The organism is Streptomyces sp. NPDC006733 (assembly GCF_040636125.1).
Taxonomy (GTDB): Bacteria; Actinomycetota; Actinomycetes; order Streptomycetales; family Streptomycetaceae; genus Actinacidiphila.
Map to the genome: position 1 here is coordinate 104543 of NZ_JBEYJD010000009.1, position 55933 is coordinate 160475.

52 protein-coding genes and 2 pseudogenes (2 of these 54 cut by a window edge) are annotated in these 55933 nt (G+C 71.1%); 24 read left to right on the forward strand and 30 right to left on the reverse strand.

Annotated features, from left to right (window positions below; all coding sequences use genetic code 11):
* The 3 genes from ABZ721_RS10765 to ABZ721_RS10775 form a co-directional block, all read left to right on the forward strand.
* Positions 1–2726: the 3' portion of an AAA family ATPase gene (locus tag ABZ721_RS10765; protein ID WP_358788272.1), read on the forward strand. It extends 1498 nt beyond the left edge of the window; the window shows 2726 of its 4224 coding nt (coding positions 1499–4224); its start codon lies beyond the left edge, outside the window; it ends in the stop codon at positions 2724–2726.
* 84 nt (positions 2727–2810) lie between these two features.
* Entirely contained in the window at positions 2811–6413 is a 3603-nt protein-coding gene (locus tag ABZ721_RS10770) for an NACHT domain-containing protein (RefSeq protein ID WP_358788273.1), read from the forward strand.
* Positions 6414–6463: 50 nt separating this feature from the next.
* The gene (locus ABZ721_RS10775) at positions 6464–7045 is read left to right on the forward strand and encodes a GNAT family N-acetyltransferase (protein ID WP_358788274.1); all 582 of its coding nucleotides are present in this window, start codon (positions 6464–6466) and stop codon (positions 7043–7045) included.
* On the opposite strand, the gene ABZ721_RS10780 is transcribed toward ABZ721_RS10775, so the two are convergent.
* A complete protein-coding gene (locus ABZ721_RS10780) occupies positions 7017–7358 on the reverse strand; it encodes a hypothetical protein (protein WP_358788275.1) in 342 nt (113 codons plus the stop codon). The genes ABZ721_RS10775 and ABZ721_RS10780 overlap by 29 nt on opposite strands.
* Positions 7359–7587: 229 nt before the next feature.
* Here ABZ721_RS10780 and ABZ721_RS10785 point away from each other — a divergent pair, with 229 nt between their 5' ends.
* Positions 7588–8148: a CchlQ gene (locus ABZ721_RS10785; RefSeq protein WP_358788276.1), complete on the forward strand. Its 561-nt coding sequence runs from the start codon at positions 7588–7590 to the stop codon at positions 8146–8148.
* 511 nt (positions 8149–8659) lie between these two features.
* Positions 8660–9178 carry a hypothetical protein gene (locus ABZ721_RS10790; RefSeq protein ID WP_358788277.1) on the forward strand — a complete coding sequence of 173 codons (519 nt, stop codon included), beginning with the start codon at positions 8660–8662 and terminating at the stop codon, positions 9176–9178.
* 430 nt (positions 9179–9608) lie between these two features.
* Here ABZ721_RS10790 and ABZ721_RS10795 read toward each other — a convergent pair whose 3' ends face one another.
* Entirely contained in the window at positions 9609–9845 is a 237-nt protein-coding gene (locus ABZ721_RS10795) for a hypothetical protein (protein WP_358788278.1), read from the reverse strand.
* 355 nt (positions 9846–10200) lie between these two features.
* Complete coding sequence (locus tag ABZ721_RS10800; RefSeq protein WP_358788341.1) at positions 10201–10758, reverse strand: ATP-binding protein; 558 nt, start codon at positions 10756–10758, stop codon at positions 10201–10203.
* A gap of 202 nt (positions 10759–10960) precedes the next feature.
* Between ABZ721_RS10800 and ABZ721_RS10805 the strand changes: the two genes are divergently transcribed.
* Positions 10961–12331, forward strand: a complete 1371-nt coding sequence (locus ABZ721_RS10805; RefSeq protein WP_358788279.1) for a sporulation protein — start codon at positions 10961–10963, stop codon at positions 12329–12331.
* Between the two features lie 7 nt (positions 12332–12338).
* Here the strand turns inward: ABZ721_RS10805 and ABZ721_RS10810 are convergent, their stop codons facing one another.
* Positions 12339–13259 (reverse strand): aminoglycoside phosphotransferase family protein, encoded by a 921-nt coding sequence (locus ABZ721_RS10810; RefSeq protein WP_358788280.1) that lies wholly within the window; start codon positions 13257–13259, stop codon positions 12339–12341.
* Between the two features lie 271 nt (positions 13260–13530).
* Between ABZ721_RS10810 and ABZ721_RS10815 the strand changes: the two genes are divergently transcribed.
* Positions 13531–14733 carry a methyltransferase domain-containing protein gene (locus ABZ721_RS10815; protein WP_358788281.1) on the forward strand — a complete coding sequence of 401 codons (1203 nt, stop codon included), beginning with the start codon at positions 13531–13533 and terminating at the stop codon, positions 14731–14733.
* Positions 14734–14757: 24 nt separating this feature from the next.
* On the opposite strand, the gene ABZ721_RS10820 is transcribed toward ABZ721_RS10815, so the two are convergent.
* Together ABZ721_RS10820 and ABZ721_RS10825 are read right to left on the reverse strand one after the other, a co-directional pair.
* Complete coding sequence (locus tag ABZ721_RS10820) at positions 14758–15240, reverse strand: hypothetical protein (protein WP_358788282.1); 483 nt, start codon at positions 15238–15240, stop codon at positions 14758–14760.
* A 144-nt stretch (positions 15241–15384) separates the two neighbouring features.
* Positions 15385–16317 (reverse strand): LysR family transcriptional regulator, encoded by a 933-nt coding sequence (locus ABZ721_RS10825; protein WP_358788283.1) that lies wholly within the window; start codon positions 16315–16317, stop codon positions 15385–15387.
* Between the two features lie 124 nt (positions 16318–16441).
* Between ABZ721_RS10825 and ABZ721_RS10830 the strand changes: the two genes are divergently transcribed.
* A complete protein-coding gene (locus ABZ721_RS10830; protein WP_358788284.1) occupies positions 16442–17704 on the forward strand; it encodes an MFS transporter in 1263 nt (420 codons plus the stop codon).
* 84 nt (positions 17705–17788) lie between these two features.
* Here the strand turns inward: ABZ721_RS10830 and ABZ721_RS10835 are convergent, their stop codons facing one another.
* Positions 17789–19435, reverse strand: a complete 1647-nt coding sequence (locus ABZ721_RS10835; protein WP_358788285.1) for an amidohydrolase — start codon at positions 19433–19435, stop codon at positions 17789–17791.
* 97 nt (positions 19436–19532) lie between these two features.
* On the reverse strand, positions 19533–20375 hold the full coding sequence (locus tag ABZ721_RS10840) for a mycofactocin-coupled SDR family oxidoreductase (protein WP_358788286.1): 843 nt from the start codon (positions 20373–20375) through the stop codon (positions 19533–19535).
* Between the two features lie 393 nt (positions 20376–20768).
* Here ABZ721_RS10840 and ABZ721_RS10845 point away from each other — a divergent pair, with 393 nt between their 5' ends.
* Positions 20769–21854 carry a hypothetical protein gene (locus tag ABZ721_RS10845; RefSeq protein ID WP_358788287.1) on the forward strand — a complete coding sequence of 362 codons (1086 nt, stop codon included), beginning with the start codon at positions 20769–20771 and terminating at the stop codon, positions 21852–21854.
* A 56-nt stretch (positions 21855–21910) separates the two neighbouring features.
* Here the strand turns inward: ABZ721_RS10845 and ABZ721_RS10850 are convergent, their stop codons facing one another.
* Together ABZ721_RS10850 and ABZ721_RS10855 are read right to left on the reverse strand one after the other, a co-directional pair.
* The gene (locus ABZ721_RS10850) at positions 21911–22129 is read right to left on the reverse strand and encodes a hypothetical protein (RefSeq protein WP_358788288.1); all 219 of its coding nucleotides are present in this window, start codon (positions 22127–22129) and stop codon (positions 21911–21913) included.
* Between the two features lie 472 nt (positions 22130–22601).
* A complete protein-coding gene (locus tag ABZ721_RS10855) occupies positions 22602–22841 on the reverse strand; it encodes a hypothetical protein (protein WP_358788289.1) in 240 nt (79 codons plus the stop codon).
* 452 nt (positions 22842–23293) lie between these two features.
* Here ABZ721_RS10855 and ABZ721_RS10860 point away from each other — a divergent pair, with 452 nt between their 5' ends.
* Positions 23294–23797 (forward strand): GNAT family N-acetyltransferase, encoded by a 504-nt coding sequence (locus tag ABZ721_RS10860; RefSeq protein WP_358788290.1) that lies wholly within the window; start codon positions 23294–23296, stop codon positions 23795–23797.
* A 536-nt stretch (positions 23798–24333) separates the two neighbouring features.
* Here the strand turns inward: ABZ721_RS10860 and ABZ721_RS10865 are convergent.
* The 3 genes from ABZ721_RS10865 to ABZ721_RS10875 form a co-directional block, all read right to left on the reverse strand.
* Entirely contained in the window at positions 24334–24915 is a 582-nt protein-coding gene (locus tag ABZ721_RS10865) for an NAD(P)H-binding protein (protein ID WP_358788342.1), read from the reverse strand.
* A gap of 108 nt (positions 24916–25023) precedes the next feature.
* Positions 25024–25617 carry an NAD(P)H-dependent oxidoreductase gene (locus tag ABZ721_RS10870; RefSeq protein WP_358788291.1) on the reverse strand — a complete coding sequence of 198 codons (594 nt, stop codon included), beginning with the start codon at positions 25615–25617 and terminating at the stop codon, positions 25024–25026.
* A 75-nt stretch (positions 25618–25692) separates the two neighbouring features.
* Positions 25693–26628, reverse strand: coding sequence for an RNA polymerase sigma-70 factor (locus ABZ721_RS10875; RefSeq protein ID WP_358788292.1), 936 nt, complete (start codon positions 26626–26628; stop codon positions 25693–25695).
* A gap of 504 nt (positions 26629–27132) precedes the next feature.
* On the opposite strand from ABZ721_RS10875, the gene ABZ721_RS10880 reads away from it, so the two are divergent.
* The 3 genes from ABZ721_RS10880 (at position 27133) to ABZ721_RS10890 (ending at position 30041) form a co-directional block, all read left to right on the forward strand.
* Positions 27133–27870: an alpha/beta hydrolase gene (locus ABZ721_RS10880; protein WP_358788293.1), complete on the forward strand. Its 738-nt coding sequence runs from the start codon at positions 27133–27135 to the stop codon at positions 27868–27870.
* A gap of 1117 nt (positions 27871–28987) precedes the next feature.
* Positions 28988–29305 carry a MerR family transcriptional regulator gene (locus ABZ721_RS10885; RefSeq protein WP_358788294.1) on the forward strand — a complete coding sequence of 106 codons (318 nt, stop codon included), beginning with the start codon at positions 28988–28990 and terminating at the stop codon, positions 29303–29305.
* A gap of 343 nt (positions 29306–29648) precedes the next feature.
* Positions 29649–30041, forward strand: a complete 393-nt coding sequence (locus ABZ721_RS10890) for a GNAT family N-acetyltransferase (RefSeq protein ID WP_358788343.1) — start codon at positions 29649–29651, stop codon at positions 30039–30041.
* A gap of 191 nt (positions 30042–30232) precedes the next feature.
* Here ABZ721_RS10890 and ABZ721_RS10895 read toward each other — a convergent pair whose 3' ends face one another.
* Positions 30233–30712, reverse strand: a complete 480-nt coding sequence (locus tag ABZ721_RS10895) for a CGNR zinc finger domain-containing protein (protein WP_358788295.1) — start codon at positions 30710–30712, stop codon at positions 30233–30235.
* 104 nt (positions 30713–30816) lie between these two features.
* Here ABZ721_RS10895 and ABZ721_RS10900 point away from each other — a divergent pair, with 104 nt between their 5' ends.
* Positions 30817–31683, forward strand: a complete 867-nt coding sequence (locus ABZ721_RS10900) for an alpha/beta hydrolase (RefSeq protein ID WP_358788296.1) — start codon at positions 30817–30819, stop codon at positions 31681–31683.
* Between the two features lie 319 nt (positions 31684–32002).
* Here the strand turns inward: ABZ721_RS10900 and ABZ721_RS10905 are convergent, their stop codons facing one another.
* Both ABZ721_RS10905 and ABZ721_RS10910 read right to left on the reverse strand, forming a co-directional pair.
* Positions 32003–32623 (reverse strand): dihydrofolate reductase family protein, encoded by a 621-nt coding sequence (locus ABZ721_RS10905; protein ID WP_358788297.1) that lies wholly within the window; start codon positions 32621–32623, stop codon positions 32003–32005.
* A 145-nt stretch (positions 32624–32768) separates the two neighbouring features.
* Positions 32769–33494, reverse strand: coding sequence for a dienelactone hydrolase family protein (locus ABZ721_RS10910; RefSeq protein WP_358788298.1), 726 nt, complete (start codon positions 33492–33494; stop codon positions 32769–32771).
* Positions 33495–34112: 618 nt separating this feature from the next.
* On the opposite strand from ABZ721_RS10910, the gene ABZ721_RS10915 reads away from it, so the two are divergent.
* Together ABZ721_RS10915 and ABZ721_RS10920 are read left to right on the forward strand one after the other, a co-directional pair.
* On the forward strand, positions 34113–34682 hold the full coding sequence (locus ABZ721_RS10915) for a DUF6328 family protein (RefSeq protein WP_358788299.1): 570 nt from the start codon (positions 34113–34115) through the stop codon (positions 34680–34682).
* 115 nt (positions 34683–34797) lie between these two features.
* The gene (locus ABZ721_RS10920) at positions 34798–36072 is read left to right on the forward strand and encodes a low temperature requirement protein A (RefSeq protein WP_358788300.1); all 1275 of its coding nucleotides are present in this window, start codon (positions 34798–34800) and stop codon (positions 36070–36072) included.
* A gap of 92 nt (positions 36073–36164) precedes the next feature.
* Here the strand turns inward: ABZ721_RS10920 and ABZ721_RS10925 are convergent, their stop codons facing one another.
* The 7 genes from ABZ721_RS10925 to ABZ721_RS10955 all read right to left on the reverse strand — a co-directional run bounded on the left by ABZ721_RS10925 (position 36165) and on the right by ABZ721_RS10955 (position 42197).
* Positions 36165–36713, reverse strand: coding sequence for an EF-hand domain-containing protein (locus tag ABZ721_RS10925; protein ID WP_358788301.1), 549 nt, complete (start codon positions 36711–36713; stop codon positions 36165–36167).
* 38 nt (positions 36714–36751) lie between these two features.
* Positions 36752–37450, reverse strand: a complete 699-nt coding sequence (locus ABZ721_RS10930) for a DUF4253 domain-containing protein (RefSeq protein ID WP_358788302.1) — start codon at positions 37448–37450, stop codon at positions 36752–36754.
* Positions 37451–38496: 1046 nt separating this feature from the next.
* On the reverse strand, positions 38497–39207 hold the full coding sequence (locus ABZ721_RS10935; RefSeq protein ID WP_358788303.1) for a GAF and ANTAR domain-containing protein: 711 nt from the start codon (positions 39205–39207) through the stop codon (positions 38497–38499).
* Positions 39208–39269: 62 nt separating this feature from the next.
* Positions 39270–39554 carry a DUF5133 domain-containing protein gene (locus tag ABZ721_RS10940; protein WP_358788304.1) on the reverse strand — a complete coding sequence of 95 codons (285 nt, stop codon included), beginning with the start codon at positions 39552–39554 and terminating at the stop codon, positions 39270–39272.
* A gap of 9 nt (positions 39555–39563) precedes the next feature.
* Complete coding sequence (locus tag ABZ721_RS10945; protein ID WP_358788305.1) at positions 39564–40394, reverse strand: sigma-70 family RNA polymerase sigma factor; 831 nt, start codon at positions 40392–40394, stop codon at positions 39564–39566.
* A gap of 202 nt (positions 40395–40596) precedes the next feature.
* Positions 40597–41772, reverse strand: coding sequence for a zinc-dependent alcohol dehydrogenase (locus tag ABZ721_RS10950; protein WP_358788306.1), 1176 nt, complete (start codon positions 41770–41772; stop codon positions 40597–40599).
* A complete protein-coding gene (locus tag ABZ721_RS10955) occupies positions 41769–42197 on the reverse strand; it encodes a hypothetical protein (RefSeq protein ID WP_358788307.1) in 429 nt (142 codons plus the stop codon). The genes ABZ721_RS10950 and ABZ721_RS10955 overlap by 4 nt, the downstream gene beginning before the upstream one ends.
* A gap of 302 nt (positions 42198–42499) precedes the next feature.
* Here ABZ721_RS10955 and ABZ721_RS10960 point away from each other — a divergent pair, with 302 nt between their 5' ends.
* The 3 genes from ABZ721_RS10960 to ABZ721_RS10970 are packed head-to-tail and all read left to right on the forward strand — an operon-like array spanning position 42500 to position 44229.
* Positions 42500–43204, forward strand: a complete 705-nt coding sequence (locus ABZ721_RS10960) for a hypothetical protein (RefSeq protein WP_358788308.1) — start codon at positions 42500–42502, stop codon at positions 43202–43204.
* Positions 43205–43207: 3 nt separating this feature from the next.
* A complete protein-coding gene (locus ABZ721_RS10965) occupies positions 43208–43642 on the forward strand; it encodes a phage holin family protein (protein ID WP_358788309.1) in 435 nt (144 codons plus the stop codon).
* Entirely contained in the window at positions 43618–44229 is a 612-nt protein-coding gene (locus tag ABZ721_RS10970; RefSeq protein WP_358788310.1) for a DUF3618 domain-containing protein, read from the forward strand. The genes ABZ721_RS10965 and ABZ721_RS10970 overlap by 25 nt, the downstream gene beginning before the upstream one ends.
* A gap of 103 nt (positions 44230–44332) precedes the next feature.
* Here ABZ721_RS10970 and ABZ721_RS10975 read toward each other — a convergent pair.
* The 3 genes and pseudogenes from ABZ721_RS10975 to ABZ721_RS10985 all read right to left on the reverse strand — a co-directional run bounded on the left by ABZ721_RS10975 (position 44333) and on the right by ABZ721_RS10985 (position 46887).
* Positions 44333–44847 (reverse strand): annotated as a pseudogene (locus ABZ721_RS10975) (metallophosphoesterase family protein).
* A gap of 159 nt (positions 44848–45006) precedes the next feature.
* A complete protein-coding gene (locus tag ABZ721_RS10980; protein WP_358788344.1) occupies positions 45007–45546 on the reverse strand; it encodes a hemerythrin domain-containing protein in 540 nt (179 codons plus the stop codon).
* 138 nt (positions 45547–45684) lie between these two features.
* Positions 45685–46887, reverse strand: a complete 1203-nt coding sequence (locus tag ABZ721_RS10985) for a hypothetical protein (protein WP_358788311.1) — start codon at positions 46885–46887, stop codon at positions 45685–45687.
* Between the two features lie 396 nt (positions 46888–47283).
* Between ABZ721_RS10985 and ABZ721_RS10990 the strand changes: the two genes are divergently transcribed.
* Positions 47284–47700 carry a CBS domain-containing protein gene (locus ABZ721_RS10990; protein WP_358788312.1) on the forward strand — a complete coding sequence of 139 codons (417 nt, stop codon included), beginning with the start codon at positions 47284–47286 and terminating at the stop codon, positions 47698–47700.
* A 172-nt stretch (positions 47701–47872) separates the two neighbouring features.
* A pseudogene (locus ABZ721_RS10995) lies at positions 47873–48257 on the forward strand (DUF2267 domain-containing protein); the annotation flags it as partial.
* A gap of 82 nt (positions 48258–48339) precedes the next feature.
* On the opposite strand, the gene ABZ721_RS11000 reads toward ABZ721_RS10995, so the two are convergent.
* Together ABZ721_RS11000 and ABZ721_RS11005 are read right to left on the reverse strand one after the other, a co-directional pair.
* On the reverse strand, positions 48340–48972 hold the full coding sequence (locus ABZ721_RS11000) for a GNAT family N-acetyltransferase (protein ID WP_358788313.1): 633 nt from the start codon (positions 48970–48972) through the stop codon (positions 48340–48342).
* Between the two features lie 205 nt (positions 48973–49177).
* Positions 49178–49507: an alpha-amylase gene (locus tag ABZ721_RS11005; RefSeq protein ID WP_358788314.1), complete on the reverse strand. Its 330-nt coding sequence runs from the start codon at positions 49505–49507 to the stop codon at positions 49178–49180.
* 447 nt (positions 49508–49954) lie between these two features.
* On the opposite strand from ABZ721_RS11005, the gene ABZ721_RS11010 reads away from it, so the two are divergent.
* Both ABZ721_RS11010 and ABZ721_RS11015 read left to right on the forward strand, forming a co-directional pair.
* Positions 49955–50380: a carbohydrate-binding module family 20 domain-containing protein gene (locus ABZ721_RS11010; RefSeq protein WP_358788315.1), complete on the forward strand. Its 426-nt coding sequence runs from the start codon at positions 49955–49957 to the stop codon at positions 50378–50380.
* A 1041-nt stretch (positions 50381–51421) separates the two neighbouring features.
* The gene (locus tag ABZ721_RS11015) at positions 51422–52606 is read left to right on the forward strand and encodes a type III polyketide synthase (RefSeq protein ID WP_358788316.1); all 1185 of its coding nucleotides are present in this window, start codon (positions 51422–51424) and stop codon (positions 52604–52606) included.
* Between the two features lie 36 nt (positions 52607–52642).
* Here ABZ721_RS11015 and ABZ721_RS11020 read toward each other — a convergent pair whose 3' ends face one another.
* Complete coding sequence (locus tag ABZ721_RS11020) at positions 52643–54823, reverse strand: SpoIIE family protein phosphatase (protein ID WP_358788317.1); 2181 nt, start codon at positions 54821–54823, stop codon at positions 52643–52645.
* A 309-nt stretch (positions 54824–55132) separates the two neighbouring features.
* Positions 55133–55489 (reverse strand): MerR family transcriptional regulator, encoded by a 357-nt coding sequence (locus ABZ721_RS11025; RefSeq protein WP_358788318.1) that lies wholly within the window; start codon positions 55487–55489, stop codon positions 55133–55135.
* Positions 55490–55725: 236 nt separating this feature from the next.
* Here ABZ721_RS11025 and ABZ721_RS11030 point away from each other — a divergent pair, with 236 nt between their 5' ends.
* Positions 55726–55933: the beginning of an NADP-dependent oxidoreductase gene (locus tag ABZ721_RS11030; RefSeq protein WP_358788319.1), read on the forward strand. 698 nt of this gene lie beyond the right edge of the window; only the first 208 of its 906 coding nucleotides appear in the window; its start codon is at positions 55726–55728; the stop codon falls past the right edge of the window.

Sequence of the window (55933 nt, forward strand, 5' to 3'; positions counted from 1 at the left end):
TGACGGCCCGCCTGGCCGTGCACGAGTACCTGGCGGACGCGCCACCGGACCGGCAGCGGCCCGACCAGGACCTGCCCACCTGGCTCAGTGGCACCCCCGCCGCCCTGCTCGAGCACGCCATTCGCCGGATCGGCGCCACGTCCCCCACCGCGCTCCCGCTGCTGCGGGCGCTGGCCCTGGCTCAAGGGCGGGGGCTGCCGCGCGCCGACCGGATCTGGGCCCGGGTCGCCGCCGCCCTCGACGGCAGCCCCCCGGTGATCCGGGAGCAGGACATCGACCGGCTGCTGCACGTCGCCGCCCCGTACGTGATGGTCGACTCCGAGGACGGGCGCGGGGTGTTCCGCCTGGCGCACCGCAGCGTCATGGAGTGCTTCGCGCCCCACCGGGTCGAGGATCACGCTGCGGCGGTGCGGGAGCTGGTGGAGATCACCCGCGCGACGCTGCCGGACGACCCGGACCCCTACCTCGTGCGGCATCTGTCCGCCCACGCCGCCCAGGCCCCGGAGACTTGGGCTGTGCTCGCCGAACAGCCGCAGGTGCTCGACCGGTTGGACCCGGCAGCGGTCGCCGCGGACCTGCTCCGCAGCACCTTCGGTCGGCGCTCGCTCCCGGCGGAACTGTGCGGCATGACGGCGATGCACCCGGTCCTGCAGGACCTGTCCCCGCGCGGGCGGGCGCTGCACCGGGAGATCGCGATGACGCGCCACGCTGAGCCCGCGGCGCTCGCCCAGGCTCTGCGCCGGCCGCAGCGGATCCCGTTCGTCAGTTGGAGCGCGGTCGCGCCCGCGCCGCCGCACGTCCTGCTGCAGGACGCTGTGTCGACCGGGCCGATCTGGGCGCTGGCCGTGCTGCGGCCGACCCACGGGCCGGCGCTGCTCGCCTCCGGCGGCGACGATGGCCGGGTACGCCTGTGGGATCCGCTGACCGCGCGCCCGATCGGCCGGCCGCTGGGCGCCCACGATGGGCCCGTCGCGGCGCTGGCGAGCGTGCCCCTGGCGGACGGGCGGGTCCTGCTCGCCGCCGGCGGCGCGGACGGGGTGCTGCGCGTGTGGGACCCCGTCACCCGGCAGCGGGTGTTGGACCTTCCCTCCGGCCACGACGGCGGAATACGCGCCCTGGCGGCGCTGCGCACCGGCCAGGGGCGGGACGTGCTGGCCTCCGCGGGGCGGGATCGGACGGTGCGGCTGTGGGAGCTGCCGTCAGGGCGTCCGCTCGGCGCGCCGCTGCGCGGGCACACCGGCACGGTCACCGCGCTGGCCGTAATGGGCGCGGCCAGCGGTCGCCCGCTGTTGGCGTCGGCGGGCGACGACGGCACCGTCCGGATGTGGGACCCGGTCACCGCCCGCCCGCTCGGCGACGCCCTGCGCGGCCACACCGGGGTAGTGCTGGCGCTCGCGTGCCTGCCGGCGGACAGCGGCGAGGTGCTGGCCTCCGCCGGCGCTGAGGGCTGTGTGCGCCTGACCCGGCCCGGCACCGACCGGCGACTGGGCCGCCCCCACCGCCTGCGCCACGGCGCGGTGAACGCGCTGACCGCCTTCCCCAGCCCGCCCGGCGCCCCCGACGGGCCATGGCAGCTGGCCAGTGGCGGCTTCGACGGGGCCCTGCGGACGCTGGCCCTCCCGCGCTCGCGCACCGGCATCCTGCACGGCAGCGGGAGCGGGAGCGGGCCGGTGTACGCGCTGCACCTGCTGCGGGTCGACGAGCGCACCCTGGTGGCGTCCGGGCATGCGGACGGCGCGATCAGGATCTGGGATCCGCACACGGCCCGGCCCGACCGGACCGTACCGCTGCCGCGGTGCACCGCGCCCCTGCCGGCGTCGGCGACCCGCCCGGCCGCGGTGGCCCTGGGCCACGCCGACGGGACCGTCCGCATCGTGGCGGCCGCGACCGGGCACCCGACGGCCAAGCCGTGGCGCGGTCCGGGCGGCCCGGTCCGAGCCCTGACCCGGCTGAGCACCGTCGACGGCACCGTGCTGCTCGCCACCGGCCACGACCGCGGGGCCGTCCAGGTATGGGACCCCGCCACCGGGCACCGCGTCGGACCGCCCCTGGTGGACCCGCGCGCCGGGCAGGAGCCCGCGGAGCGCGTCCAGGCGATGACCGAACTGCGCGGCACGGACGGGCGCCGGCTGCTGGCGGTCGCCCACCGCAACGGGCTGCTGCGCTGGTGGGATCCCGCGACGGGGAAACTGCTGGGCGATCCGGTGCGCGCGCACGACGGTCCGGTCCGGGCGCTCGCGGCGGCGGACGGCCTGGTGGTGTCGGGAGGGGAGGACGGGATGGTGCTGCTGCACGACCCGGACGCAGATGGGGTGGTGGGCGCGCCGCTGCGGACGGGCCGGCCGGTCACGGGCCTCGTCGTCCTGCGGGCAGCGCGCGGGCCGACCCGGCTTGCGGTCACCGACGGGTACGGCCTCGAGATCCTCGACCCGATCGCCCGCCGAACGGTCAGTCGGCAGCAGGTGGCCCTCGAGCGCGACGACGTGGACCGGCTGACCGCGCTGGCGGCGGTGCCCTCCGCCGAGGGAACGCTCTACGCCGCCTCCGGCAGCGAGGAGGGCGCACTGTGCCTGTGGGACGCGGGGAGCCCGGACACCGTGCGGCCGCTGCTGCGGGCGCAGCTGGGCGCGGCGATCCGGTCGATGGAGGTGGTCGAGGGCCACTTGGTCGTCGTGCACGCTGCCGGGACGATCGCCTTCGCCACGGCGGAGCTGCTCGCCCGGTGAACCACTTCCCGACCGCGCCCGCGCTTCCCGCGCCGCCGCCGGGGCAGGACCATGAACGAGCACCAGAGCCAGGGGGCGACGCGGGTGTCAGCTGACGGATCCGACCAACTTGCCGCCGCGATCATCAAAGCGGCGTTCACCGTAGCCCGACAGGACCCCGACGGCGGCACCACGGCCACCGGGCCCGACTTCCCCGACATCGCCGCGGCCGTGCTCGGGAAGACCGCCGGCCCGCGGGTCCAACGGGCCGCGGTGCGCGTCCTGGAGGACGCCGCCGACCAGCTCGCCGAACGGCTCGACACCGTGCACGCCCACCGCTACGGGACGCTGACCGACGACGACAAGAGCGTGGTGATGGACAGCATCGCGCACGCGGTCGGGTCCCTGCCGCTGAGCGTCGAGCAGCTCACCCGGCTCGAACTGCGCGGGGAGACCGTCGCCCGTCAGCTGCGCCGGGCCGCGGTGCGGCGATGGGCCGACGCGGACCTGGAGCGCGACGCCCAGGAGTACGGGGCGCTGCTGGTGTTCGAAGCGGCCCAGTTCGTCGTGTCCCTCGCCTCGCAGCCCGCCCTCGCCCAGCGCACCGCGAGCACCGAACGGGCGGCCACGACGGTGGAGGAGATCAGCACGGCGCTGCAGGACGGCATCAGCAGCGTCCGCCCGACCGACTACCGCCCCGACGTGTCGGTGGAGGTCAGCCAGTTCGAGGCGAAGTACGCGACCGACATCCTGCGCGAGCACGGCCACATGGAGCTGTTCGGGATCGACGTGCCCGAAAGCTTTCGCCGGCAACCGGTCGACATCGCCTACATCACGCTGCAGTCCTCGGCGCAGGACCGGTGGCTGCCGGGACGCGAGCAGGTCAGTTCTGTCGACCAGGCCATCGTGGACGCCGGCAAGCCCCTCAAGCGCGACCCCCGCGTGCTGCCCTCGGCGGTGCTCCACCCGACGCCCACCACCGCAGGACCGTTCCGGGTCCTGGTCACCGGGGTCGCCGGCTCCGGCAAGACCACGGTGAGCAAGTGGCTGGCGGTCTGCGCCGCGCGCCACAGCTTCCCCGCGACCCTGCAGGACTGGCAGGGCGTCACCCCCTTCGTCGTCCAGCTGCGGCACCTGTTCACCGGCGCCGACCGCAGCCGCCTGCAACTGGCGGACCTGGCCCGCGTCGCCGCCCACCGCACGCGCGGCATTCCCGAGGGCTGGGTCGATGCGCAACTGCGCGGCGGCAACGCGCTGGTGGTCTTCGACGGCATGGACGAGCTGCCGCCCAGCCCCAAGCCGCACCGCAGCGAGGCGTACAAGTGGATCGACGCCCTGATGGAGGAGTACCCGACCGTACGGTTCATCGTCACCTCCCGCCCCGAAGGACTGGACACCGCCTGGTTCGAGCAGCGCGGCTTTCGGCACCTGAAACTGCAGCCCATGCGGGACCAGGACATCCGGATGTGCGTGCGCCAGTGGTTCAGCTGCCTGCTGCGGTCCTGCCCCGCCGACCTCAAGAGCATCTACCGCCAGCGCCGCGACCGGCTGCTGGGCCACATCGCGGGCAACCCCTCCGTGCGCGATCTGGCCGAGACCCCGCTGCTGTGCGCCATGCTCTGCTCGTTCTACGCCTCGAACCTGTCCGTCGAGGTGCCCAAGAGCCGCTCCCACCTGTACGACCAGGTCATCAACGCGCTCATCAGCGCCCGCGACGAGCAGCGGCGGGTGCTCATCGGGCACGGCATGGAACTGAAGGACAAAAAGGCCCTCCTGCAGGCGATCGCCCGCCACCTGGCCGACCACGCGCAGTCCACGATCCGGCTGCGGCCCATCACCGTCCTCGACGCCCGCTACGCCACCACCTGGTCGCAGCTGCAGGAGTTCGAGAGCCAGCAGGGCAAGACCGCGCACGAGATCCTCACCGACCTGCTCGCCAGCTTCGTCAGCACCCGCATCACGATCGACGACGCGTTGGAGTACGTGGTCGAGCGCAGCGCCGTGCTGCAGCAGGTGGGCCCGAACGAGGTGCAGTTCGCCCACCGCACGTTCCAGGAGTTCCTCGCCGCCTGCGACTACGCCGACCGCGGCGAGACCCAGCAGCTTGCCCGCTTCGTGGGCGGCGGCGAGGACACCTGGTGGCGCATCATCGCCTTCGCCGCCGCCAAATCGACCCGCCGCGACGCCAGCGCCCTGCTGCGCCGGCTGGTGCGGGAGGCCGAACAATCCCCCGTCCGCCACCGCGAACTGCTCCTTTTGATCGCCGAATGCGTCAGCACCGCCAACGTGGACCCGGAGGTCGCCGAGACCGTACGCGACGCCCTCACCGAAGTCCTGCCCCCGCGCACCCCGGACGAGGCGACGAAGCTCGCCGGGGTGGGCGATCACATCCTCAACTGGCTCAGCGGACACCAGGATCCCGCCACCGTCCAAGCCTGCGTCATCGCCGCCGGCCACATCGGCGGACCCGAGGCGATGGCGCTGATCAAGGAGTACGTGGCCGTCCTGACCCAGGACGGCACGACCCCGGCCTGGCTGCGCGCGGTGGTGTGCGCCATGTGGGACCGGTTCGACGTGGAGGAGTACGCGCGCCACGTCCTCGCACAGATCGACTTCGAGGACGACCGCGTCATGATCGACACCGGACGCAAACTGCCCGCCCTCGGACACCTGCGCGGGGCGCGGAAGCTGCGGATCGCCCTCGACGAGGCCGGCGGCCGCGTCGGTGCGCCGTCCTGGAACGGGCTGACGGAACTGGAAGAACTGGACTGCACCGGCTTCCGGCAACTGCACTCCCTCGACGGGATCGACCGGCTGACCGGCCTGACGATGCTGGGCCTGCGCGCCGGCGGCCTGCTGACGGACTACACCCCGCTGGCCCGCCTGACCGGCCTGCGCTACCTCGAGATGCTCGACTGCCGTCATTTGCACGCCACCGACTGGCTGGCCGCACTCACCGACCTGGAGACGCTGCTGCTGTCCGGACCCCGCGAGGCCACCGACTGGTCCGGGCTCGCCCGCCTGACGGCCCTGCGCACGCTGCGCCTCGTCGGCGCGAGTACCGTCCCCGACCTCGACTTCTGCCAACCCCTGAGCGGATTGCGGAGCTTGTGGGTGACACCGGACGACGGCGTGCGGGACACCACCGGCATCGCCGGCGCACAGCACCTGCACCGGCTCGGCCTGACCCTGGCCCGGGACCGCGCGACCCCCGTGACCCTGCCCGCACCGGGCGCGGGGCGGCTGCGCGAGCTGAGCCTGACGGGCCACCTCCACGTCGACGACCTGCAGAGCCTGCGCGGCCACGCCAACCTGCGCTCCCTGCAGGCCGAGAACGTGGTGGGACTGACTTCCCTCCTCCCCCTCGCCTCCTTCCACCACCTGCGCACCCTGCGGCTCACGGATTGCCGGGAGTTGCGCGACATCGCCGGCCTGAGCGCCTACTTCCCGGACCTGGTCACCTTGGACCTGAGCGGCGCCGCGATCACCGACCTCACCCCGCTCGCCGACCTGCCGCAACTCGAAGAGGTCTACTTCGAGCGCTGCAGCCACCTCACCCACATCGACACCCTGCTCCACCTGCCCTCCCTGCGACACGTCAGCTTCGAGGGCATGGTCGACTGGCTGCCGCTGGACGTCATCGCCCAACTCCAGGACGTCCAGCATGTCACCGTCGACTACCTGCATGTCGGCCACGGGGGAGCGTGAGACGGCTGGGCCGGCTCGGGGGCGGTGGGGGAGCTGCATACGATCGAGCCATGATGGAGGCCGTCACCCTTCCGGTCGCCGCGACGCCGACCGCCCCCGCGCTCGTCCTGCGCCCCTGGTGCGCGGAGGACGCCGCTGCGCTGGTGGCGGTGTACCGCGACCCTGATCTGCGGCGATGGGCGAGCTCGTCGATGGAGAGCGAGGACAACGCTCTGCGGTGGGTGCGGGCGCAGCAGCGGGGGTGGGCGGCAGGCCACCGGTACGGCTTCGCGGTCCTCGAAGCCTTCGGTGACGGGGTACCGCCCCGGCTGGTGGGCAACGTGGTGCTCAAGGATGTCGCGCCCGGCAAGCCGACGGCGCAGGTCGGCTACTGGACGGCCGCAGCGGCGCGGGGGAGGGGCGTGGCCCCACGGGCGCTGGAAGCCCTGACGGTCTGGGCCGTCGACGCGTTCGGCGCCGTCGGCCTGGAAGGCCTCGAACTCCTGCATCAGGTCGACAACCTGGCGTCCTGCCGGGTCGCGGAGAAGAGCGGCTCCTCGTTCGCCAGGACCCTGCCGGCGAGTCCTCCGGCCTACCCGCTGGACGGGCACCTGCACGTGCGGCTCAGGCCGCGGCGCGACCACCGATCGTGACCTCGACCTCGTCCCCCCGTTGCGCAAGCTCCCGGATGGACCAGGTGCGGCTGCCGATCGGGGTACCGGCAGCGGTGGTGTAGGCCGGAACGGCCAGCAGCGGACCCGTCGGACCTTCGGTCTGCAACTCCGCCGCGGTGACGACATCATCGCAGAAGCGCAGGAGCAGCTCGACCGGCAGCGGGTTCGCTGCGAAGGCAGGTGGGTCGGGCAGCGCTTGGATGCGGCAGCGGGCGCCCGGAAACAGGTGCGTGTGACTGCAGACGGCCAAGAAGGCGTCCGCGTCGGACGGGCCGGTGGGGGAGGGGGGCATGCTGGCACTCCGGGATCGTCGGGAACGACAGGCCTGATCAGTCTGGCGGGCCGCCCGGCCAAGCCACGGCATCGGCAGGCGCGTTGCGCGAACTCTCACCCGGGCGAGGTAGGTCACGAGAGTCCCGGGGCGGGATGAGGCCCAGTCAACCCCGGCGTCGGGCATGATCGGGCGGGGAGGGGCGGTGCGGAGGGCGCGCCGGCCCGACGTGCGAACAGGGGGATACGGGGTGGAGTGGGGAACGCTGGTCGCCACGCTGGGCGGTGGTCTGATCGCGATAGCCGGTACGGTGCTGGCCGACCGCCTGCGCACCCGCCAGGAACACCGCCGCAGCTTGCAAGCGCGCCGCCGGGACGTGTACACGGAGTTCATCGCGGCGGCCGGCGCGGCCCACACGGAACTACGCCGCCTCGCGCAGAACGGCGCCGGTGCCGCCGGCCTGGAGGAAGCCAGCCGGGCAGCGCTGACGGACGCGCGGATCTACGAGGTCCGCGAGCGCCTGTTCCTCGACGCCAGCGCCCGGATCGCGGCCACCGGCCAGACCATGTTCGAGCGCCTCCGCGCCCTGCGAAAGACCGTCGCCGCAGGCGCCGGCATCGCGACCCCCGCCTTCCACGACATCTACCACCCCTACCTGGACGCCGTCTGGGCCTACCGCGAGGCCGTCCGCGACGAACTGGAGGGCCACGTCCTGACCCCGACCGACTTCGGCTGGTCCGCCTGGGACGGCCGCGAACGCTGCCCCCACTGCGCCGAGCGCGCCGCGAACCGGCCGCCCGCTCAGACCTGACCTCTTGCGTCGCCGCGCCAACGGAGGGCTACGGCTGCGCACCTGCCCGGTAGCGCTGAACCAGAAATGCCGGGAAGCGCGCGTTGGACCCGTTTTCCCCCAATACGCGACTCCTGTACTGCGGACAGATTCATGGCCCGGACCAGCTGTGCTGCGGGGTTGGTCGCACCATGGCTGTGCCTGCGCGCCCGAGAGACGCCATGATGAGCGCCGACGGTTGATCAATCCTGGGGGGACCATGAGCGCTACACGAGCGCACGCCATCGGTGCAGCGGGCGCGGTGGCAGTGTTGATGATGGTGACAAGCGGATGCGCGGGGGACACCGGCGACAGCAGGTCCACGGGCGGACAGCCGCCGAAGTCCTCTACCACTCCCGCTGTTGACTCCACGCACGCGCCAGCGCAGCCGACGCCGGTGCCTACCTTCACATCCGCGCCTGCGTTGACCGTGCGAACGCTGACGGCCCTCACCTTCCCGGAAAACGTCACCCCGGGTACGTACGGCATGCCCGTGACGGCTTTGACGCCCTCTGCCGGCGACGCCTCGCGTCCGCCCCTGACGCCGGTGGCCTGCCAGGACGTGATGGAGATCATCGAGGGCAAGGCGGCTACCGTCGGGGTCTCTCAGTTGATCAACTGGAAGAGCGACGTCTTTTCAGGGGGTACTACGCTCGCGGCCTATCCGTCCGGAGGCGCCGCGAGCGTGTTCCGCGCCCTGGAAGTCAACCTGCCGTTGTGCCGCATTCTGTCCGGTGTCGACTACGGCGGCCAGCCATTCACCAACCGCATCGTCGTGATGCCGGCCCCGACCGTAGGCGATCAGGCGGTGCGGTTCCAGGAGGTGGCCAACCTGGGCGACGGGCACCTTCGCTACACCGAGCACACCGTCGTACGAAGCGGCGATACCATCGCCGCCTTCGCCATGGTGGACGTCGACCGCCAGACCCCTTTCCCACCTAAGCTCGTCACCCAACAGGTACAACGTCTTGCCGCTGCCCAGCCCAGGCCGCAAGTCAACGGAGAGTTGTAGGCGATCGGGTCTCACGTCTGCTGGTGTGACACGGTCGATCCGGCCCCGGACGCAGGGGGCTCGTCCCGGAAGCCGGACCGCCGTCCTCCCCGTTGTGGCCTGCGCGCCCACCATGGTTGCGGTGCAGGGGACACCGTCGCCTGGGGCTCCCGCGCATACGGGGAGCTCAGTGGGCGGGGCCGCCGGGCCCGTCCTGCCCGGCGGCCCCGACCGGTCTAGAGAAGCGGCCAGCGCCGCTCCGACGGCTCTGACGACACATCCCGCATCTCCCGCCGCGCCGTGCTTCCCCCGCCGCTCGCCGGTCCCGCGAGGAAGGCGCGCTGCGCGTCGAGCAGACGGAACAGCTTGCGTGCTGACACGTGGCGCCACCACCACTCCTGCATCATGAACGCTGCCGCTGCCACGCGCTCGGCGGCACCCGGCCGCCGCCTCACTGCTCCGCCTCCACCGGCGACGCCTTGAAGGAGCAGGTGGTCATGGCCCAGAACCCGACGTGTCCCGACAGCCCCGCATGGCGCAGTGCCCAGATCTGCGGCTCATCGGCGGACTCGGCCCTTACCGACTTCTCACCGCAGGCCGTGCACTGGATCTCGAAGATCGGCAGGCATGCCGACGTGTCGAGCTGCAACATCCAGTCGACGAACTTGAGGACCGCCCGTACGCCCATCACCGCACGCCCCTAAGCGGCAGCGCGGTGCGATCAGAAGAACGCATCGGTTTGACCTCCCGCGATTGACCTCGCAACTGCACCCCGTCTCGGCGTTGCACCCGCAGGGCTGCCATGCGCGCCCTCACACACCGCCCCCGGCGAAGGCGGCAGGCGGGGTGTCGGCCGGCCTTCATCGTCTGCTGGGTCGTCCGGTGGTCTTCCCGGAGCGGGAGGAGAGTCCCACACCACGAGAGACCACCCACCGCCGTGGAGCAGGGGCCTGCCTCCGACCGGTCCGTGGGGACGCTGCCCTGCCCACACGTGGCTGCTGCGAACCGGCTGCCGGTAGCGGTCCCAGGGTTTGCGGAGCCGGTCATGATTCCGCCCGGTCCGCGAGATTGAACCGGCAGAAGACACTCTTTCCCCCGAAATCGCGCGGCGCCCACCACGTCGCATCGGCCAGGCTCTGGACGATGAACAGGCCTCGTCCGGAGTCCGCCGGCAGACTCTCCAAGAAATCCTCGGCCGGGCCGGGCTCCGGGCTCGCCGCGGCAGGAAGCATGGGTGGTGTGGAGTCCTCGTCGGAGACCTCTGCACACAACCACTTCGGCCATGCCCACAAAGCGACTCCGACGCGCCGATCCCCGCCGATGCTTTCCAGCCAGCCATCAGGCGTCGCGTGGTGGACAGCGTTACCCACGAGTTCGGACACACACAGCGCAACGTCATCCGTCAGACCCGGCAGCGCCCACTCCCGCAATGTGTCCTCGGCCATGCGGCGCGCAACCCACGCGGCGTCGACGTCATCCGCGAGCAGCGTGATCGAACGAAACCGCTCGGACAGGGAGGGGGCACCAGGCCGCCTCAACGCCATCGGAGACTCCGACGTCGGCAACTCCCTTGTGGGCGAATCCATCGCACGCTCCTTCATCACCGACGAAAGGGTCTTCCGCCGTCGAGTGACCACCAGTGAACGGCGGGATGCGAGCGAAAGGGAGTGTTCATCAGAGGGTTCGCATAACCGCCGGGGTTCGTGGTGTTCGCGAAGGGGGTTCGCTCGCGAACCCCCTCTCGTAGTCCCAACTGCTGTGGCACGATGAAGATCTGACGTCATCTGGGGATGGCAGGCGAACATGAACGCAGAACCGAACCGGCGACTGGCCAATCTCATGGCGGAGGCAGGTGCATCGAACAAGGGTCTGGCAAAGCGCGTCCGGGAGGTCGCGCAGCGACGCGGAGCACATGTTGGAACAACGCATGTCGTCGTGCAACGATGGCTCAACGGTGGTGGAATCCAGCCGCAGACCGTCCTGTTTCTCGCCGATGCGCTGAGCGAAAAACTCCACCGACGAATCGCGCCAACGGACCTCGGCTTCCATCTGGCACCCACCGGCGCGCCGCCTGCCGTAGACGGCTACCCGGAGTCTCTCCCGGCAGCACTGAACGCCCTTGACGATCTGACGCAACAACGCCCCGAAGACACCCCGGCGGGCGACCTTCTCCTACCGGAAGCGGACGTCAACTCCGGAGTTCTATCCTGGCTCATCTCGCGACCCGACGGCCTCACAGTTGACACTTCCAACTGCCGCCGGGTCGGGATGCGGGATGTATCGGCAGTGCGCACCGCGGCCGAAATGTTCATGCGGCTTGATTTCCTATACGGCGGCGGCCATGGACACAAGGCACTTCGCCACTACTTCCGTCATGAAGTTCTGCCACTACTGGGCGCCGGCTACAGCGCCAGGGTGGGAAACGCTCTGTTCGGGGCCGCTACGGAGATTTCACAGCTCCTGGCGTGGACCGCCTACGACACGGGAAACCACGCCCTCGCCGACCGATACCTCCTGTCCACCCTTCGCCTGACGCAAGTCGTCGACGACCGCATGATGGGTGCTCGTATCCTCGCCAACATGAGCCACCAGGCCAACTACCTAGGGCGCCCATCGCGTGCGGTCCAGCTGGCCCGCGCAGCGGTGGAGGGCGGAAAGGAGCGCTCGACGCCGCGTGCCAAGGCTCTCTTCGCCGCCCACGAAGCCCGCGCTCTGTCGGCGGCCCGGAACCACAAGGGCGCATCACTCGCTATGAACGAGGCCGAGAGGTTCTTCGCTCGGGCCGAGGCCGGCGAGGACCCCGCTTGGCTGTCCTATATGGATGAGGCCGAACTCGCGGGAGAGTTCTGCCACTGCTTCCGGGATCTGGGGCAAGGTGCGGAAGCCGTGCGGTTCGCCGAACGGGCAGTCGCGCTCACCGACCCCAAATACGCCCGTACCCTGGGGTTCTGCCGGATGGTCCTCGCACAAAGCCAACTGCTCAACGGTGAACTGGAGGCCGCGGTCACTACCGCCGGTCTGGCCGTCACCGGTGGGGACGCACTCCAATCTGCCCGATTCCAACGCTACGTATCGGACTTCCAGCGGGACGTATCCGTGCACGCCGAAAATCCTGTCGTCCAGCACTTCAACGAGCAGGTACGTCACGCCCTGCAGCGGCTGAACGACGATTAGGTTCATGTCAGCCCGGATGCCAATCGCGCGGCGCGTCTTCGTTGCGCAACGAGGCAATACGCCGAGCGTACTCCTCCGCCACTTCCTGACTCTCTTCGATGTTCTGCATCAGCCAGGTGACCATCTTGAACTCCTGGATTCCACGCAACGTTGAGAACCCGGGCCAGGCGCTCAGCTCGTACCCGTACGCTTCGACGAACGCTGCGTACTGCTCCGACGTCTGCCAGCCCAGACTGAGATGCTCCGTGGCCGTCACCATCAGGTCCCATTCGGGATGATCGTAGCTGAACCCCTCAAAGTCGATCAGGATGACCTGTCCACCTTGGTCCACCATGAGGTTCTGCACGTGAGCATCACCATGAACAGGGCCCTTTGGTGAATCAAAGCGCAATTCCGCCAATCGATCGCGAAGCTCACGCCTACGCTTGCGCAGGAACTCTCGATCATCCTCCGGAATGCCCACCGCCGATTCAATGCGGAGCTTGGCGCGGCCAAAAGCGTTGTACGGAGGCAGCTGGAGACCTTCGGGCAACTGCATCGAGTGCAGGTCTCGCAGCACCGCGCCGAGTTCGCCATAGGTAGCATCCCGGTCGCCTTCGCTGATCAAGTGCCAGAACGTCACCGGATGCCCGTCGACGACCTGCGGCTGCTCCAGGTCGTCCACCACCCGGGCGGCGGCGAAACCTTCCCGCCCCAGCCAGCGGGAGACTCGCACCTCGATCTCCGCAGATGAGAGATAGTCCCTGGACCGGGCAATGCGCACGATCACCGCATGCGCCGCCAGCCGGAAGAGCGCGTTCTCTCCGAGGCGGATCATCTGCGCCCCATCGCTGTTCAGCCCGGCCGCGCGACAGGCCGCGACCATCAGCTTTGTTGCACCCGCCGAGGTGAACCCTTGCCCTGCTCGCCGCGCAGCGTCAGCGGACATGTTCGTACCCAACCCTCCTCTAGCCGTACGGCTCGCGACAGCACGCCGATCAGGCACTCAGCGGACGTGCACCCACAGCAGACGGTACCCAGGGGACCAGGTATCCAGCGAAGTCAGGGGTGACCGCCCGATGAGCCAACAGTCACCTCGCAACCGCCGACCTACGATCTCTCCTTGTGGACCCGTGGTCGCCTGCCGGAGCAGCACCCTGAAGGCGACGTGGCGTGAGCGGCTCTCGTGAGGGCTTCCAGGGCTTGTAACGCTACGGCTTATGTGCTGGACGAAGGGCCTGCGAACTCGGCTGCAGGCGGGGAGGCTAGGAGCCGTGGACTGGAAATCGCGTGCGGCAGCGCTGGCGGATGCTGTCGTGCATCCGGCGTCGCGCTGGTACGGGCCGCTCGCCGACACGCCGCGCCACCTGTTTGTGCCGCGGTGGTGGCGTGCGGTGCCGGACGGCGGCTGGGCGGTGTGTGACGGTGCTGCTGATCCAGAGCGGTGGGCGGCCGCGGCGTACGGCGATCGCACGTTGGTGACCCGTGTCGGACCGCTGCACGCTGATCACGCCGGTGCTGACGACCATCCCGAGGGTCTGCCCACCTCCTCCAGCACCCTGCCGGGCCTGGTGGTGGTGATGTACCAGCACGCCATGATCGTCGAGGGCGCCGAGATGCTGTGCCTGACCGGTTCCGGTTACGGCACCGCGCTGCTCGCGCGCCGGCTGGGGGAGCGCCTGGTGACGAGCGTGGACGTCGATCCGTACCTCGTCGCTGCGGCCCGCGGGCGGTTGGACCGCATCGGCCTGCGTCCGCGGGTGGAGGTTGCCGACATCACCGGCTCCTTGCCCGGTACGTTCGACCGGATCGTGTCCACCGTCGGCCTCGCGGGCGTCCCGGCGTCGTGGCTGAGGGCGCTGCGCACCGGAGGGCGCTTCGTGACCAATCTCGTGGGCACCGGCATGGTGATCGCCGCGGACAAGACGCCGGACGGCGGGGCCCGTGGCCGGGTCTCCTGGCAGCGGGCCGGGTTCATGGCCACCCGGAGCGGCGAGGATCATCCGCCGCAGCTTGCTGCGCGGCACGCCTGGAGCGCTGACGCCGAAGACGTGAGCACCGGCCGGTACCCGGTCGTTCAGGTCACCGCGACGTGGGAGCTGATGACCTCCTTCGCCCTCGCGGTGCCAGGCGTGCAGCACGGGTACGCCGGGGACGGCGACGGCGTACGAACGGCGGTCATGGTCCACCCCGACGGTTCCTGGGCCCGCGCCGTCGGCCGGCGCGGCGAGCATCCCACGGTGCATCAGGCAGGCCCGCGGCGGCTGTGGGACAGCCTGGATGCCATCCGGCACGACTGGTTGAGCGACGGCTCCCTACCCGTCTACGGCGCCGCCGCGGCAGTGGACCCGGACGGCACGCTCCACCTCACCCGCGGATCGTGGCACGCCACCATCCCGGCCGCCGACACCGGAACGTTCTGACGGGCCCCACGCAGGGGTCTGCTGCTACCCGCCGAAAACGCCCTTGCAGGCGCGGACCACCTCGGGCGACAGGCCCGAGCGGTGGCCCTGGGCGCACAGATCCGGCTGGTAGGCCGGCGGCCGGGCCGCCGGCACCGATCGCTGGGGAACGGTTCGCCGTGGGGCCGTTCGCGGGGTCGTCCGTCGGGGTTTGCGGGGCGGGGCGGCGCGCACGCGGGCCGGAGGCCGTACCTCCTCCGGCGCGGCGTCCCGCGGTGGCACGACGGCGGGGGCGACGGACGGGGCGACGGAGGGGGCTGGTGCGGGGCTGGCGCTCACGAAGCTCAGCGCCGTGGTGTCGGCCGTGCGGTCGACGTCCAGCAACAGCGGCGCCACTGACGGCACATCAGCCACAGGAGCCTGGGTCGGGACGGGGCCGCGGTCGGCGGGGGCGACCGTCATGCAGCCGCACAGCAGCCCCGGCAGCGCGACGACCAGGACGGCGGCCCGCACGAAACGGAAGGTCATCGACTCACTGTGCCCGATCGGCGCAGCCGCCCGCCACGCACCACGGGCAGGACCACCCCGATGAGTGAGCCCTTCGGGTGATGGGTGCCTTCTCGGGGGAGCCGCCCGTCGATCCGGCCGCGGCGGATACCGGGGCGGTGCCGTTCAGCGGGGGCTGGTCCAGCGCGGTGTCCACGTCCCGACGGCGCCATGTCCGGCGCTGGTGGTGAGGTGGGCGCGCAGGGTGGCCAGGGCCGGGTGGGGGTTGGCGCGGCGCCACAGGAGCGAGTGCGGGTAGACGGGCGTCGGATCGGTGATCGGGATGCGGCGCAGGCCGTGGTCGGCGGGCCAGACCAGACGGGTGTGCTCGCCCATGAAGGTGGCCAGCGCCGGGGTGTCGGCGATGGTGTCGAGCAGCGCGTCGGAGCCGAAGTTGGGGCCGGTCGCCTCGATGGTGAGGCCGAACTCGGCGACCAGCGCGTCGTAGTAGGCGGCCCATTCGGTGCCCGGGACGATGCCGGGCATCCAGATCCGGTGCCCGGCGAGCTGGGCGACGGTCACCGACCGGGCGCCCGCCAGCGCGTGGGCGGGGCCGGTGAGCAGTTGGAGCGGCTCGTCGAGCACCCGGGCGGAGGCGAGGTCGTCGGGCAGCGGTCGCCCGGGCGCGCCGACGGCACGGAAGGACGCGTCGATCGTCCCGGAGCGGAGGGCGGCGACGGCCGCGTCGACGTCGAAGAGCATCAGCACGTCGAGCTCGATGTCGGAGTGGGCGCGGTGGAAGGCGCGCAGCAGGCCGGACTGCGCGGTGCGCGAGGCGATCACGTCGACGCGGAGCGGACGGTGGCCGGTGCGCACGGAGGCCACCGCGCGCTCGGCGACGCGCAGCAGCTCGCGCGCGTGGGGCAAGAACGCCTGTCCGTCGATGGTGAGCTCAGCCCCGCGTGCCCCGCGGGTGAACAGCTGCACCTCGAGCCGGCGCTCCAGCGCGGCGATGCGCTTGGAGACGGCCTGCTGGGTGACCGCCAGCTCGGCGGCGGCCTCCTGGAACCGCCCCGCGTCAGCAACGGCGACAAAGGTCCGGACGGTGTCGAGGTCCATGCCACCACTCTATGGCCACAACCACAGGTTGTGTGAAGCCGCCCTCATGGTTGTTTGACCCCCGACTACGGCGCTCGCTTGGATGGTGTCGATCGCTTGGCGGTTGTACGAAGGAGGGGGCGGGATGAGTGTAGGGCAGCGGCTGGGGCGGCGCTTCGGGTGGTTGTGGGCGGCGTACGGGACCAGCGCGCTGGGCACCTGGCTGGCCTTCGGCGCATTCCCGCTGATCGCCATCCAGGTACTGCACGCCGGCCCGGCCGAGGTCGCCGCCCTCGCCTCCGTGGGGTCGGCGGTGGGCGCGGCGGTGGCGGTGCCGCTGGGTCCGTGGGTGGAGTTCCGCCGCAAGCGGCCGGTGCTGATCGTGATGGACCTGGTGCGGTGTGCGGCGCTGCTGACGATCCCCGCCGGGTTCGCGCTCGGCGTGCTCACGTTCCTGCAGCTCCTGCTGGTCTCGGTCGTCGTCGCGGCGGCCGACATCACCTTCCGTGCCGCCTCCGGCGCGTACCTGAAGACGCTGCTGCCCGCCGAGGACCTGCTCGTGGCCAACGCCCGGTTCGAATCCACCGCCTGGACGACCACGATCATCGGGCCGCCCCTGGGCGGTGCGGCGATCGGGCTGCTGGGGGTGGTGGCGACGGTGCTGGCCGACGCGGTCAGCTACCTGCTCTCGGCCCTGGGGATCCGTGCGACGGGCGGCCACGAGCCACCGCCGGCGTGCCGTGAGGGCGCGCGCCTGCGGCCCGGGGACCTGCTCGACGGATGGCGCTACATCCTCGCTGACCCGACGCTGCGGGCCCTGTTCCTCAACACCGCCGTCTTCAACGGCCTGGTGATGGCCACCCAGCCGCTGCTGGCCGTCCTGATGCTCGGCCGGCTGGGCTTCGCCCCGTGGCAGTACGGCCTCGCGTTTGCCGCGCCGGCGATCGGCGGGCTGCTCGGCTCCCGGCTGGCCCGGCCGCTCGTCACCCGGTTCGGACAGCACCCGGTGCTGGTCGCGGCCGGGACGCTGCGCGCGCTGTGGCCGCTGGGTCTGATGTTCCTGGGACCGGGCAGCGGCGGCCTGCTGCTGGTGATGGGCGTCGAACTCGGGCTCATCTTCTGCTGCGGGATCTTCAACCCCGTGTGCGCCACCGACCGTCTCCAGCGCACACCGCCCCACCAAGTCACGCGCACGCTCACCGCCTGGGCGGTGACGACCCGGGCCTCGACCGCCCTGCTGACGGCCGTGTGGGGTGTACTGGGCAGCCTGCTCGGCCCCCGGGCGGCGATCGGCCTGGCCGGAATACTCCTGCTGGCGACCCCGCTGCTGCTGCCCCGCCGCACGACAGCGCGTCCCGCCGAGCCCGAGCCGGAGGCCGCCCCCGGGCCGGCACCCGGGCACGCCTGACACCACCTCCACGATCGTCGTCGATCACGCTCCGGCCTACTCGGGCAAGACCCGCCGGAGCCCCGGGCACGGGGGAGCGGAGCACTACCGTGCCCCCGCCTCGAAGGCCAGCTCACCGTCGACGAACGTCATCTGGACCTGCGTGGCATGCACCTGTGTGATGGGCACCTCGAAGGGGTTCTGGTCGACGACGACGATGTCGGCGAGCATGCCCGGCTCGATGCGGCCCACCCGGTGCGCCATGCCCTCCTGACGGGCGGAGTTGACCGTGAACAGGTCAAAGGCCTGCTCCAACGAGATGGCCTGCCCGGAGCCGAAGCGCTCGGCACTGCCCCCCGGCTCCTGCCGGGTGACGAGGGACTCCAGCGCCCCCCACGGGTTGACCGACGGCACGATGCACCAGTCGGACCCCGCCACGACCAGGGCGCGGGCTTCGAGCATCTCGCGCACCGGCCAGACGCGTTCGATCGCTTTCGCGCCGACGGCCGTGGCGATGTCGGTGCAGATGGGAGAGGGCCGCCACAGGTAGGGCGAGACTTCGAACGTTGCGCCGATCCGCGATGCGCGCTCGAGGTCGCTCGGGGCCACGAACGTGCAGTGGCCGACGTTGTGCATCGACGGGCTGGGCCCATTGGCGGTGCGGGCGGCCTCGAGGGCGTCCAGGGCCGCCCGGACGGCTGCATCGCCGGCCGCGTGGAACTTGACCGTCAGCCCCATCCGGTCGAAGCGGGTCACCACCTCGTCGAGGACGGTCGGGTCGATCGCGAGCAGCCCGTGCCGTCCGGCCTCGTCCTCGCGCCCCGGCACGGTGTCCTCGTAAGGGTCGAGCATCGCCGCCGTGTGGCTGTCGGTCGGTACCCCGTCGAGGAAGATCTTCACGCAGTCGGGGGCGATGTGCCGGCTCGCGTAGCGGTTCCGGGTGGCGATCACCTCATCGCACGTCGGGTCATGGGGCGACCACACCAGACACAGGCGCACGCGCTGCCGCACGGCTCCGCGGGCGGCGAGCCGGCTGTACGCCCGCAGCTCGGCGGGTGCCCCGGCGGTGAATCCGACCGCGGCTTCGGTGAACGACGTGATCCCATACGAGAGCATCTCGCGCAGCGCCCACTCCAGCGCGGCCTCGACCTCCTCATCGGTCGGCGAGGGTGCCGCCATGGCGAGCAACTCGACCGCGCTCTCGCGCTGGAGGCCGCTGGGGTTGCCCGCGGCGTCCCGTTCGTAGAAGCCACCGGCCGGGTCCGGCGTGCCCGGGCCGATCCCCGCGGCGCGTAGCGCCGCGCTGTTCGCCCATGAACTGTGTCCGCTGGTGTCCTCCAGCAGGACGGGATGGTCCGGGGAGACCGCGTCGAGCATGGTCCGATCCGGGGTCGCGCCGAGCGCGGAGGTGTCCCACCGGCCGCCGAGCACCCATGCGCCCGGCGCGGCCCGCGCCACGTGCTCGGCCACGATGCGCAGCGTCTGGTCCAGCGTCGACCCCGGCGGTATCTTGCAGCGACGCTCCCGGATCCCGGCGTAGATCGGGTGCACGTGCAGGTCGTGCAGGCCCGGCAGGACGGTGCCGCCGTCCAGCTCGATCACCCGGGTGCCCGGGCCGCGCTGCCGCAGCACCTCCTCTCGTCCCCCGACCGTCTCGATGACACCGCCGCGCACGGCGAGCCCCTGCGCCCAGCCCGACGCTGTTCTGACGTGCCCGCCCACCAACACCGTGTCCGCGGACTGATCGGTCATCGCCCTCCACCTCTCGCTCGACAAGTCATCGACTCAGCCGGTCACCCACTCAACGACTCAGCGGTTCAACGGCTTCGCGGCTTCGCGGCTTCACAGCTCAGCGCCGGTTGATGAATCCGGCGTCGATGGGCAGCGTGACGCCGGTGACGTAGCGGGCCTCGTCCGAGGCCAGCCACACGACGGCGTTGGACACGTCGAGCGCCTCGACCATGTCCACCGGCAGGGCGTTCGGCGCCGTCTCGGACAAGATCGGGTCCTGGGCGACGAACTCGACGATGGCCGGGTCGATCACCATGGCGGTCGGCACCCCGGTGGGGTGCACGGAATTGACCCGGATGCTGTGCGGGGCCAGGTTGTTGGCGTACGTCCGCATCAGGCCGACCGCGCCGTGCTTGGAGGCGGCGTACCCCAGGCCGCCGTTGCTGGCCCCGCCGATACCGACCAGCCCCGCCGTGGAGTTGACGATCACGATCGAGCCGCCCTGCCCCGCGTCGACCATCGACGGGAGGGCCACCTCGATGGTGTGGAAGGTGCCGGTGAGGTTCACGTCGATGGCGTCCCGCCACGCCTGCACCCGGTCCTCCACCAACAGGGGCGCGATCCCCGCGTTGGCGACCACGATGTGGATCCGTCCGAACGCATCCAGCCCGGCGTCGTACGCCTCCTGCAGCGCGTCGCGATCGCGCACGTCCGCCTGCCGCGCCACCACACGGCGCCCCAAACCCTGCACCTCCTCGACCGCCTCGGCCAGATCCTCCGGCGTCGACTGCGGATAGGGCACGGTCTCGACCGCCCGGCAGATGTCCACGATGACCAGGTCGGCGCCCTCCTCCGCCATCCGGCGCACATGACTGCGCCCCAGCCCGCCGGCGGCCCCGGTGACAAAGGCCACTTTGCCGTCCAGACGCCCCGGAGGGGCCGGGGTCTCCTCGTTCGACATATCGGAACTCCTTGCTCCGCCCCAGCCGCCGGTGCGCTGCTCACCGGGGCCGTACGGCGGGGGATTCACCCGTGGGTCGTGCGGTGATCGAGCACGGCGGGGCTACCGCCGTTCCGTGGTCCTGCCAGTGATGTACCGCGCGGGGGCCGGTCTGGCCAGAGGGCGACGGGAGTGTGGCCGGACGCCGGCCACCGCACCCGCGCCCGTAGTCCAACGGCCCGATCCAAGGAAGAGGTTCACTGCTCCCCGGAGCGATTGACGAGGTAGGCCGTGCCGCTGAGACTTGACGGCATCCTCGCCTCCTGCGGCCGGCAGGGGAGGGGGAGATACTGCGGGCGCGGCGCTGGGGCGGTTGTGCCGGCTGCCGATGTGCCGGAGGTAGGAGGGAGTGTCATGGCGAGGGCGACGGATCCGGCACCCGAGAGCCCGGAGAGCACAGCATCCGCCACGAACCTGTGGCCGTGGCCGCCGAGGCACGCCTTCTTTCTGGCGCCGGTCATCCTCCTGGTCCTCGTCGTGGTCCTCGCCGTCACCAGCGTCGTGGCGGGATGGCCGCACCACCGCTACGACGGGCCTGTCGTGCTGGGCATCGTGATCCTCAGCCTGCTGCCGGTCATCCTGCTGTTCGTGCAGACGCTGGTCGCTTCGAACGTCTCGGCCAGCATCAGCCTGCCCGGGGTGTCGCTGTCCCTGGCCGGAGCGTCGGAGACGGCCGCTGTAGGGGTGCGCACCACCACCCTGGCGGAGAACCTGGACACGCCCCAGAGCGCGCCGCTCACGCGGACATCGCTGCGCAGTGTCCTGCGGGCGCTGCGGCAGGCCCATGACAGCGAGGTCACGGTCGTGGACCTGCGGCAGGGGCGTACGTGGTGGGAGAGCCGGCTGTTCATCCTCGTGGCCGGGGCGGCCCGGCGGGACCGACCGCAGGTCATCGCCTTTGTGGGCGACCGCAACGGTAGCAGCGGGACGTTCCTCGGCTGGGCGCCGCCGTCCCGGCTGCTCGCCTTGCATCTACCGGCCAACCCGGCCCTGGCAGAGGCCTACGAACGGGCTCAGGTGGAGGCCACGAAGTGGCAGATGGGGGTCCCCGGGCCCCAGGTGCCCGGGGGAGGCACCCCCTACGTGACCCTCCCGTGGGACAGCACACAGTTCTACCTGCCGACCATGGAGGACGACACCTCCGATCCGGCCTTCGCGTTCGAACTCTTCCTGCAGCGCCAGCTCGACCAGCAGCCGGCTCCGCCACCGCGCGAATACGTGACGATCCAGCGTCTGCTGCAGCTCTACGAGCCCGCCCTGGTGACCGACAGCGTCGACGCCCAGGCCGACGACAGCGCCTGGGCACAGATGCTCGCCACGACCTCGCGCCGTTTCTTCGCGCTGACGACGGCAGGGCACTTCAAGACGCTCGTTCCCCGTGACGCCCTGGTCGCCGCCGTGGTCGCCCGCCTGGTGGCCACCCACAACCAACGGGCCTGAGCGCGGCCACCGATCGCCGCCCCTGCTCGGAGCCCCCACCGCCCGCGTTGACCGCGTCAATGGCGAACGGGGTTCACCGCGTCGAAGAGCACCTGCGCCGAGGCCCTGTCGAGGTAGAAGGAGCCTGCGTAGGCGCCTTTCGTGACCGTGACGTCGAAATCCGTGCTCGCCACCCACTGCGCGTCCTGCGGCAGCACCGCCGCGATCTCGCGCGGAACCTCCTCGGGTGCTGCGCTCGTGAACTTCCAGCCGGCCGTACCCATGATCTTGCGCACGGCGCCGGCATCCTTGGCACGGAGCACGCCGACCAGGCGCACGTCCGTGGGCCCCGGGAGCCGTGAGTCGCCCGCGGTGAGGTCGATGCCACACCACGTCGACGCCTGGATCTCCCCCAGCTCGGGAAAGCGTGCCGCGATCGGCTCGATCTCGTGACGGACCGTGCACGCGGGTTTTTGGGCCCCTGCAGAGTGGCGGCTGTCCGTCCGCGACGAGCCCCCTCCGCAGGACGTCAACAGGAGGGCGACCGCTCCCGCGGCGGCGACAGCGCGCCACGTCCCCTGTGGTGACACCATCATCCCCGCCCTCCCGGACGCGCGATGGATGCCGACAGCAGGCGGTGCCCTCGTCCGGATCGCGGCCGGTGTCAGGGTAGCGCGGGGCGCGAAGGGCCCGTCCGGCGCGGACGACCCGAGCCGTCCGCGCTGCCCCCGGGCTTCCTGGGGGCCGGGTAGCCGCGGAGTCGGCCCGCTATCCCGCGCTGTTGTTCTGCCGGCCCTCGGCGTGGGCGTTGGCGTTGTGGTTCACCGCGCTGGGGGAGTCGCTGGCGGCCGTGCTGTCCAACGCTTCGCTCAGCAGATCGTTGCCCGTCAACGAGTGCAGGTTGTTCAAGGTGCCGTCGGCGACCCCGGCATGCGCGTTGGGGGAGACCAGGGCAGTCGCGCATCCTGCGGCAAAAGTGGCGACCGCGAGCATCATTCGCTTCTTCATGCCCACTCAACCGATAACACCGGGTGCCGGTTACGGTCCGGCGCACGGTCGGCCGAATCCCACGGGTGGGGCCGTGGCCCCGTGCGGCTCTCCGACCAGGTCAGCGCGTGTCGATCACTCGCCTCGATGGGGCGGCCGTCGGTGAGATGCCAGGGGAGGCGTAAACGGCCACGCGGACCTGGACGGCGACCACCCTCGGGGAGGAGGAATCGAGCTTGCCGTCGAGGTGCGGAAACGCCCAGGCCATGGTGTCCGCCCCCGGGTCCGAATCGGTAACCCCGCGGGTTCGGGCCGTGTGCCTCGTGCCGGTTGCGCTGGGCGGACCGCTAGGATTCCCGGCGATCATAGCGGTGGCGCGCCGTGGCGCCTCACGGAGATCTCCCAGCCGCCCGGGTGGACGCTGCGACAAAAGCGGTTGGCCGACGCAGGGCCCGTGGGTAGCGTCGCCGTTCATGACCCCCACCCTGCACACGAAGCGGCTGCTGCTGACGCCCTACGTCCCCGGCGACGAGGACGACTTCGTCGCGCTGTTCCAGGACCCCCAGGTGTCGCAGTGGATGGGCGACGGCCCGTCCACCGCCGCGGAGGACCGCGCCCTGTTCGGGCGGATCTTCACCAAGGTCTACGCCCAGGACCTGTTCGCTGTCTGGGCGGTGCGGCGTGACGGGCTTCTGGTCGGGCACGCGGAGATCAAGGCGACCGATGCCGTCGCAGGGCACGAGATCATCTACGCGTTGGCGCCGGCGGCCTGGGGGTCCGGCCTGGGGACCGAGCTGGCCGAGGCGATCGTCGCCTACGGCTTCGACACCCTGGACTTGAGCACGGTCCACGCCACCGTGGCCGCCCCGAACGAGGCCTCCCTGACGCTGCTCCGCCGCATCGGCTTCACGCATATCCGCGACCTCACAGAAGAGGACGGCAGCACCACCCGCGTGTTGGCCCGCCCCCGGGCCTGACGGGCCAGCCCGGCGCGGCCGCCGTCCGCCGGCGGCGAGGACCTCGGCGAGACTGCTGACGGGGCGCCCCAGCAGCGCGGTCAGCGTGCGGCGCTGGCGCTCGGTCAGCGGAGCGACGAAGACGACGGCGTCGGCGGCGACCTGCTCGCAGGCCTGGGCCACCTTGCGGACCTTCCCGTAGCTCAGCACCGTGCGTGAGGAGTAGGGGCGCCCCATCAGGTGGATCCCGCCGTGTGAGACGCCGCGCCGCTGCACGAGCTGCTCCGCGACCTGGGCGCCGTGCGCGGCGAGTTCCGCGGCGGCTGCGTCCATCCGCGCGGCGAAGTCCTTCTGCTTCGCGGGGAAGAACCCGACCAGCACAACCACCGCCCCCGCGACCGCCAACTGCCCGGGCGGGCGGAGGGCGGGCCTGGGCGGCGGGCGGCGCGCCGGGCGCCGGTTGCGGCGTCCGGGCTGATGCATGTGCCACAGGCTAGGTGGGGCGCTGGTGCGGTGACCACCACATTCCCGCCGCGCCAGGACCCGCCCGCAGCGACTCACTGTGCCGCGCGTGCCTCGCGGCGGAGCCACTGCAGCAGCGTCGGGTTGTCGACGGTGGTGATGACGACGACCGTGGTGCGCAGATGGCGCTCGTCCTCGAGCAGGGCGAGCAGGCTCGCCGCCAGGTCCGCGCGGGCGGTGAACCGGCCGTCGGCGTGGCCGGCGACGAGCGTGTAGGCGGTGGGTGCCGGCAGGTGGAACAGCCCGCTGGGGCGCACAATCGTCCAGTCCAGGGTGCTGGCCCGGACGAGGGTCTCCATCCGCCGCATGTCGTCGTAGAGCGTCTTGCCCAGCACCCTGGTCACGTAGGGCAGCAGGAGCCGGTTGAACAGCAGCCCGCCGTCGGAGTAGGGACGCGGGTCGACCCCGCTGGAGCTGACCACGGCCAGACGCCGCACCCGGTGGTGGTGCATCGCGGTAACGATATGGGCCGTGCCGTGCGAGTACGTCGTGATCGGATGCCGGCCCGCCGGGACGCCCAGCGTGGACAACACCGCGTCGCACCCGGCCACCGCGGCGTCGACAGCCCGCGGGTCGAGCACGTCCGCGCCCACGACCGCGAGGCGGTCATGGCGCAGCGGAAACGCGCCCGGCCGCCGGGTGACGGCGGTGACGTGGTGCCCGGCGGCCGGTCGGGCCGTTGGCTCCGAAGACGGTGATCCGCAGCATGCCGGTCCCGTCCCCGGTCACGCCACGTGCTCGGCATCGGCCGGGGACGGCGCGCGCAAGGGTTCCAGGGCCCGCGCCCACACCAGCAGCTCATCGACCAGCTCGTGCAGCTGCGCGGTGTGCCGCGGGCGGGGCCGGAAGTCGCTGAAGCCCACGAAGTCCTCGTGCAGGGACAGGGCCACCTGCGGTCCGATGTCGGCCATCCGCAGCACACCCGCCTGGGCGCGCAGCTTCTGCACCGCCATGACCGCGCCGAAGACCCCGTAGCCGACGTAGCCGACCGGCTTGCCGCCCCACTCCGGGTGCAGGTAGTCGATGGCGTTGGTCAAGGAGGCGGGCGGGGCGGTGTTGTACTCGGGGGTGACGATGATGAAGGCGTCGTAGGAGGCGACCTGCCGCGCCCAGCGCCGGGTGTGCGGCTGCCGGCCGGGTACGGAGGCTGCGGGAAGCGGTTCGTCGAGCAGCGGCAGCGCGTAGTCGGCCAGGTCCACCAATGCGAAGTCGGCCGCCTCGCCCGCGTGGTCGGCCGCCAGGTGGCCGACCCAGCGGGCGACTTGGTCGCCGTTGCGGCCGGGGCGGGTGCTGCCGATGATGATGCCGATCCTGATCATGTGCGGTTCTCCTGTGCTGGTTCTCGGGTGAAGGTGCAAAGCGGGCCGTTGCCCGGGGCCCGGAAAGGCGCGCACTCAGGGCCGCGGTCGGCGCAGGCTGGGGTCGGTCTGCTGCGCTTCGCGCATGACGGCCCAGGCATCCGCCACCGGGCCCACATGCCCGAGCTTGTCGGGGTTGCTCACCGTGCGGATCGCCTGGATCTGCCCGTCGAGGATGTCGAGCGTCCAGGTGTTGAGGACCTTGCCGTCCCGGTCGCGGAAGATCGCACCGGGCTGACCGTTCACCGGGTGCGGTTCCACCACGCCGCCGATGCGCAGGAACGGCGGGAGGAGGGTGATGAGCATCCGGAAGACGGCCTCGACGCCGAAGACGCCCGGGGCCCACCGCGGGGCCTTGCCGCCGCTGTCCGCGACCAGCGACACATCGGCGGCGAGCAGGTCTTGCAAGCTCGCGATGTCGCCCTCCCGCAGCGCGTCGAAGAACCGTTCGGCAAGGGCGTCGCGCGCGTGCCGGTCGGCGGCGAAGCGGGGCCGGCCCGCGTCCATGTGGCGGCGCGCGCGGACCACCAGCTGGCGGCACGCCGCCTCGGAGCGTCCCACCGTCGCGGCGATCTCGGGGAAGCCGAACGCGAACACCTCCCGCAGTACGAAGACCGCCCGCTCCAGCGGGCTGAGCCGCTCCAGCAGCAACAACGCCGCCATCGAGACGGAGTCGGCCAGTTCCGCCGACTGCTCGGGGTCCTGGTAGGGGTCGGTCAGCAGCGGCTCGGGGAACCACGGTCCGACATAGGCCTCGCGCCGCACACGCGCCGACCGCAGCACGTTGATCGAGATACGGGTGACCACGGCCGACAGATAGGCCCTGGCGGAGGTCGGCTGCGTGGGGGAGGTCGCATAGCGCAACCAGCTCTCCTGGACGGCGTCCTCGGCCTCACTGACGCTGCCCAGGATCCGGTAGGCGATCGAGAACAGCAGCGGGCGCAGCTCCTGGAACTCCTCGGTGCGCGTCACGCGCGCTCCTGCGCGAGGCCTTGCTGCCACGAGGGGGAGTGCAGCTGTCGGTCCAGCTCCCCACTGGCACCTGCCACGAACACGCGCATGCTCATCACTCTCCTGGTCTCCGCTTCTGCTGTCGCACCACAAGACAACACAGCGCCGCTTGTTGTGACATGGCGGGGACGATCATCAGCAGAAGGTGCCCGGGAGGGGCAGCACGTACGGGTGTCGCGGCGTGCGGACTCTTCGTGGCGGGGCGTGCGGCGCAGCCGGATGAGGAGACGTGGGCGGGGCGGCGGCGTGCGTCGTCCGGGTCCGGGGCGGCTTCCGCTCAGCCCTGGCCATAATCCTGTTGGCGGGCGGCGGTGGCCCCTGCTACCTTGCCGGTGGCCGTGCGAGAGAACGAGGAGGTGGTACCCGTGAACACAGTATCGACATGGGTGCTCTCCTCCGGGGTCACGGTCGGGCGATAGGTCGTCCGGGAGCGCCGTTCGCAGCGCATTCCCGAAAGGCACGACCATGAACTTCACTTCTGAACCACGCCTCGACGACGGCGTCCTCGAGCGCGACTTCACCCTCGGCGAGATCCCCGGCACCTTGTGGATGCCGGAATCCGCATCCGCGGCCGCACCTGCGCCGCTGATCCTGCTCGGTCACCCGGGCGGAGTGGGCAGGATGTACCCCCGCCTGGCGGGCCGGGCCCAGCAGGCGGCAGCCGACGGCTTCGCCGCGGCGACCATCGAGCTCCCCGGCAGCGGTGACCGGCCCCGTTCGGCCACCGCCGACCAGGCCCGCGCCGATCTGCGCCAGGCGCTGCAGGCGGGCGAACGGGTCAGCGACGACATCGTGGACCGGCTCGTGCTGCCGCTCGTCGACCAGGCGGTCCCGGAATGGCAGGCCGCCCTGGACGCCCTGCTGGCGCTGCCGGAAATCGACGGCCCGGTCGGGTACTCGGGGGGAGTGATCTCCATCGGCGTCCGGTTGGCGGTGGTCGAACCGCGCCTTGCGGCCGCCGCGCTGTTCGCCGGCAGTTACGTGCCGCGCGCCATTCTCGACGAAGCCCGGCAGGTCGCCATTCCCCTGCATGTCCTGCTGCAGTGGGACGACGAGAACAACGACCGTCAGATGGCCTTGGACCTGTTCGACGCCTTCGGCTCCAAGGAGAAGACGTTGCACGCCAACCTGGGCGGCCACACCGGCGTCCCGCAGTTCGCGGGCGACGCCGCAGCCCAGTTCTTCGCCCGGCATCTGCGGTAGCCGTCGGCCGCCCCTGTCGTCCGGCACCAGCCGACGGCAGGGGCGGCGGCCGGTAAGCCGCTCATCGAGGTCGGGTTCCGACCCTCCTTGATGAGCGGCGCCCCGCCGCCGCACACCAGCCCCGACCGGTCGGCACCGACCGTCGGCGGTGCCGGCCGGTCGGGATGACGGGCGGGCACGACCGGGGGCGACGTCACGGCATCGAAGGTCTGATCACGGCTGGTGGGGACAGGTGGACGTCGTGCCGTCCGGATGCCCTCGACCTCCTGGCGCCGGTGCACCACGACGTGATCGACGCAGGCTCCACCTCCACGAGGTGGCGGACGCCGACCCGCCGAGCCCCACGCACCGTCTGCGACCGGGTCCGATTACCTCGCTGACCCACTCAGGGAAATCTGTTGTGTCTGGAGTAGACATCGAGTGGTGGTGTGGTTATGGTTTCTCTCGTAGCCAGAGAGATCGCAGGGCCTGGCAGGGACGAACTGCCAGGTAGTAGGACCGCGGTAGGGATGGCTCGCAGGACGGTGCGGTGGTGGAGCTTCGAAGCCAGAGGGTCGTAGGACGGCGACGGGGCTGACGACCGGACCGGGTGGCCCGCAGTGATCAGGGGCCGCCGCCAGGAGGACCGCGGGTACACGTCGCAGCAGCGCAGGTGAGTGGTACCCCGGTGAAGGCGTCGGCTGCGGGCGCGCGCACCGGGAGGTTCGGCAGTGGGGTTCCAAGCCAGAGCAGGTGCAGGACAGGCGACGGGGCTGGCTGCCGGAAAGTGGCGCTGGGACAGGCCGCCAGCAGTGCACATCACCCGCAGGAAGCGGTAGGGCTGCGCCGCGCTACGCACGTCCAGCGTGGATGCAGCCCTACCGAGCAAGAACGGAGGAGCGAGCGCCATCAGGATCGCCCGGACCGCTGGTGGAGTCCGGGTACCGCAGGACATCGAACGTGAGGTGGTCTCCGGTCGAGCAACAGCGATCCCCGCAGCCCCGACCGCTTTTTGGCCGGGTCGGCGGATACACAAGGCCGGCCCCGGACCATGGCCGGCAGATGGTGTAACGGTTCCTTCGGGGCCCTGGTGTCTGTCGGCACCAGGGCCCCTCAACACGTCCCATGGTGAGGTGCGGTGACTGCTGAAGACTCCTACGACCGCCTCAACGACGACGACTACCCCGCCTACGCGATAGGCACCGCCGCCCACATGCTCGGCACCACCCAGGGCTTTCTACGCGCCCTCGGTGACGCCCGCCTGATCACACCGCTGCGCTCCGACGGCGGACACCGCCGCTACTCCCGCCACCAGCTGCGCATCGCCGCCCGCGCCCGGGAACTCGTCGACCGCGGCACCCCGATCGAAGCGGCCTGCCGCATCATCCTCCTGGAGGACCAGCTCGACGCCGCGCAGCGCCGCAACGCCGCAGCCCAGCACTCGGCCGGCAGGTGACTTGCACCCGGCGGCGATGTGCCGGGTTCCTGCCGCGATGGCGGGCCGGGCGGACTGCCGGGAGGTGAAACCGGGGCCGAGGACCGGTGGCTCCCACGAGGCAGAGTCCGACGGACGGTTGCCCTCCCGGGACGTGCGACTGATCCCGCACGGCGGCCCTGTCTCACACTTCCTGCTGACGGCGGGGCCGGCTCGCTTCGCCGGCTACGGCCTTCCCCGGTAAGGGTGGACGCGCTGCGGGCGCTGGGGTGGAGTGAGAGGCATGACCGTCACACTGCGGCCGGCGACGCCGGCGGACGGGGAGTAGTGCTTCGCTCTGCACAAGGCTGCTCTGGGCGAGCACATCAGGGCACTCTGGGGCTGGGACGAAGAGGCGCAGCGCGCTTTTCACGCCGCGGTGTTCGCCCCGGGCCAGTGGCAGATCATCGCCGTGGACGGCGTCGACGCCGGCATGCTCCACAAGGAGGAACGGCCCCGTGAGGTCTACCTCGCCCGCATCGAGCTGCACCCGGACCATCAGGGCCGCGGGATCGGCAGCCACCTGATCCGCACCCTGCTGCGCCAGGCCCGCGCGCAGGGTCGGGACCTCACGCTCGATGTCCTGGCCGTCAACCACCGCGCCCAGGCCCTCTACCGGCGCCTGGGCCTGCACGAAGTCACCCGGCACGGCCCGGACGACCGCAAGATCAGAATGTCCAGTCGGCCGCCCCGCGGCGGTCTGCTGCGTCCCCCATAGCAGCGCTCGGTGCGCACGGATCGGCGTCAGCGATTCCGTGGGCTGGAGGTGGTAGAACGAGCCCCGGAGTCCGCGACACCCGTGTCCGACCGCACACCGCCCGTGCGATGCGCCGGGCGCCTCTCGCACAGCCCGGCCCGTTGGCCCAGTCCTCTTGGTGGACATCGCGCGGGGGTGGGCCAAGAGCAAGTTCAGCGGGTGCGTTCGTAGTGGCGGCGGGCCTTTTCTCGGTTGCCGCACACGGCCATCGAGCACCAGCGGGCCCGGTTGGCGCGGCTGTGGTCGAGCAGGAACAGTTGGCACGCGTCGTTGGCGCAGGGGCGCAGCCGGCCGGGCAGTTCCTGCTCGGTGGCGGCCCAGGCCACAATCGCCTCGACGGCCAGCCGGGCGTGCGGGGGGGTGTTGAGCTTCCACTGCAGACCGTCCGCGGTGATCTCCGGAGTCCGGTGGACTCCGCGGAGCAGCGGGCTCAAGGCGGCGGGTGGGCGCTCTGCGCGCACGACGTCCCGCAGGAGGTCCCGCGTCTCGCGCAGCAGCGCGAGTTCGGCGAGGCTGCCGTCGCCGCCGTGCTCCCGTGCCCAGCGTCTGCCCTCGGCCGGGTCGCCCAGCGCGTCCTGTTCCTCCCCGTTGACGACGGGCCTGCTGTTGAGCAGGTCGAGCAGCGTGTCCATCGGCTACCGCTCTCTCTAACCGTATTGAGTCCCTTGACAGGTTAGCTCACCGCGTGCTTGCATGGCGAACGCCTAACCGTATTGAAGACGCAAAGGGGTTAGATATGAGCTCGGTGCGCCACCGGACCGCCACCATCGACGGCCATCAGATCTTCTACCGCGAAGCCGGCCCCGCCTACGCCCCCACGATCGTCCTGCTGCACGGCTACCCCACCAGCTCGTTCATGTTCCGCGACCTCATCCCGCTCCTGGCCGACGCCTACCACGTCATCGCACCGGACCACCTCGGCTTCGGCCACTCCGACGCCCCCCCGGCGGGGGAGTTCACCTACACCTTCGACGCCCTCGCCGACCTCACCGACGGACTCCTCGACCACCTGGGCCTGGACCGCTACGCCCTCTACGTCCAGGACTACGGCGCCCCCATCGGATGGCGGCTCGCGCTCAAGCACCCCGAACGGATCTCCGCCCTCGTCACCCAGAACGGAAACGGCTACGAAGACGGCTTCGTCGAGTCGTTCTGGACCGACGTGTGGGCCTACGGCGCCAACCCCGGCCCCGCCACCGAACCCGCCGTCCGCGCCGCCCTGGGCATCGACGCCATCCGCTGGCAGTACGTGCACGGCGTGCCCGACCCGAGTCTGGTCAGCCCGGACACCTGGGAACACGACGTCGCCCTCGTCTCCCGTCCGGGCAACGACGAGGTCCAGCTGGCTTTGTTCCGCGACTACCAGAACAACCGCCCGCTCTACCCGCTGCTCCACCAATTCCTCCGCACCAGCGAGGTTCCGGTGCTCGCCGTGTGGGGCCGCAACGACGAGATCTTCGGCCCGGACGGCGCGCGAGCGTTCGCCCGCGACGCCAAGGACGCGGAGGTGCACCTGATCGACGGCGGTCACTTCCTGCTGGAGAGCCACCTGGACGTCGTCGCGGGGTACCTGCGCGGCTTCCTCGGGCGGGTACTGCACTGAGCGGACGGCTGGTGACCGATCTGCCCGCTCCCTCGTGCCCGAACCCTGATCCGGCATCGTGATCGGCGACGACGCGGGGAGTGGATCGCACGGCAACAACGCGCCCGGGCGCAGCTCTCCACCCTCAACAGCAAGAACGACCGGGCCCCGGACGGCCCGTTGGCGGCCCACGGGCGCCCGCACCGGAGGATGCATCGTGAGCGGGACAGGCCCTCGGCAACCTTCTGCCCTGACCTCGACCGGGTGGGCCCACCCGCCGCCGTCGCGGTCAGGGCATCACCGTTCCCGTTCCTCGGCACCTGCGGACCCGGCACCCGCACTACCGCTGGTCGAGCTCGGCCATATCCCCGGTCGCGGGCGTGCCGTCGGCGAGCCCGTAGCGCAGGTGGACCGTGCCCCGGGGAGAAGCCACCGGCGGTGCGAGGAGCGTGATGTTGGTGGGCACGGTGCCGGCGTCGAAGACCTTCTTCCCGACCCCCAGCGTGATCGGGTGCAGCCACAGGTCGAGCCGGTCGAAGAGTTTCTCCCGCAGCAGTGTCTGCACCAGGTCCAGACTCCCCACGACAGTGATGTGCTCATGGCGGTCACGGATCTCGCGCACCGCCGCCACCAGATCCGGGCCCAGCTGCGTCGACCCCTCCCACGACAGGTCCGGCGTGCCGTGCGAGGCCACGTACTTCGGGATGCTGTTGAAGAGCGTGGCGAAGTCGTTGTCCTTCTGGCGCGGCCAGTAGCCGGCGAAGATGTCGTACGTCCGCCGCCCGAGCAGCAGCGCGTCCGTGCCCTGATAGGCGGCCTCGACCTGCGCTCCGGACTCCTCGTCCATCAGCGGCGCCTGCCACCCGCCGAACGGAAAGCCCTCCGGATCCTCCTCGGGCCCGCCGGGCGCCTGCCCGACCAGGTCGAGGGTCGCGAACATCTCGATGTGGATGAGGCCCATGGCGCACTCCTGATGCGTTGGATGGTTCCGGTCGACAAGGTAGACCGGCGGCCGCCCGCAAACTCATCGCTCCGCCGTGCCCCGGCCCCGCCGAGCCCGGTCCGGCTCCCTTCCGTCCGCCCAGAGCGACATCCGCCGATCCGGGCTACGCGGCCACCGGAAGACACTCGGCGAGCAGCTCGACGATGTCGCGCCAGGCCCGCTGTGCGTGGCGCGGGTGGTAGCCGACCCCGGGGACCACGGTGTGATCGACCGACGGGTGGTGGAAGGCGTGCAGAGCTCCGCCGTAGATCACCAGGCGCCAGTCGACGCCCGCGGCCTGCATCTCGGCGGCGAAGGCGTCCCGCTGTGCTGCGGGCATGATCGGATCCTCCGATCCGACCCCGGCCCACACGGGGCAGCGGATGCGCGCCGCCTCGCCCGGGCGGCCCGTGGTCAGGGCGTTGACCGTCCCGATCGCGCGCAGGTCGACGCCATCGCGCCCCAGTTCCAGCACGATCGCGCCCCCGGTGCCGTAGCCGATGCCAGAGATCTGCTCGGGGTCGGTGCGCGGCTCGGCGCGCAGTACCTCCAGGGCCGCGTGGCCGATGCCCCGCATCCGATCGGGATCGTCGAGCAGGGGCATGACGCGCGCCAGCATCTCCTGGGGGTCGGTGAACCAGCGCCCGCCGTGCAGATCGAAGGCGAGCGCCACGTAGCCCAGCTCGGCCAGGGCGTCGGCCCGCTGGCGCTGCACGTCGTTGAGGCCCGGACCCTCGGGCCCGAGCAGCACCGCGGGCCGACGGCCCGCACCAACCGGCAGGGCGAGGTGCCCGACCATCGTCAGGCCGTCCGCCGGATACTCGACCGTGCGCGTGGTGATCGACGTCATAGAACGCGACGGTAGCGAGAGGGTAGCTCGCCCGGGCCGGTCTTCACCGTCGGCAGAACCGTGCGGGTGGCCCCTCACCGCTGCGGGAGCACGACCACGCTCAGCGGCACTTGGCGGACAGGCCTCGGCAGGGCGCGCCCGGCCCGGTGGTGGTCAGTGTCGCGTCGGGGTGCCCGGGTGGGAGCGGGCGGTGGTGAACTCCGCCGAAAACGATAAGAAGGAGGACAAGTCCGATCACGGGGACGGCCACGACGGCGTACGCGAGGATCACCCTCCTCGGATCCGTCCTGACATACATGAAGCCCCCCGGGTCTGGCGTCCATTGTCCCGCCGCGGAGCCGCGTGCAGGTGGTTTTTCCACCCGCCGGGACCATTACCTGGCGCCCGGGGCGGGACCGGGCCACCGGCCTCCGGCCGCCCCAGCCGGCATCGCCGGGACGGGGCCGGCGGCGGGGGAGGCCCCGAGCCGACCGGGCGCCGCGGTACCGGCGGACCGGCGGCGTCCCCCGGGAAGATGACCGCGGCGACCTCGCACGATCGCCACTGCCTCTCCCAGCATGAAATGCCTGGCGCGGGAAACCAGATATTTACCTTCCTTTGGCCGAACTTGGAGACTCCATGTCCATCCCGCAGCCGACCCGCACCGATTCGCACCACCCTCGCACCGACGCCATCTGCCCCCGCACCACCGACTCCGGCCCAGCACCCGGCGACGGGGACGGCGAGGAAAGCCAACAGGATCGCGTCAACCGTCGCTGGGGCGAAGTGCTGCAGGAGACGCGCGTCGCGCAGATGGGCGTGCAGATCCTCTTCGGCTTCCTGCTCAGCATTTCCTTCACGCCGCACTTCCGCGAGCTGGGCACGTTCGACCTCACCGTCTACGTCATCGCCGTGGTCAGCGGCGCCCTCGCGACGGGCGCGTTGATAGCCCCCGCCTCCATCCATCGCATCCTCGCGGGCCAGCGCCTGAAGGAAGAGATCATCGACGTGGCCGGCCGGCTGATGATGTGCGGCATGGCCCTGCTCGCGCTGACCGTGGGCTCGGTCGTGCTGCTGATCCTGCACGTCGCGGTCAACAACGTCGTGGCCGAGATCGTCACCGCCGCCATCGGGCTGTGGTTCCTCGCCTGCTGGTACGCACTGCCCGTCTGGCTGCGGGCCCGCTCCAACCGTTCCGACCAGGACTGAGGACCACCCGGCCCGCGACAACCCGCCCCCACCCGGGGCGCACGTCAACGGTGCCGGCACCGACGATCCGCCCACCGCGGAGCACCGAACCGAACAGCGAGCGCAGGAAAGGCACATGGTGCACACAGTCGGCCAAGCGGTGGATCCCGCGCAGACGGACCCTCAACAGGCGCGCGGCGCCGACGGGGCGGCCGAGGAACCGGACAAGCAGGTCAGCTGGGCGGAGTTGTTCTTCGACCTCGTCTACGTCTTCGCCATCACCGAGGTCAGCTCCCTGCTGCTGGCCGATCACGGCTGGGCGGGCGTCGGACGGGCACTGATCGTGTTCATACCGGCCTACTGGACCTGGACGGCCACCTCCGTCCACGCCAACCGGCAGGACGTGGAGAACGTCCCCGACCGGATCGGCATCTTCGCCGTCGCACTGAGTGCGCTGTTCATAGGCCTGGCGATCCCCGGCGCCTTCGGTGACCGGGGTCTGCTCTACGGCGGCGCGTACTGGGTCGCCCGGCTGGTGCTCCAGGCCCTGGCGCTGCGCTGGCAGGACCTGCGCCTCAACTCCTTCCTCATCGCCGCCGTCGTCACCGGCCCCCTGATGCTCGCCGGCGGCCTGGCGGAGGGCAACGCGCGCATCGCGCTGTGGGCCACAGCCGCCCTCATCGACACCCTCGCTCCGCAACTCCTGCGCCGCCGGACGACCACGCACTTCCACTCGGGCCACCTGCCCGAACGCTTCGGCCTGTTCCTGATCGTCGCCCTCGGCGAATCCATCATCGCCATCGGCAGCCCGGCCACCGGAACCACGTCCATCAGCGAAGCCGTCCTGGCGACCGTGGCCGCCGCGTTCGTCCTGAGCGCCGCCTTGTGGTGGGTGTACTTCGCCTTCGCGGCCAATGCCCTGCAATTCGCGGTGGCCGCCGCAGACCGACAGTTCGACATGGTCCGGCACATCCTGTCCTACGCCCACCTGGGCCTGATCAGCGCCGTCATCGCCACCGCGGTGGGCCTGCACGAGGCGGTCGCGCACCCTGGACAGCGGCTCGGCCTCGGCGTCGCGGCCCTGCTGTACGGGGGCTGCGGCCTGTTCCTGGCCGTCTTCGCCTACACCCGCTGGCGCATGTTCCGCCTGTGGTCCGTCACCCGGCTCACCGCCGCCGCGGCCGTCCTGGTCAGCCTGCCCCTGGCCACCCGCCTGCCCGCCCTGGGAGCCGTCGCCTGGCTGGCCGGTCTGATCGTGGCGCTCGACGTGGTCGAGTGGTACCGGATGCGGCGCGCCGCCTCGAGGGCCGGCACCGAGGACGGCGCGGACGCCGCCGCGGCCGCCACCGTCGGCGAACAGCGCGACGCACCCGAGACGGAGGCACAGATCCGCATGGAAACGGAAGCGTAGGTTCCCTGCCAGCGGGCACCTGCGCAGGCGGGGGCGGGGGAGCCATGGCGCCATCGGCGGGATCCGCGCGGCAAGCTGAGGTTGTAGCCGCGCTAGTCGATCCGGCCAAAGAGGTGGTTGGCGGGCGAGCCGGCGTCGTCCCCGTAGAAGAACTCGGACGCGGCCCGATGATACTCGGCCCGTGACAGCTTGCCCGAGGCATCGAGGTCGAGCGCGTCGAACACCGCGGCGCACTCACGGTCGGGGGCCCGTCCCGTGCTGCCGAAGATGTGCGTGAACTCGGTGCGGTTGACCGCGCCGTCTCCATCACCATCGGCCAGATCGAAGAAGAGGTCGGCGACCGGCGCGAGGTCCTCGGGGTAGTGCGCGCGGTCGTCGAAGGTCGTAGCGAACGCCTCGGTCAACTCCGTCAACGTCACCCGGTCGTCCTTGTCGGCATCGGCGCGCCCGATCACGAACTCCCAGAACCGGTGCATGGTGTCGCGCATCCGCTGTACCTGAGGGGAGTCGGGGAGCATGTTCCGGGCCTGAATGTAGCGATCGCCCATCATGACGACGTCCTGCCGCGTGATCACACCGTCGCCGTCGATGTCCGCGGCGCGGAACCACCGCTCGTACTTGCGTGCGCGTAGCTCATTCATAGGCGCACGGTAGGTCCGCGCCAGCTGTTCGGACAGGCCTATTCACGACGATTGCCACCGGCGGGCGGAGGCGGCGGTGCGTCATGGCCGGCCCGCTCGCCCGCCATGACGCACACGACCGGCCTCCTGGGCGTCCACCGGCTGAAGGAGCGGCGTTCGCAGATCGGCCTACCCGGACAGTCCCACCAGAACTCCCAGCACTTCGCATCGAAGAGGGACTCCGCGTAGGCGGCCAGGGTGGAATACGAGCCTTGCCAGATGGTGTCGGGGCAGAAGGCGAAGTGTTCGGCGGCGACGAGCAGAGCATCCTCGTGCCGTGCCGGCGGTGCGGCGACGCTCAGATGCGGGGTGGCGAGACCGACGCTGACAACGCGCGCACCAAAACGGTTTTCCCAGTCCCGGACGACGGCGGCGAACGTGGCGGTGTCGCCGTCGTAGTTCAACGGACCGTTCCAGCCGACGGCGGCGAGGGCGTCGGCTCCGCCGGACGCGGCGACGAGACCGAGGTGAAGGTGCGCGTTGTGGAGCAGGAAGTCCCGTAGGTGCTGCTCGGCCACGGCATCGGGGTCTGCGGAAGCGGCGAGCGCGGGGGTGAGCTCCGGACAGGTCTGCCCGAAGGGAGCGGTGATGGCGTGCCGCCGATCCGTCGCGAGCCCGTCGTCCTGGTCGATGGCGGTATACCGCTGCCACCAGCGCACGAGAAGCTCTTCGGGGTTGTGGTCTGCCGGGCTGGACATGCGCTCGGGCGACAACTCCCCACAGCCCTGGGGCCGGAAGTCGCTGTCCTGGGGGTCCAGGGCGTCCAGCAGGAGCGGCCAGAGTCCGGAGGCGTCGTGCTCAGCGCGCAGATGGGACCACACGGCAGCGGAGGCCGGGCGGTCGCTCAGCCACAGCGGCCGCTGGTCGCCGTGTCCCTCCTCGGAGGTGATGAGGCGACCCGCTGGCAGGGCTATGGCGTGGGGTGGGCGGGATCCAAAGTTCACGAGCGGATGCTACGACCGGGGTCTGACATGGGCCCTCGTAGCGGGTTCCGGTGGCGGATGTGGGGTTAATGGACGCTCTGCTGGGGTCGTCGTGCTGCGTCGATCCGGGGTGCGTAGACGGGTGGTGAACTGCTCCAATCGCGGGTCCCTTGATCGCCAAGAGTGCGCGGCGGCATAGCAAGCAAAAGCACCTGGTGGAGCGGCACTATTGGGGTGGGCCGCATGACGGGCCTGCACGATGAGGCGCCTCCGGAGCACCGGCGCTATGCGCACTATCTACAGGTCTTGGAGGTTGTGCCGGAGGCGGACAAGGCCGACCTGGTGGCCGCCGTTCTGCGCGACGACGGCGAAGGGAGGGCGCAAGCCGCGGTGAATCACCATCTGGAGCGCCGGGCCGCGCAGTTCCTGACCGACGCACAGTTCCCAGCCTGGGCTCAGACGATGGCCACAGTCATCGGGGAGCGGACCTTCCTCGTCCGCCGCCTGCGCGAGTGGACCCTGTTGCGAGTGGGCTCCTGGACGAGCCGTGGACCGCCGAGGAACTGGCCCGCGCATCCGATTGGTTCCAACCACGGCCACAGCCGCGCAGATCGTCACCTCCCCCGAGGCCCTCGCCCCGCTCGCCGAGCACGGGCGCACCCGGCGTGCCCGCAACGCGGCGAGCCGTCGAGTCCTCCCCCCTCGTCACGGCGCCGGCTGACGCGAACCGCAGTTCGAGGTCCCTCCGCTGGAAAGGCCATTCACCTACAGCACTCCATCCAGCCGCAGATCAAAGCGCCACGGCACTCATCAGCCGGACCTCAGCGGGGTGCGGAGCACCCGGTGGGGTCGCTGCCGGTGTCCACCACGTGGGCCGCGACGGTGCGGAGTTTGATGTTCCGCCGCTGGGACGCCTGCACGAGCAGATTGAACGCCTGCTCCGAGGTGAGCTGGTGGCGGGCCATGAGGATGCCGCACGCCTCGCCGATCAGCTGGCGGCTCTCCATCCCGGTGCGCAGGTTCGCGGCGGCCCGGGTGGAGGCCAGCGTCATACTGGCCTGAGCCGCGCAGAAAGTGGCGACCCGGACGGACTCCCGATCGAAGGCGTCGGCGTGGGGCGCGTGCAGGTTCAACGACCCCAGCGTTTCGCGGTCGACGGCCAGCCGCAGGGCGAGCATGCTGCCGATCCCCAGGCGATGGGCGGCTCGCGCGAACCGCGGCCAACGGTGCTCCGTGGCCGTGTCGGTCAAGGTCAGGACCGGCTCGCTGGAGAGCACCTGCAAACAGGGGCCCTCGCGCAGTTCGCTCTGCAGCCGGTCGCACGCGGTGACCAAAGGGTCGGTGACCGCACTGCTCTCGAGAATGCCGTTACCGCCCAACAGGGTGACACCGGCGTACTTGGCCCCCTCGACCGCCAGGACTGCCATGTCGGTGACCTGTTGCAGGGTGTGGTGCAAGGACTCGGGATCCCGCAGCCGACGGGTGATTTCCTCCAGCGTTCGCCCGGCCTCGTGCTCCCACGTCGGATCCACTGGGACCTCCCTGACCCCGATCTTGGGCCGTCCTGCGCCCGGTCCTGTCGTCTGCGGACCTCCTACCCCCGCCCGGCGCGGTCACCGGCCGGCGATGGCGGCAGGACCGATATCCGGTCAGTCCGCGCTACCGAGGCCTCCGACTCGCCCCCGCCCCCGCAAAACCGGCGGGACGCGGCTAGAGCACTGGCGATGTCCCGCGTACCGGTCAGGACGCACAGGGTGTACACCGCATCCTGCAACTGACGCGGCAGCGCGGCGGACGTGTCCTGGCCGGCAGCCTGGGAGGCCAGTTGGTAGTAGTGGTCGACCGCGGCCCGCACGGTGGCGGGATGAGGCTGCAGCATGGCTCAGTCCTAACGGAGCACGGAGCGGGTAGGGGTGTCGGCGGCCGGGGCGGGCTCGACTGCCGCGCCGAGCTCGTGCCGCAGGTGGCCGTGGATCCGGCGCAGGATGCGGGAAACCTGCATTTGGGAGATCTGGAGGTGGGCGGCGATCTCCCGTTGCGTCCGGTGTTCGAAGTACACCCAGAACAAGATCGTCTTCTCCTGCTCGGGCAGTCCGGCGAGCAGCGGCCGTAGGACAGCTCGGGCCTCTGCCTGCCCGAGGGCGGGATCGACCGAGCCCAGGGTCTCGGACACAGTGTGGCCCGCACCGGTATCGGTGGCGTATTCCAGGGACAGCGTGTGGTGGACGCCGTCGGCCCGTAGGCCGACGCGTACCTCACTGAGTGTCAGCCCCGCAGTGGCCGCGATTTGGGCCTCCGAGGGGGATTGGGTACCCGCGCTCTGTAACTGGCTCTGCACCGTGCGGACCTGGGCCCGCAGTTCCTGGTCCACCCGGGGGATGTGCACGCTCCAGACGCGGTCGCGGACATGGCGCCGCAGTTCCCCGGAAATGGTGGGAATGGCGTAGCTTTGAAACGGATACCCGCGGGCGGGGTCGAAGCCGTCGACCGCCTTGACCAGGCCGACGGCTGCGACCTGTCGCAGATCGGCCGGACTCTCCCCGCTGGTGCGGTATCGGCGGGACATCCGGTGCGCGATGGGAAGCCATGCGGCGATGATCTCCTCGCGCAACCGCGCCCGCTGCGGGCCGCTGCCGAGTTCGGCCAGGGCCTGGAGCGCGGTGGCGGTGTCCGGGGCATCGTGCCTGCGGCTCCGGGCGGTCCACATTGTTTCGGTCATGACGACTCCTCGACGACAAGGAGTGCCTGCTGGCCGAAGCACCGGTTTTCACGCAGACGTCTTCCCGGAGCGGAGGCGTTCAATCGTCGTCGGCTCGCCTGCTGTTCACTCCGGCCCGGGGGAGCCAGCCGGGGCTGCCGCGCCCGGGGGCACTGGCCCGGCGGCCCGGACCGGCGGGCGTCGCGGACCGCGAGGGTCGCCGTCAGGCGGTCGGGCGGAAGACGGCCCGCACGCAGCCGTCCTCCTTCTCCTTGAACATCCGGTAGCCCTTCGGGGCCTCGTCTAGCGGCAGCACGTGGGTGGCCAGGTGGGCGGTGCTCAGGTCGCCCGCGGCGATGCGTTCCAGCAGCATAGGGATGTAGCGTTGCCCGTGCTGCTGGGCGGCGCGCAGGATCAGGCCCTTGTTGAGGATCGCGCCGAGCGGGAACTTGTCGACCACTCCGGCGAAGACCCCGAGCACGAAGACCGAGCCGCCCTTGCGGCACGCGTGGATCGCCTGCCGGACGGCGGTGGGGCGGTCGCTCTGCAGCCGCACCCGCTGCTTGGCCTGGTCGTACATGTGGCTGACTCCGGTGCCGTGCGCTTCCATGCCGACCGCCTCAATGCACACGTCAGGACCGCGCCCGCCGGTGCGTTCACGCAATTCGGCCGCGATGTCGGTGGTCGTGTAGTCCAGTGCTTCGGCTCCGGCGTGCAGTTCGGCCATCTGCAGGCGCTCCGCGTAACAGTCGATGACGATCACCCGCTCAGCGCCCAGCAGGTACGCGGCCCGGGCCGCCAGCTGGCCCACCGCGCCGCTTCCCCACACGGCGACGACGTCCCCGGCGGTGACGCCCCCGAGGTCGGCACCCATCCACCCGGTCGGCGCGGCGTCGGAGGCGAACAGCGCGCTCTGGTCGTCGACCCCGTCCGGGACAGTGAAGGCCCCGTAGTCGGCGAAGGGCACCCGCACGTACTCCGCGTGACTGCCCCGGAAGCCACCCATGGCGTGGGAGTAGCCGTACACCGCGCCCGGCTCGTAGCCGAACGCGGCCTGCGTCAGGCCCGGATTGGTGTTGCTGTTGTCGCACAGGGACCACAGATCCTGCTGGCAGTACCAGCAGCGTCCGCAGCCGATGAAGGACGAGACCACCACCCGGTCGCCGATCTGGTGCCGTTCGACGCGGGAACCGATCTCCACGACCTCACCGAGGAACTCGTGCCCGATCACATCCCCCGATCGCATCGCGGGCAGATATCCGCCGAGCAGATGAAGGTCGGAGCCGCAAGTGGCGCTCAGCAGCACCTTGACCAGAATGTCCTGCTCGTTGCGGAGCACCGGGTCGGGAACGGTCTCGACCGACAGCTTGTTCACACCTTGCCAGCACAGCGCCTTCACAGCACTCCCTCCGTCGATGCCCGCCGGGTCAGCCGGTCCATCAGGTTGCCTGTCGGCGTGGTCCTGCGGTGTTCCGAGGGACCGTCCGGTTCGAGGATCTCGCCCGTCTCCAACAAGGACTTCGCGTCCCGCAACGCCGTCCGCAGCCGGTCGCGGGAGGCGGCGGTCTGCTCCGCGTCGCTGCGCGGGCGCACCGCCAGCTCGGTGCCGCGGCCGCCAGAGGCGGGGCGGATCCGGATCTCTGGGGCGTCGGCCGCCGAAGTCAGCTGGGAGGGCAGCTCCTTCTCGACCTCGGACGGGTCCCGCTGGACCGTGACAGTCAGCCAACGGTCGGTCGCCTCAGGGCGCTGCCGGCGCACCAGCAGGGCCGTGACCACCCCGGCGGCCGCCACCGTGGCGGCTGTTGCCGTCTGCACGCGTTTCATCGGATGTCCTCCTCGAGGAGTTCGGACGGGGTGCGACGCGGACAGGACGACGACAGCGGTCCTGTCCGGCTTGCCGAGTTACCGCTCGGCGGCAGCTGAAACGGCCAGGCGTGCGTTTTCGCAGGAGGGGACGGGAGCGGGTGTTTCAAGTCCGGCGGTTGGGTACCCGGCAGCCTGTCCGCATTGCAACAGCGAACGCTGGAGGAGCCGTGACAGACCTCGGTGGCCCCGACCGGTCGACGCAGGAGAGGGCACCTGCGGCCGGCGAGGCCCTACAGAGCGGTGCGCAGCAGGGCGCGCGGGTGGTCCAGGAGAAGGCCGCCGACACCATGGGGACGGCACGCGACGAGAGTAGGCGCGTATTCCAGGAGACCTCTGATCAAGGCCGTCAACTCGTCGACCGGTTCCGCGACACCGTCGGCGATCAGGCCGACGAACAGGTGCGCCGGCTCGCGGCGAACCTCCGTCATCTCGTCGCCGAACTGCGGGAGATGAGTGAGACCGGCAAACCCGACTCCGCGGCTGCCGCGCTGATCCGCCGCGTGGCAGGACAGGGCGACAGCGTCGCCGACCTCCTGGAACAGCGCAGCCCGGGCGAGGTGCTCGGCGAGATCCAGGGCTTCGCCCGCAGGCGTCCAGGGATCTTCCTGGCGGGCGCGGCGCTGGCGGGGTTCTCGGCGACCCGGCTGGGCAAGGGCGTCAGCGCCGCAAGCGGCGGCAACCGGGAAGCGGGCCGCTGGAGCCACCCCGAGCAGTCCGGCACCGCGCGTGGCGAGGTCCCCCCATACCCTGCTGCCCCTCCCATCGCCCCCGCAGAGCCGTACGCGGTCGAACCGTCCGCCGCACCCCGCGCGGAACCGGATATTCAGCCCCCGTCGCACCCGCTGGACCGCCCGCTGATGGCAGCGCCGGACGCACCGCGGCCCGGGGCGGAGGAACGGGTGATCCCAAAGGCGGCGCCCGTGCAGCCGCAACCGGCGCCCCGGCCAACCAGCCAGGAGCGGTGAGCCATGGCCATGTCCAACGCCCAGGAGCCCGGCCCCCGTGCCGCGGGCGCGGACTCCTCCCAGGGGGCCTCGGTGGGGCAGCTCGTCAGTGACATCACCAGCGACCTGTCGAAGCTGGTGCACGAGGAGATCGAACTCGCCAAGGTCGAGGTGAAGCAGGAAACCGCCCGGGCCGGGAAGGCCGCGGGTCTGCTCGGCGGCGCCGGATACGCCGGGCACCTCGCCCTCCTCCTGGGAAGCCTCACCGCGATTCTCGCCCTGAACCACGTGATGGACCTCGCCTGGGCCGCCCTTCTGGTGACCGCCGTATGGACGGTGGCGGGCACCGCCCTATTTGCCGGCGGCCGCAAAAAGATGCGGTCCGTCCAGCTCAAGCCGGAACGGTCGATCGACTCGCTGAAGGAGGACGCGCAATGGACACGTCACCCGACGACCTGAAGGACACTACGGATGCCACGCGTGCCCATCTGGCCCGTTCGGTCGACCAACTGGCGGACAAGGTACAGCCCGGCCGGATCGTGCGGCGGCGGGCCGACGCCCTGCAGCGGCGGCTGAGTGGGGTCAAGGAGCGGGTGATGGGCACCGCGTCCGAGGTCTCCGCCCGCTCGGGCGGCGCCGCCCAGGGCATCTCCGAGCAGATCGGCCAAGCGCCGCAGCAGGTGCGCGAGCAGACGCGGGGCAATCCGCTCGCCGCCGGCCTGATCGCCTTCGGCGCCGGGATGCTGGCAGGTACCCTTCTCCCCGCCACCACCGCCGAACAACGCGCCGGCCGGCAGCTGAGGGAGCACGCGGGTGAGCTGGTCGATCCGGTGCGGAATGCAGCGGCGGAGTCGGCCGAGGCTGTGCGGTCCGAGATGCGCGAGCCGGTCCAGCAGGCGGTCGGTTCGGTGAAGGGGGCTGCGCAGGACGCTCTGGAGGCCACCCGGGAGCAGGGGATCCGATCAGGACGGGAGGGCGCCGAGGAACTGCGCGAGACCGGACAGCAGACGGCACAGCAGGCCCGCCGACGGACCGACACCGAATAGGCCCCACCGCGCCTGATCCCGGCCGCGCCCCCGGGATCAGGCGCGGCGGCACCGCTGCGTGGCGCGGTCCGCGAGAGCGTCGAACGCGACTCACGCGGAGCCGCTAGGTGGTGCTCAGACTGTGTAACGTCACCTTGTCCAGGGCGCCTCCCCGGGCGACGGCGGTCATGAAGGTGCGGTGGGGCTGCCGACGCCGGTCGGTCGGCGACCCCGGATTCAGCAGCCGCAGCCCATGGGGAGCCGTGGAGTCCCAAGGAATGTGAGTCCCAAGGAATGTGGCTGTGCCCGAAGACGAGGACCTGCACATCGGGAAAGCGCTCGGTGCAGCGCCGCCCGGTCTCGTGCACCACGGCGAAGCGCAGGCCGTCCAGGTCCGTGCGTGCCACCTCCGGCAGCCGCTCCCGCAGCGCGGGCCCGTCGTTGTTGCCGAACACGGCGACGAGCCCGTGCCTGAAGCAGGTCCAGGCAGGTCCAGGGTGGCGACTCCAGGGTGGCAACGTCAACCCAGTCCCCGGCATGCAGCACCACATCGGCCCGGCCGACCGCCTCCAGCAGCTCGTCGTGCAATGCCCGCGCCCGCAGCGGGACCTGGGTGTCGGACATGAGCAGCAGGCGCACCGACCCCTGCGGCGGGTCCGCGCCATCGGGCCGCGTGCCGTCCCTGACGCTTCCGTCCTCTCCGTCCTCGGCCGTGTTCATGGCTTCCACCCGGGCAGCGTACCCACGCGCGACGCGGCGGGCACGGACCCCGCGCCCGTCGAACTGCCCGCCGGCCGGTCAGCCGCTCGTGCGCAACGCCTCACGCAGGGCATCGCGGGTGCGATCCACCAGCGCCGCCACCGGGCCGAGCGCGATATTCTTCGCTACGCCCTCGACTCCGGGGTGCGAGTGCGTGGGTGCCAATTTCTCCGCGGCACGCACTGCCAACGCCATCGCGGCCAGCCGCTGGGGCGTCACGTGCCGGCGGAGCTGGGTGAACTCGTACCGCTCCTCGGCCCGCGCGTGCCGCAGCATCGACTCCCTGAAGGCCGTGAGCACCGGCAGGAACTTCGCGTCCTCAGTGTCCATGTCCTCCAGCGAGCGGAGCATCTCCTTGGCGTCCTTCTCCTCCGCCAGCCGCTCGTCGACCACCTCCGCGCCCCCGTCGAAGGCCGCGCGGGCGAAGGGATGGACGACCTCCTCTTCGGCTGTCTCGTGCACGGCCAGCAGCCGCACCAGCCGATGGAACGCCGCACGGCGGTGGTCGCCCTCAGAGGCCCGCACCTCGTCGAAGAGGTTATGGATCTGTCCGTGCTGGACCAGTAGCAGCGCCACCACGTCGTCGGCGCCGGCCGGATCGGACGGCCGGACGTCCCCGGCCCGCCCCGTCGGTTCGGTCTGTTCGCTCACAGGAAACTCCCTTCATGCTGTCCTGACCCGGCCTCCCCGGGCCGGGGCGGATCTGCTGCCGCACCATCAGTTGCCGGAGTGCGACCCGTCCACCGGGTGCGGTCCTTCGGTCTGCACCCGGTAGTCCCGCCCGGCCATGTCCTGGTGCTGGGCCAGGACCCGGTCGCTGGGAGGGCGCTCGCCGGCGTGCAATTGCTCCTGCATCCGCGCGAACCGCTCGTGAGCCTCCCGCACATAGCCCGTGCCCAAGGTCGTGAGGTCCTCCTGCGTGGCCAGAAGCCCGCGCAGATAGGCCTTATTGGGCTCGAAGGTTAGAGTGTTCGGCAGTTCGGGCGCCACCACCTCGGCCGCCTCCCTGCCGTCGTGGCGCCTCATCAAGTCGGCAGCGATCCGCAGGTGCTCCAGCTCCATGTTCAGATGCAGCTCCCAGATCGCCCGCACCTTGGCGTCGCTCTCCAGCTCCATGAACGAGTGGTACAGGTAGCACTCGTTGTACTCGTGGTTGACGAGCTGTTCCCACCACGTCTCGCCCGGGTCGACCAGTGACTCGTAGTGGGTGACGTGCTCCTCCTCGATCAGGCCGATCTCCTGGTAGAGCTGGCGGGCGATGGGTTCCATATAGGTGGGACCAGTGTTGAGGTAGAAGTTCATCGTCTGCTGCTCGGCCGAGAGGATCGTCAGCGCGTGCAGTTTCGACAGCGGGTCGAGGCTGGTTCGGTCATACGGTTCTCGCACGTTGTCCACCGGGTCGCGGTGGTGCTGCGGCGTTGGCCGACCGGGCATGACCTCGGTGAGGTGGTCGACGATCGCCTCCGCCTTGCGGTGCTCGATCATCTCGTAGAGGTTCGCGTACCGGTACAGGTGGTCGAAGTCCTCCAGTACACCGAACTCGTAGGCTTGCCGGAGGTAGGGGTCGGGTTCCATCCGCGCCACCCAGCTGGTGAGGTCGACCGCCACCTGCTCGTAGGCGATCGTCGTCTCTAGCACGGAGGACACGCCCGGTAACAACCAGTTGACGGCCTTTTGCTGCTGGGCCTCGATGTACCGCGTCGCGGCCAGCTGCTGCTTGACCTCGGGATCGGGGCAGTGTCGGGCGAGATGGTGGCTGAACATGATCGCCTCGACCTCGATGCCGTTCATCGTGATGATCCGGCACCGCGTATATGGGTCCGCGGTGTCCGGATCGATGGGCGTCACGTCGAGCTCACGCCAGTTGCGCACCTGGCGGTCGAGCGGGATTCCGCGGTGTTCGAGCGGATGGAAGGCCATGAGTGCTCCGCTTCGGGCTCGGTCTCGGATGATCCGACGCGCCGCCGGGTACCCAAGGGCGCCCTGTTGAATCGGATGGCCGGCACGATCCGCCGCCCAGTGCGCAGTTCCGCGCGTGGCCCGGAAGTGCCGGGTTTCAGCAGGGGCCGCTTGGATACTCGCCCGGGTGCACGTCGCCGTCCGCGCGGCCGTCCTCGACCAACGGCACGGGTGGGCGACGCGAGCACCCGCACGATCCGGGACGACGACCCGCACGCACGACGGCCTCCCCGGCAGACCACGGGCCGGCACGCCACACGCCCCGCCACGGGCACCTTCGCGAGGGCGACCCGCACGCTCTGGTCGCCGTCCCCGGGACCATCCGGCTACGAGCATCGACGACAAGGAGAGCCCCTCATGACAACCGCACGCGACATCATGACCAAAGGCACCGAATGCATCGGCGCGCAGGAGCCGGTGATCAAGGCGGCCAAGATGATGACCGAACTGAGCGTGGGCGCGCTGCCGATCTGTGGGAGCGACGACAAGCTCAAGGGCATGCTGACCGATCGCGACATCGTGGTGAAGGTCCTTGGTCAGGGCAAGAACCCCCAGCAGGTCACCGCCGGCGAACTGACCCAGGGGGAAGCGGTCACGATCGGCGCGGACGATGATGTCGCGGAGATCCTGCGCACCATGGCCTCGCACCAGGTGCGCCGCCTGCCCGTCATCGACGGCCACCGGCTCGTCGGCATGGTCGCCCTTGCCGACGTCGCCCGCGCGCTGCCCGACCCGAAAGCGGGCGAACTGCTCGAAGCGCTCTCTTCGGACTGACTTTTCGCCGCCTCGGCCGGCGGGTAGGGCATCCGCGGCCCGCAGGCGGCGTCGTCAGAAGTTCAGCAGCTGAGCTTGCCGCCGTACCGATGCGGGGAACGGGGTGCCATCGGTCCCCGTCCTCCGCATCGGGCCCGTCCGTTGGAGCTCGGACGACTCGCCGGAGGTCGCCATGGTCATGCGCCGCGAGACTTTTCTGGACCAGGTTCAGGAACACGGCAAGTACGCCACCCGCGAGGAGGCGGACCGCGCGACGCGGGTTGTGCTGGCTCTGCTGGGCGCACATGTGGTGGGGGAGTGCGGGCGGAGCTGGCCGCCCGGCTGCCGGAGGCCTACGCCCTGATCCTCCTCACCCCCTCCAGGCGGCCTACCCGCTTTCTCCGGAGCGCTTCGTCCGCGCCACCGGCGCATGGATCGCGGGGGTCACGGAGCAGACCGCCACTTGGGACGTCAGCGCCGTACTGAGCGTTGCCGCCGATGCGGCAGGTGACGACCTCATCGCACGGGTCCTGCTCCAGCTCCCGCCGGGGTACGACCTCCTGTTCGGCCGCCCGCAGAACATCTCACCCGATCGGCCGAGCCGTTGCCACGGCCCCGGGTGCCGCTCCGGTGCCGGCCCCGGGGTGGCGGGGGTGCGGGTCACGGAGCGACGGGCTGGTAGGTATAGCCGGCCAGAGGGGCGAGGACCTTCCAGTCGAGCGCTTCGTACAGCGCTCGGCCGGAGAGGGTCGCGCCCAGGGTGCCGGTTGTCGCACCGTGCTCGACGGCCGCGTTGGTGAGGGCGCGCATTACCATCGTTCCGAGCCCGCGGCGCTGGTGCGCCACCTCGGTGATGATCTGATCGAAGACGCAGGCGGCCCCGGTCAGGCCGATCTGACCACGCGCGGCCAGCTCCCCGTCGGCGGCCAGGATGCGCACGCGGATGACCTGGCCGGTGGTCTCGGTGGTGGCCGCGTAACCGTCAGGCGTGAGTACGGCGGACGGGCGCAGGTCGACGGCCATCAGGAAGCCGGGACCAATCGGTTCCCATGCGGGCGGGAGCCACGGCTCCATGAAGTCCGGCTCCAAGAAAGCCTTGATGCAGGTGCCCGGTTGGGTGACTGTGCCGACGAGCCCGCGGACGGACTCGACATCGGGGTTGAGGAGGACATGGCGGACCGGCTGCGTCGGCAGCCCGACCTGGATGCTCAGCCCCCAGGGGGCATCCACCGGCTTCGGAACCTGCCGTGAGACGGTCCATCCGTCGACCCACGAACGCGCGAGATCCAGCATCCGGACACCCCTATGTAATGACTGCTGTACGCTTGTGAATATTACACATGGGAGATAGCGGCCTTCAAGGGATCGGCACACGAGTCCGCGGCAGGTTCCGTTGGGGCGGGAGGGGCGCGGCGGTGCGCCTGCCGCCGCGGTCCCGTGTCCGCTCGGAGCCATCCACGGTTCGGCGGCGGCGCTCGAGCGGGATGACGTCGCTTGGCTAGCGCAGCGTGTCGGGGTCGGTGCACAGCACGATGCCCACGACCTGGTTGCCCTGGACGCCGTACCCGGGGAAGGTCGCGCCGCCGCCGGGGGCGATGAGCAGGCATCCGACGTCGGTGGGATCGCGGTACTGCACGGTGAGGTTCCGCGGATCGGTGCAGTGGTTGGCCACGACGGTGTAGCGCCAGCTCGGGAAGTACTCGACGCACGCCGGCGCCTGCTCATCGGTCGCGGCGCCGAGCGCCTGGGCGGGAGGGGCGATCGCCACGGTGAGGGCCAGCAGACCCAAGGCAACAGTCGGCGCGATCGAGCGCAGCGAGGTTCGCATGGAACTCCTTGCAGGGAGGTGGACAACCAGGACCCGAGCGTAGGGTCGGCCGGTTGACACTGAATGATATTTCGCCAACCTGCGCAAGAGAGATGCCGGTTACACGGAGTACATCGTGTGGGAGGGGCCTTGAAGGCTCGCAGACCGGGAAACTCTGCTGAACCGGATGAATGTTCCTTCCCACGCGCTTCGGATCGGCGGGGGATGGGTGGGAGTTATGCATTCACCAGGCATCCCCCGTTGCGTTCGGGCGGATCAATGCGGGCGAAACATGCCGCATCGCGATAGCAGCCGAGAGATGTCTGAAATATCTTTCAGATACTTGCGCAAGAGGGATCGCATCCAGCTACGGTGCTCCCGCCGCAGCCATCGCAGGCTCACCGCAGCCCGGCGGCGGTGCCCCAGCATCATCATGATCTTTCCGTCAGCTCATCGAAGGAGCTCTCCGTGCAAACATCCCCGCAGGTCCTGCCGCTTCGCCTCCAGCTGTTGATCGCGAGCCTCGTCCTCGCGGCGCTGTCCCTCATCGCGTCGACCGCTTCGCCGGCCGCGGCCGCCCCGCGCATCGCGAGCGACCCCACCGTCGTGGCCACGTTCAATGTCACGGCGACCACCTACTGGGGACAGAACCTCTACGTTGTCGGCGGCGCGTCGGAGCTCGGTTCGTGGAACCCGGACAAGGCCGTGCCGCTGTCATCCGCGAATTACCCGACCTGGACCGGCACCGTTCTGCTCGCTGCCAACTCCCGGCAGGAGTTCAAGTACCTGATCAAGAATCCTAACGGCACCCTCACCTGGGAGCGAGGGCCGAACCGCACGACCGTCACGCCGCCCACCGGCACCTATATCACCCACGACGACTTCCGCTTCTGACCCTGCCCGCCGCACACCGCGCGGGGCCGGCGCCACCGTGTTGGCCCCGCGCGGTGTGCGCGGGGTCTGTCGGTGGGGGAGGGATGCTGGTCCCGTGACGACCCAGGGCGCAACCTCGATCAGCAGCCAGGCGACTGCCTGCTGATCCGCGTGCTCTGCTCGAGGACGTCGACGGGGGTGCGCTGGAGCACGCGTACGGACCGGCGCAGGACGCGCCGCTGCGACTGGTCCAACTCCTGGCCGGCGAACTGGCGCTCCCAGCGGAGGCGTTGGGCATGCTCGACGGTCGCTCCTGCACCAGGAGTGGCTCTGCACGAGGTGTCTCTTCTGCTGTAGGAGGCGGGGCCGGTAGTTGGCCTCGGCAGTGGCGCGATCAAGAAGGACCTGTTCCGGCTGCTGTCCCCGACGGCAGCCGATCGACCCTGGGGCTGCCCACTTCCGCGCGCGACGTGGCGGTCGTGCGCGCCGCGCTCGATGCCGCCCGCCCCGCCACGTCCCGACAACCCCTACCGGGCGGCAGGCGGCCGGTGTGCGGTGCTGGGCCGGCCACCGCCTCCAGCAGTAAGTCCGGCACGAAACCCAGCACCCGTTAACGGCAGCGGCCGTTCCTGCCGCCCTGCGCCGCGGCCCGGTTGCATAGGCTCGTTCCGCCCGCGGGGAAGACTGATGGGCTGTCATCCCCGCGGGGCGCGCACGGCAGATGGCCTCAGTTGGCGGCCTCTCATGGGCGCCGCGCCGCGCGCGTCACCCTGTTGCGCCCACGCCAGACGTGCGGCTGCTCCCCGGACGGCCTCCGCCGTCCGTGGCGTGGGCGAGGGCGCTGCGGACGGGCCCGTCGGCGTGCCCGCTCCGCTGGTCGGGCGGTTTGTGACGTGGTGAGGGCCACAGAGAGGATCGTCACAGATGCGTCCCATGTGTCCGATAAAGCTATATAACTTCCGAAGTGGAGTTCGTTTGCACGTAATTGGTCGCTCAGTAATGAAGTGATCCATTTCATATGTCTCAGGGTATTGGTTAGCCCTGCGCGGAAAGGTGCTTCCTATGACCGCATACCTCTGCCCTCCTGCAGTGATCCACGGCGAGCACGCCGTGGAGACCGGCCAGATCCTTACGGAGGTGCGCGATCGGCACCCGGAGGCGCCGTGGCTGTCACGGATCGACGGCATCGCGGCCAGTACCGGGATCGCCACCCGCGGGTGGATGCTGCCCTTGGCCACCGCCGTCGCGTCCAGCAGCGGCAGCGGGCTGCGCACGCCGGGCGTCGGGCGGGCCCGCCAGGCACTGATCCGCGACGGGTTCACCGAGCAGGAGGTGGATCGGGCGATCGCCGCGTTGGAGGCGATACCGGCGCCGCAGACCGTGCAGGAGCGCACCGCGCCCGCCTGGGAGGCCGTGCAGGCGTACGGGGAGCGCGCGGCGCGCGGGGCCCTGCAGAGCGCGGGACTGGACCCCGCCGACGTCGACTGCCTGATCACCAGCCACTCGACCACGCCGGCCCTGCCGGGGCTCGACATCGCACTGGCCGACCGGCTGGCGCTCCGCGACGACGTGCTGCTGCTGCCGGCCACGCAATGGGCGTGCATCGCCGGCACCCGCTCACTGGCGCTGGCCGCCGAGCTGGTGGCCGCGGACCCCGACCGGGTGGTGCTGGTCGTGATATCCGAGGCGCTGAGCACCACCTACCAGCCCGCGGACGACACCCTGGAGTCCTTGATCGTTCGGCTGCTGTTCGCGGACACCGCCGTCGCCGCCGTGGTCACCGGCCGCCCCCGCCCGCAGTCGGTGCTGCGGCTGGACGCGGCCTGGCACCACACCCTGCCCGGCACCCGCGACCTGCACCGCCTGGACACCCGGGCCGACGGCACGCACTTCGTGATGGACCGCCGCGGGCCGCGGGCCGTGCAGGACACCGTCGTCGCGATGTGGGAGTGGCTGCACCGCCGCCACCAGGACGACGCCACCGCCTGGCACCCCGACCTGCTGCTCGCGCACCCCGGCGGCACCCGCGTGCTGGAGTACATGGAGCAGACGATGCCCGCCGGATGGCCGGACGACCTGCTGACCTACAGCCGCGACAGCTACACCAGCGGCAACCGCGGCGGCGCGGCCGTCTTCGACATCTTGCGCCGCGCGCACGACGCCGGACAGACCGCGGGCAGCCGCACCGTGCTGTTCGCCGCGGCCCCGGGACTGACGGCCACCGCCGTGGAAGGGCAGTGGCTGTAGCGCCGCCGCACCACCCGCAGCTGAGCTCCGCTGCCGCTACCGGGCCAGCTCCGCCCAGACGACCTTGCCGGTGTCGGTCCACCGCACCCCCCAGCGGCTGGTGAGCTTGTGCACGACACGCAAGCCCCGCCCACTGTCGTCGAGCAGGCCGCCGCGCCGCAGCCGCGGCCGGCCGTTGCTGGTGTCCCCGACCTCGCACAGCAGGCTGGGACCGGTCTTGATCAGCCGCACCGTGATGGGCCCGGTGGCGAAGCGCACGGCGTTGGTGACCAGCTCACTGATCACCAGCAGGGCGCTGTCGCGCGGGTCGCTCTTGGCCTGCCACTGCCGCAGGACCGCGGAGGCCAGCGTGCGGGCCCGGGCGGCGGCGTCCTCACGCGCCGGCAGGTGCCAGGTCGCGGTGTCGCGCTGACGCCGCCCGGCCATCCGGGCCAGCAGCAAGGTCACGTCGTCGCGCAGGCGGCTGCGGGTGGCGAGCTCGACGACCAGGCCGCGGGCGGCCTGCTGCAGGTCGTCCCACGGGTGGACCCGGCTCACCGCGGCCGTCAGCCGGTCGATGCCGTCGTCGATGGAGACGGCCGGATCCTCCACCAGGCCATCGGTGTACAAGGCGAGCAGCGATCCGGGGGGTGCGGCGAAGGTGTGCACATCGAACGGCTCACGCAGCGCGAAGGCGGTGCCCAGCCCGGGATGCGGGTGCGTGGCCAGGGTGCGGGCGGACCCGTCGGGCAGCACCAGGATCGGCGGGAGGTGGCCCGCGCTGGCGGTGACCACCTGGTGGCTGACCGGGTCGTAGACCGCGATGCAGCAGGTCGACCCGAGCGCGCTGTAGCCGGCCGCCAACCCTGCCTCCGCGTCGTCCAGGAGCGTGACGGTCTCGTCCAGGTGCGCCAGCACCTCATCGGGCGCCAGGCCCGCCGACAGCAGCGCCCGGGCCTCCATGCTCAGCTGGCCCATGGCCGCCGCCGCGCCCAGGCCGTGCCCGACCACATCGCCGACCACCAGGGCGGTGCGCCCGTCCGGCAGCGGAAAGCTGTTGACCCAGTCCCCGCCGACGCCCGCACTGTCGGGAGTGGTGGGCTGGTACACGCTGGCGACCTCGATGGTGTCGCTGCCGGCGCGCGGCAGCAACCGGCGCTGCAGCGCGAGGACTTGCGCGTGCTCGCGCTGGTGCTGGCGGGCGAGATCGACGTGGTGGGCGGTGCGGGCCACCAACTCCTGCAGGTCGAGCAACTCACTGTCGTGGAACGGGCGGTCCGGGCGCCGCCAGACCTCCGCCACCCCCAGCACGACGGGCGGCGCGCCGTCGGCGCCGTCGAGGACCAGCGGAATGCACGCCACACTCACCGGGCGGTCGACGGGGACCAGCGCCCGCGTCAGCCGCGGATCGCCCAGCGCCCGCTCGATGGTCTGCCGGTCGGGCACGACCAGGGCCTGCGCGAGGTTGTCGCGCCGCACCACCAGCGACAGCAGCCGGTTCGCCGCGTTGGGCAGGTTGTCGCCGGGCGTCAGATACCCCTCGGGCCACGCCCGATCGGGCACCAGGGCCGCCCGCCGCAGCCGGATGCGTTTTTGCGCCTGCTCGGTGACGGCCTCACCGGTCCACACCGCGTAGTCGAGGTCGACGGCGGCCACGTCGCCCCACACCAGCAGGGACTGCGCCAAGGACCGCGCCGTCTCGCCGATGTCCAGGGACATCCCGATGGCGGTCTCGGACGCGTACAGGTGCAGCCGCTTGGCCATGGCGATCAGGGACACGGTCAGGCCCTGCTGGGGCGCCGCGGCGGGCAGGATGCTCATCGAGACCACCAGCTCCGACCCGTCCGCGCGCCGCAGCCGCTGGACGCGGGCGACATGCGCCTCACTGGTGTCCAGGACCTGCCGCAGCCGCCGGGTGACGGTCGGGATGTCGCCCGGCGGCAGCAGATCGGCGAAGGCCTCCCCGGCGGTCACCTGCAGCCCTGCGAAGGCCGGGGCGTCGAGGTTGCAGTGCGTGATGCGCAGCTCTCCGTCCAGGCTGACCGCCCCCAGGATCTGCTCCTGCCCGGCGTACGCGCCCTCGCCTCCGGCGGCCGGGGCAGTGGAGCGCTCAGCCGCCGCGGCGGGCGGGTCGGCGGCGGGGGCCGCCGCCGACCCCTCCCGCGGCATGTAGTCCCCCAGGGCGCGGCTGACCTGCTCGAACGGTGAGGTGGGACCGGGTGAAGATGTGGAGTCCATGCGGGTCTCTCAGCTCCCTCGCCGACCCCGGCACCTGACCGGAGGCGCACTCGAGGCTCTCGGGCGGGATACCGCCGAGATCCCCTACGCCCCCATTGAATAACACTCGCGCCCGCTTCGCCCCTGCGGCCGCCCTGCGCCGCAGGTCCGCACCGTCACCGAGCGTGCTGCCCGCGGGCCCGCCCGGAGCCGGCGGGCGGCGGCCGCGCGACCGCGACCCGTCAGCACCTGCCGCGGCAGGCTGCTGTCCCGCGATGGCGCCCGGTAGCGGCCGGATCGGTCAGGGGCCCACCCCGGGCGACGGGGTGATCAGTTCTGCGCCCCGTTGGCCGCGGTCACGTTCTCGATCACGGTGCGGAGTTTGGTCTGGGCCCGGGTCAGGTCCTGGATACGGGCGGCGATGCGGTCGCGTTCGACGATGAGCTGATCCAGCATGGCGGGGGTGGCGACGCCGGTGCTCACGCACGGCAGGAGTTCGACGACGGTCCGGCTGGAGAGGCCGGCCGCGAAGAGGTCCTGGATTAGCTGGACGCGCTCCAGGGCGTCGTCGGGATAGTCACGCTGTCCACCGGACGTCCGCGCCGATTCCAGGAGCCGCTGCTCCTCGTAGTAGCGCAGGGCCCGCACGCTGACCCCTGACCGCCTGGCGAGCTGTCCTATGCGCATGACGCAGACCGCTCCCTTCCCGCTCGTACCTCACCTGGACGTGAGGTTGAGGCTAGCAAGACCGGCTCCGGGGGAGGCCCGGGGCCCAGGCTCGCCCCGCGCGCGGCACCCGTACCCTCGCGGGTCGGCCCATCTTCGGCCGGGCGCGGCTTGCACCTCACGTCAACGTCAGGTTCTACAGTGGCGGGCGTCGGATGAACCTGTCATTCCGGCCCGTCAAAGGAAGGCCGACCACGATGCGCGCAGCCCGATTCCACGAGTACGGCGGACCGGAGAACCTGGTGATCGAGCAGGCCCCCGACCCCCACCCCGGACCCGGTGAGATCCGCGTCCGCGTCGCGGCGGCCAGTGTCAATCCCATCGACTGGAAGCTGCGCGCCGGCGCCCTGCAGCAGATGATTCCCCTGGAACTGCCCGCCATTCCCGGGCGCGACGGCGCCGGGG

Bases quoted from the DNA above. Each gene is read 5' to 3' on its own strand.
- ABZ721_RS10775 (WP_358788274.1), top strand. From the start codon at position 6,464: ATGATGGAGGCCGTCACCCTTCCGGTCGCCGCGACGCCGACCGCCCCC.
- ABZ721_RS10780 (WP_358788275.1), bottom strand. From the start codon at position 7,358: ATGCCCCCCTCCCCCACCGGCCCGTCCGACGCGGACGCCTTCTTGGCC.
- ABZ721_RS10795 (WP_358788278.1), bottom strand. From the start codon at position 9,845: ATGGGCGTACGGGCGGTCCTCAAGTTCGTCGACTGGATGTTGCAGCTC.
- ABZ721_RS10800 (WP_358788341.1), bottom strand. From the start codon at position 10,758: ATGAAGGAGCGTGCGATGGATTCGCCCACAAGGGAGTTGCCGACGTCG.
- ABZ721_RS10805 (WP_358788279.1), top strand. From the start codon at position 10,961: ATGAACGCAGAACCGAACCGGCGACTGGCCAATCTCATGGCGGAGGCA.
- ABZ721_RS10810 (WP_358788280.1), bottom strand. From the start codon at position 13,259: ATGTCCGCTGACGCTGCGCGGCGAGCAGGGCAAGGGTTCACCTCGGCG.
- ABZ721_RS10815 (WP_358788281.1), top strand. From the start codon at position 13,531: ATGTGCTGGACGAAGGGCCTGCGAACTCGGCTGCAGGCGGGGAGGCTA.
- ABZ721_RS10820 (WP_358788282.1), bottom strand. From the start codon at position 15,240: ATGACCTTCCGTTTCGTGCGGGCCGCCGTCCTGGTCGTCGCGCTGCCG.
- ABZ721_RS10825 (WP_358788283.1), bottom strand. From the start codon at position 16,317: ATGGACCTCGACACCGTCCGGACCTTTGTCGCCGTTGCTGACGCGGGG.
- ABZ721_RS10830 (WP_358788284.1), top strand. From the start codon at position 16,442: ATGAGTGTAGGGCAGCGGCTGGGGCGGCGCTTCGGGTGGTTGTGGGCG.
- ABZ721_RS10835 (WP_358788285.1), bottom strand. From the start codon at position 19,435: ATGACCGATCAGTCCGCGGACACGGTGTTGGTGGGCGGGCACGTCAGA.
- ABZ721_RS10840 (WP_358788286.1), bottom strand. From the start codon at position 20,375: ATGTCGAACGAGGAGACCCCGGCCCCTCCGGGGCGTCTGGACGGCAAA.
- ABZ721_RS10845 (WP_358788287.1), top strand. From the start codon at position 20,769: ATGGCGAGGGCGACGGATCCGGCACCCGAGAGCCCGGAGAGCACAGCA.
- ABZ721_RS10855 (WP_358788289.1), bottom strand. From the start codon at position 22,841: ATGAAGAAGCGAATGATGCTCGCGGTCGCCACTTTTGCCGCAGGATGC.
- ABZ721_RS10860 (WP_358788290.1), top strand. From the start codon at position 23,294: ATGACCCCCACCCTGCACACGAAGCGGCTGCTGCTGACGCCCTACGTC.
- ABZ721_RS10870 (WP_358788291.1), bottom strand. From the start codon at position 25,617: ATGATCAGGATCGGCATCATCATCGGCAGCACCCGCCCCGGCCGCAAC.
- ABZ721_RS10880 (WP_358788293.1), top strand. From the start codon at position 27,133: ATGAACTTCACTTCTGAACCACGCCTCGACGACGGCGTCCTCGAGCGC.
- ABZ721_RS10895 (WP_358788295.1), bottom strand. From the start codon at position 30,712: ATGGACACGCTGCTCGACCTGCTCAACAGCAGGCCCGTCGTCAACGGG.
- ABZ721_RS10900 (WP_358788296.1), top strand. From the start codon at position 30,817: ATGAGCTCGGTGCGCCACCGGACCGCCACCATCGACGGCCATCAGATC.
- ABZ721_RS10905 (WP_358788297.1), bottom strand. From the start codon at position 32,623: ATGGGCCTCATCCACATCGAGATGTTCGCGACCCTCGACCTGGTCGGG.
- ABZ721_RS10910 (WP_358788298.1), bottom strand. From the start codon at position 33,494: ATGACGTCGATCACCACGCGCACGGTCGAGTATCCGGCGGACGGCCTG.
- ABZ721_RS10915 (WP_358788299.1), top strand. From the start codon at position 34,113: ATGTCCATCCCGCAGCCGACCCGCACCGATTCGCACCACCCTCGCACC.
- ABZ721_RS10920 (WP_358788300.1), top strand. From the start codon at position 34,798: ATGGTGCACACAGTCGGCCAAGCGGTGGATCCCGCGCAGACGGACCCT.
- ABZ721_RS10925 (WP_358788301.1), bottom strand. From the start codon at position 36,713: ATGAATGAGCTACGCGCACGCAAGTACGAGCGGTGGTTCCGCGCCGCG.
- ABZ721_RS10930 (WP_358788302.1), bottom strand. From the start codon at position 37,450: ATGTCCAGCCCGGCAGACCACAACCCCGAAGAGCTTCTCGTGCGCTGG.
- ABZ721_RS10940 (WP_358788304.1), bottom strand. From the start codon at position 39,554: ATGCTGCAGCCTCATCCCGCCACCGTGCGGGCCGCGGTCGACCACTAC.
- ABZ721_RS10945 (WP_358788305.1), bottom strand. From the start codon at position 40,394: ATGACCGAAACAATGTGGACCGCCCGGAGCCGCAGGCACGATGCCCCG.
- ABZ721_RS10955 (WP_358788307.1), bottom strand. From the start codon at position 42,197: ATGAAACGCGTGCAGACGGCAACAGCCGCCACGGTGGCGGCCGCCGGG.
- ABZ721_RS10965 (WP_358788309.1), top strand. From the start codon at position 43,208: ATGGCCATGTCCAACGCCCAGGAGCCCGGCCCCCGTGCCGCGGGCGCG.
- ABZ721_RS10970 (WP_358788310.1), top strand. From the start codon at position 43,618: ATGGACACGTCACCCGACGACCTGAAGGACACTACGGATGCCACGCGT.
- ABZ721_RS10985 (WP_358788311.1), bottom strand. From the start codon at position 46,887: ATGGCCTTCCATCCGCTCGAACACCGCGGAATCCCGCTCGACCGCCAG.
- ABZ721_RS10990 (WP_358788312.1), top strand. From the start codon at position 47,284: ATGACAACCGCACGCGACATCATGACCAAAGGCACCGAATGCATCGGC.
- ABZ721_RS11000 (WP_358788313.1), bottom strand. From the start codon at position 48,972: ATGCTGGATCTCGCGCGTTCGTGGGTCGACGGATGGACCGTCTCACGG.
- ABZ721_RS11005 (WP_358788314.1), bottom strand. From the start codon at position 49,507: ATGCGAACCTCGCTGCGCTCGATCGCGCCGACTGTTGCCTTGGGTCTG.
- ABZ721_RS11015 (WP_358788316.1), top strand. From the start codon at position 51,422: ATGACCGCATACCTCTGCCCTCCTGCAGTGATCCACGGCGAGCACGCC.
- ABZ721_RS11020 (WP_358788317.1), bottom strand. From the start codon at position 54,823: ATGGACTCCACATCTTCACCCGGTCCCACCTCACCGTTCGAGCAGGTC.
- ABZ721_RS11025 (WP_358788318.1), bottom strand. From the start codon at position 55,489: ATGCGCATAGGACAGCTCGCCAGGCGGTCAGGGGTCAGCGTGCGGGCC.